Source organism: Candidatus Roseilinea sp. NK_OTU-006 (assembly GCF_012931985.1).
Taxonomy (GTDB): Bacteria; Chloroflexota; Anaerolineae; order J036; family Brachytrichaceae; genus JAAFGM01.
On the sequence record NZ_JAAFGM010000002.1, the window covers coordinates 1 to 57671 of the forward strand.

The window sequence follows — 57671 nt, forward strand, 5'->3', positions numbered from 1 at the left end:
CGAGCAGATATTGCATGCGTTAGCTGACGACGCCGACGCACTTCGCAGGCTGGTTGATTGGCGTTGGATCAAAGACAACGTCCAGGCCCTGTCCTTATTTAGCACGCCTTGATGTGGCAGTTGGTATAAGAATTCTCTCGCCCCTGCGGGAAGAATCGAGGGCGACTTACCACGCGAGGGCTTCACCGTCAGTTGCAGCGTGGGGGCAGGTGAGCAACGCCCAGCCTTCGGGCGACGCGCGTATCTCCGGGCCTCAAACCCGCGCGCGCCTGACATCGCCCAACGTCAGTTTGTGGATGAAGCTGACGCTCAACTGCCGAACAACTGGTTTGCCAAAGCCTCGCCTTGCTGAGGAACGTAGATCGGACCGAACTGCGCCTCGAAGCGCTCGATATTCTGCTGCAACGCGCGCAGCAGCAGTTTGGCGTGCATCGGCGTGGTCACGATCCGCGCGCCGACGCGCGCGGTCGGCATGTTGGGCAAGATGCGCGCGAAGTCCAGCACGAACTCCGAGGGCGTATGCTGGATGACGACGAGGTTGGAATACGTCGCATCTAAATGCGCAGGCAGCTCGATTTGCAGTCCCGGTGGGCCGGATGCCTGGGGAAGCGGTTGAACTGATTGTGGCGGAGTCATGGCGTAAACAAAAGAACCTGACGGCTGAGCGCATGCGTCAGGTTCCTGAGCGCAAATGAGAGGTTAGAAGGGAATATCTTCAGCGGGCTGATCACCGCTGTCGCTTTCCGAATGGCCGGACTCGGCCTCATCACGCGGGCTTAAAAAGCGCACCGTGTTTGCGATGATTTCAAAGCTCGCGCCCACAGTCCCATCCTGTCGGGTGAAGACAGCGGGGCCGCCCGTCTTTGGATCAACGCGCAGACGGCCTTCCACGAGCACCATCTTGCCCTTACTGAGATACTGGTTTACCGTCTCCGCCGACTTGCCGAATACGGAGACGCGAAACCAGGTCGTCTCCTTTTGCCGTTGCCCGTCCTTATCGCTCCAGACGCGGTCGGTTGCAAGGCTGAATGACGTGACCGGCTCGCCGCTCGGCATGTAGCGCATCTCTGGATCGCGGCCAAGGCGCCCGACAACCGTTACACTTTGATACATAGGCTGCTCCCTCCTGGCTGTCTTGAATCAGAGTCTTCTTGCTGGATTGTAACCGACAACTTCATCCCGCGCATGCGCTCGATTTCATCTCATTCATCTCGCGCCTCCACGGCGGATGTATGCAACCCATGTGGAGTCTCCACGCGTGACGGCGCGATGGCCGGCGCCGGCCTCCTGGCGCGATGCACGCGCTAGGCGCCGTATGGCGCGATCGCAGCATCGTCGCAGGTCGCTACGGACGTGCGACGACGTTGCTGTGCGCCGATCAGTTGGACCGGCTCGATAGCGAGGATGTCTCACGGAGGATGCGCCGCCAATACTGCACAGTCAGTCGCCCCCACATCGCGCGCTCCTCCGAAGTCAGCGCATACATGGCCTGCGTCAGGCGTGTGCGCGTGATGGGCGTCATCTTCTCCATCGGCTCGCGCGCATCCAAGACCTCGGGATGGCTCTCGATCCACGCCGATCGGCGGCGATTCATCTCGGCGCTCAGCTCGGGCAGGCGGCACACATGCGCGCCGATCAGTTGCATCTCCGGCGTGTAGAACGCGATGATCGGCAGCCGCACACCGCCATCGGTCCCGTCCATCTTCAGCGACGACGCATCCTGCGCAATAGCCTGAATCACGTCGGCGTGCGTCGTCGGCCGGAACAGGCGCAAGACCAACGTCCGCACTTGGGCTGACAGCCGGCCGATGATTGGCACATCGCGCAAGGCGTCGAGATTGGCATCCTCGGTCGCAACGGCGACGTTGATCGGGATTGGCAAACCTCGAAAGAAGGCCAGGTCATCCGCGCTCAACGCTTCGGTTGCCTTGACGAAATTGGCTCGAAAATTCTCTTTGCCTTGAGCCATGGTGGCCATGTATTGCTCGAGGCGCAAGCCCATCTCGAATTGTCTTAATGTGGTCATCGCTGATCTTGGGTGAGAGCGCGATGAGTATAGTCGAATGTACTTGCGCTAACTGCCCCCATCCAGGCGCCGCACGCGCGTTGAGGACAAGACGGGCGCGCCACCGGAGTGGCGACCGGCATCCCAGAATCGCGCGCTGCGCGGCGCGAGGCCCGTGGAATAATGCTCGCAGATGAAACACGGGATCAGTTTGGTATGCGGCGTCGCATGCGCGACGCTCCTCCTCGCCTGCGCCGGCGACCCGCCCCCCGAAACGACCACCCGCGATCCGACGCCGGCCATCCGGGCCACCATCCAGTCCAACACGACACAGTCGCCGGTGCCGATACCCACCGCAACGCGACATCCGATCCCCATCGGCACGCCCACACTCGACCCGCCGCGCCCTGTCCAATCGGGCAGTGTATTGACCTTCACCTATACGGTGCAACGCGGCGACACGCTCATCGGCATTGCATACGCCACCGGCACGACGCCGGAAGCATTGCAACGACTGAACGGCCTGCGCAATCCAAACGCCCTCCAGGTTGGCCAGCAACTGCTTATCCGTCGCCAGATCGAGGGGCGCGCGCCGTCCATCAAGCTGATCCCCGATAGCGAACTGGTCAACGGCCCGACGGCAGCCGCATTTGACGCGGCCACCTTCATCGCGCAGCAGGGCGGCTACCTCAGCCGTTATACCGAAGTCGTCGCCGGAGAGTTGCTGACCGGAGCGCAGATCGTGGAGCGCGTGGCCGAACAGTTCAGCGTGCATCCGCGCATCCTGCTGGCTGCGCTGGAATACGTGGGCGGGTGGGTGACGCAGGCGCAACCGAGCGAGGATCAACTGCGCTACCCGCTCGGCTATAAGCGCACGAACTTGGAAGGGCTGAACGTGCAGTTAAACTGGGCTGCGCTCCGCCTGAACGAAGGTTATTATGGCTGGCGCTTGAACACGCGCGGCTATGTGCGGCTGGATGACGGCGCTTACCTCGCCATCGGCCTCGGGGTGAACGCCGGCACAGCCGGACTGCAGAACTATCTGGCAGCGATCAGCACGCTCTCAGACTGGCCAACCATCGCTGAAAGCGACGGCGAACGCGCGTTCATGCGCACCTACCGGCGGTTCTTCGGCAATCCCTGGCAGTATGATTTCGGCCCGCTTATCCCTGCAGACCTTCGCCAACCGCCATTGGCGCTGCCTTGGCGCAAGGGCGAGATGTGGTACTTCACCGGCGGACCGCATAGCGCCTGGGGTCCGGGCACCCCCTGGGGCGCGCTAGATTTCACGTCGGCCAACGTAGCCGGCTGCACCGAACTGCAGGACTGGGTAACGGCTGCGGCCGACGGCATTATTACGCGCAGCGCGCGCGGTGAGGTCGTCCAGTCGCTCGACCCCAGCGGCGACGAGCGCATCGGCTGGAGCGTGTTGTATCTGCACATCGGCAGTCGGGACCGCGTCCCCGTCGGCGCGCGGGTAAAGGTTGGCGACCCGATCGGCCATCCTTCATGCGAGGGTGGGCTGGCGCAAGCGGCTCACCTCCACCTGGCGCGCAAATACAACGGCGAATGGATCAATGCTCAGGGCGCGACACCGTTCAATCTGGAGGGCTGGACCGCCGTGGAAGGCCCGCGCGAATACGACGGCGCACTGGTGCGGGGGGACCGGAGGCGCGAGCCGTGCCAGTGCAAGCGTCCCGACCTAAACGGCATCGTGCGGTGAGCGCACAGCCGGCGCCATCAGCGAATCAGGCTGAGCACGTTCAGGATGGCGTTGCGCGACTCGACTGAATCGGCGGCGATCACGCCATGCCGCTGAAGACCGCGCTCGTCCTCGAAGCGCAAGCGAGCCGCCGGCATGCTGCCATACTGCGTCGCCACATCGAAGAGTTGCACCTGCCTCAGCCGACGGATGGCGACCGACCACGGGCTGGCCGAATCCGTGGACTCGAAACGCGCCTCGTGGGGCGTGGCGCTGAATCGCGCTGGGACGCTGCGCAATACCAGATCGTCGAATGGGCGGCCCAGCGCGCCGAACCATAGCAGCGCCGGCGGATTCGCAGCCAGGCCAGCGCTCCAAGGCAGCGGGATCGCGTAGTCCAGGCGCTCGACCAGTTGCCCGATGAACGCCGCGGCCATTAACACGACCAACAGCATCGCACCCAGCCGAGAGAGCAGATTCGCGAGCACGACGTTCGGCGGATGGCCGACCTGAAGATAAAGCGCCGGCTGTTGCGTCCCCTGCCCCATCATCACTTGCGCGACCAGGGTGACGTATCCCGCAGAATCGCGCACGGGGAGATTTTCATCGGCGACCCAGATCGCATCGGACGTGCCCGGCGCCATCAGCGGAATGTAACGGCTGCCATACCACTCGAACCCGCCCAGGTTGTAGCTGGTGCGATAGGCGCCGGTCGGATCGAGGATGCCGCTGACGCGCACATAGGTGTTAACGCTAGCAATCGAGATGTCGCCGATGGCGACATCGCGGACGGTCTGGTTTTCGAGCTGCCCTGGGCGAGCAAAGAGCACGAGGCCGAGCGCAACCACGACCAGCAGGATGAACACCCAGCGGGCGAGGTTGCTTCGCCGCAGACGGTAGCAGGCTGCGGCAAACCCATCGAGCGCGCAAGCGAGGGCGTCACCACCAGCCACGTCGGCGAATATACAACAGCATGGCCAGCGGCATCCCGATCATCAACAACATGCTGGCGAGAAAGAACAACCAGTGGTTTGTCTCGAAGGTCAATTCGATGCTGCCGCCGAAGAAATTCATGCCGAAGAAGCCGGTGATGAACGTCAGCGGCAGAAACATCAGCGAAACGATCGTCAATGTCTTCATGATGGCGTTGGTGCGATTGGCGGCGACCGAAAGATAGGTGTCGAGCACGCCGCTCACCACGTCGCGCAGCGATTCGTTCAGGTCCACCAGGCGCACAAAGTGGTCATACACATCACGAAAATACACGCGATCCTTGTTGTCTATGACTGCGAAGTCGCCGCGCGAGAGCTTGTTGAGCACCTCGCGTTGTGGGCTAAGCACGCGCCGCAAATCCAGCACGGCGCGCTTGAGCCGGAAGATGCGTTCGACCAGGTGCGCGTCCGTCCGCTCGAACACCTCGTCTTGCAGCAAATCCACGGCTTCATCCATCGCATCCATCACCGGCAAGTAATCGGTCGCAATGGCGTCACATAGCTCATACAGCAAGTAGTCCACGCCGCGACGGGTATGGCGCGCATCGCGCTGGGTAATGCGCCATTGTTGTTCCAGAGCGCGGACGGCTTCCGTCCGATACGTCACCAAGTAGTTCGGACCGACGAAGAGGTCGAGTTCGCGCGTCTCCAATTGCTCCTTGCCGCGTTCGAAATGAACGGCATGCAGGACGATGTAGAGATACGATCCCCAATCATCCACCTTGGGCACATGGCTTTCGATCAAGGCATCCTCGATCGCCAGCGGATGAAACTCAAACACGTCACGCAGGATGCGCAGGGCTTCGGGATGCACCCCGTTTTCGTCTTCCGGATCGCAGATGTCCACCCATAACACGTTGGATGGATCGGCGATCAGTCTTCGAATGTCCACGTCGCCGGGATACTCGGCCGGCGGGCTTTGACCATCACCGCATAACACGCGCACCATAGCAGCGAATTATTGCCCTGGCGAAAATAGATACTACAATGCACAGCGTCGTCTCTCGCGCCCGCGGCGGCACATGCGACTATGAACACATTTAACCGCGTCTTTGTCATCGCCATGCTGAGCATGTTGCTCGTCCTCGGCGCATTTGCGCTGGTGACGCCGGCCGGCTTCCTCGCCCTGATGCAGGCGATTGCCCACTGGTTTCGCGGCACCGTATTCGCCGCATATTCGGATACCGGGCGCGTGCTTGTGCGCCTGATCCTGGCGATCATTTGGGTGGCCCTGATCGGTTTGCTGTTGTGGTGGGAATTGCGCCGACCCGGGTCGCGCACCATCGAAATTGCTCGCTACACCGGCGGCAGCACCATCCGCATCAGCACCGAGGCCGTGCAAGAAAAGGTGAAGGAACACGTGGACGCCATCGCCGGCGTGCTCGAATCCAGAGTGCGCGCCACCGGCCGCAACCGGACCGTTGAACTGAGCCTGGACGTGTCCGTGACGAAAGAGGTGGACCTCGTCGCCAAAGCCGAAGAGGTTGCCGCTGTCGCGCGGCAGGTCGTACAAGATCAGCTCGGGCTCCGGCTGGCCAGTAAGCCGCAGGTGGCTATCAAGGCCAAAGCGGGCAGGCCCGTCATCGCCAAACCGCTGCCGGTTCAAGCGCAGCCTGCGCCCGCCCCTGCGCTTCCGCCGACGCCGATCCTGTCCGAGGAAGAGACGCCCTATCTGCCGCCCGCGGCGACGGAGCCGGAGCGCACGCCGCCTGATAGCCACGACCCCGAACCACAGCAGCCAGCCTGACGCTGCGCCGCACAACACATGATGGAAACCCGCGAACCCGTCACCGCCGTCGTTTCAACTGCGACCGAGGCTGACCCCGCCGAGGTGCCTCTCCCACTTTCGTTGGCTGCACAGCTCGAAAGCCTGCTCTACGTGGCGAGTGAACCCGCGACGCTCAACGCGCTTGCCGCAACGCTTGATGCAACGCCTGGCGAGATCGAGGCCGCGCTCGAAGAACTCTCCGCCCAATACCAAGCGCGCGGCATCCGCCTGCAACGCCTGGGCAACCGCGTGCGGCTGGTCACTGCGCCCGAGATGGGCGCGCGCATCCAGAAATTCCTGGGTTTGGAAGAGGTGAATCGCTTATCGCAAGCAGCGCTGGAGACGCTCGCCATCATCGCCTACAACCAACCGATTACCAAGCCGCAGTTGGAGGCGATCCGTGGCGTGAACTGCGACGGCGTGATCAACACGTTGCTTGCCCGCAACCTGGTACAAGAGTTAGGCCGCGCCGATACAGTGGGACATCCCATGCGCTATGGCGTGTCGTTCGATTTCCTCAACCATTTCGGGCTACGCGGCGTGCACGAGCTGCCGGCGGTTGAACGGCTGGACACCTTGCCGCTCTCACGCACCGAGCAGGAAGCGGCGGCCGGCGCTTCCACTTCCGATTCCGAAGCCGACCCCACAACGCCGCCGCCTCTGGATGCTGACCGTTAGTCGCTAACGATGCGCCTGCAAAAGTTGCTCGCTCAGTCGGGCTTCGGCGCGCGGCGCAAGTGCGAAGCGCTGATCGCCGCCGGACGGGTCACCGTCAACGGCCAGGTTGCTCAACTCGGCGCAACCGTCTCGCCCGGCGATGACGTGCGCGTAGACGGCACACCCATCGCCCCGCCGGAGGAGAAGATCTACATCGCCTTGCACAAACCGGTCGGCTACGCTTCCGACCGCAGCAACCCACGCAACAAAACGGTCTTCGACCTCGTTCGGGTCCCACAGCGGCTGTTTGCCGTAGGCCGGCTGGATAAGGACAGCAGCGGCCTGATTCTGCTCACCAACGATGGGGAATTCGCCTACCGGCTGACTCACCCTAAGTTCGAGCACGAGAAAGAATATCACGTCCTCGTAGCCGGTCGGCCGAGCGAAAAGGCGCTGCAACAGTGGCGATCTGGCGTGTTGCTGCCGGGCGAGACTGCGCTCACCGCGCCCGCCGACGTGCAAGTGCTGCGCCCTCAACCCGACGTCCCCCCAGAGGCGATGGGGGGCGTCTGGCTGCGCGTCGTCATGCGCGAGGGGCGCAAGCGACAAATCCGCCGAGTCGCCGGGTTGCTCGGCCATCCGGTGCGCCGCCTGATCCGGGTGCGCGTTGGATGCGTGACGCTGGGTGGTTTAGAATCGGGTCAGTGGCGCAGGCTGACGGTCGGCGAAGTGGCAGCGCTGGCGCGCCACAGCACCGATGGCAGATCCACCCAACCGCCCCATCCGCACGATCGCGATTGACGGCCCGGCCGGCGCGGGCAAGAGCACCATCGGCCTGGGGCTGGCCAAGCACTTGGGCTTTTTGTATTTCGACACCGGCGTCATGTACCGCGCGGTGACGCTGGCGGCTTTGCAACGCCAGATCGCGCCAGACGACGAAGACGCCGTGTCGCAGCTCGCCGAAAACGTCCTGATTGAGGTCTTGCCGCCGCGCGTGGACGACGGCCGGCAATACACCGTTCGCCTGGACGGCCAGGACGTGACCTGGGCCATCCGGCGACCAGACGTAGACGCCGCGGTGTCCGTTGTGTCGGCCTTTCCGCGCGTGCGCCAGGCGATGGTCGCCCAACAGCGGCGCATCGCGCGCGACGGCAACCTGGTGATGGTCGGCCGCGACATCGGCACGGTTGTCATGCCGGACGCCGACCTGAAGATCTACCTGGATGCCAGCCTAGAGGCGCGCGCCTGGCGGCGCTACCGCGAGTTAGAAAGTCGTGGCACGCCGAGCAGCTATGCCGATGTGCTGACCAGCATGAAGCAGCGCGACGAACTCGACCTTTCGCGGGCCACTTCGCCGCTCCGCCCGGCACCGGACGCCTTCATTGTAGACTGCACACACATGGACGCCGACGAGACGCTCGCCCGGGTGATCGCGCTCGTGGCCGAACAGAACGCCGCCCGCCCGGGCACACAGGCGCAGCCGGCCGGCGTCGCCGTCGCGCCGGAGAACGACCGATGACGCAATCCACCATGCGCGCCCCGGGCAAACAATCCACGTTCACCCGGCGCTGGAAATGGAACAAGCGCGCGCCGCTGCGCAGCTTCTACAACGGTTGGCTGCGCGCTTGGTACGTGCTCGGCATGAGGCATCGCGTCATCCACCCCGAACACATGCCGAAGACCGGCGGTGTGATCGTGATGATCAACCATATCAGTTGGGCCGATCCGTTTGTAGTGCTGGCGGCGCTGGGCCGGCCGATCACGCCGATGGCCAAAGTAGAAGCCTTCGAGGATTGGCGCGTGCGCTGGTTAGTGGAACCCTACGGCGCAATCCCGGTCCATCGCGGCGCGGTGGACCTGCACGCGATCAAATCGGCGACCGAGGTGCTGCGCGCAGGCGGCGCAGTGCTCATCGCGCCGGAAGGCACGCGCAGCCACACCGGCGCATTGATCCACGCGCAGGAAGGCCTGGCCTTTCTGGCGACGCACACCGGCGCATGGGTCGTGCCCACCGGCATCGTCGGGACGCCGGAGATCTTGCCCGCGCTCAAAAGGCTGCGTCGGGCAGCAGTTACAATCACTCTGGGTGAGCCGTTCAAGCTCGATCCGGGCCATGAGAAACTCTCGCACGCGCGGCTCCGGGAGCTGACCGACTACGCGATGCGCCGACTGGCCGCGATCTTGCCGGCGCCCATGCGCGGCGTCTACGCCGACGTGTAACGCGCCGCATCCGAGCGACGATGGGGATCATCCAATCTGTTGAACCGGGCAGCCTGGCCGACCGCGCCGGATTGCGCGCCGGCGACGACCTGCTCGCCATCAACGGCCACCGGCTGCGCGATGTGATTGACGCGCAGTTCTACGGCGCAGAGGATCGCGTGATCTTCCGCTTCGCGCGCGCCGGCGTAGAACACGAAATCGCCGCGCAGCGCGACTTCGGCCAGTCCCTGGGCATCACCTTCCAGCACCCCACCTTCGACATTGACATCCGGCGCTGCAACAACTTGTGCCCGTTTTGCTTCGTGTTACAGAACGCGCCCCGCATGCGCCGCGCGCTTTACATCAAAGACGACGACTACCGCTATTCCTTCCTATTCGGCCACTTCGTCACGCTGACCAACCTGAGCGACGAGGACTGGGCGCGCATCGCCGAACAACGGCTGACGCCGCTCTACGTGAGCGTGCACGCCACCGACCTGGAGACGCGGCGCAAGTGCCTGCGCAATCCGAATGCGCCGGACATCATGGCGCAATTGCGCTGGCTGGCCGATCACGGCATTGCCACGCACACCCAGGTGGTCGTCACGCCCGGGCTGAACGACGGCGAACGCTTGGAAGAAACCGTGCGCCAACTGGCGACGCTCTACCCCCACGTGATGTCGGTGAGCGTGGTGCCGGTCGGCTTGACCCAGCATCACAAATACGGCTATCGCCCGCACACAAAGGCAGAGGCCGCCGACACGCTCAGACGCGTCGAGGCCTGGCAGGCCGAGTTTCGCCGAGCGTTCGGCGTCCGCTTCGTGTATGCCACCGACGAATGGTATCTCGTCACCGGCCGCCGTGTGCCGCCCGAGCGCGCCTACGACGGCCTCGCGCTCCAGGAAAACGGCTTGGGCATGGTGCGCGATTTCCTCGACGAATGGAAGCGCGTGCGGCGCACAGAATTAGCGGCGTCCGACCCTTCTCGGCTTCCCACTTTCGACTCGCCATTCCGCAACGCAACACTGGTCACGGGCACCCTGTTCGCGCCGGTTTTAGCCAAGGCTGCGCGCGAGTTCACACAAATCACCGGCGTTCCGCTGCGCGTCGTGCCGGTGAAGAACCGGCGGCTAGGCGAAACGATCACCGTCGCCGGCCTGTTATGCGGCGAGGACGTCATCGGCCAACTCACCGGCGCAACAGGGGAGCTGATCATCCTTCCGCGCATCATGTTCGACCACCCCAACGGCATTGCGCTAGACGACGTATCGCCCACAGACATCGCCCGTGCCCTAAACAGACCCGTCGCGTTGGCCGATCGTATGGGTGACGTCGTAGACGCGCTGACGGGGAAGAATAGACTTGTCTTCATGCCTCAGGCAGACGTGGCCCAGTTGCCGATCGCTCGGGAAGGCGGCTGGGCAATCGAGAAATACTTGTAGCCTTCCGCGCAACGCGCCGACCAAAGCCGTACCGCGCAAGGCATTACAATTAAATCTAGGCTATGCGAACCATAAAGAATCGAAGGGTTATCCTGGCCCTGGTGGCCACGCTTATCATCAGCGGAGCCCAGAGTGCCCGCGCTCAATTCCAAGGGGTCGAATTAGTCGTGGTGTCGCCCAGGCTCAACGTCCGGAGCGCGCCCAGCACCGGCGACAGCATCATCGGACAGCTCACCTGTGGTCAGAAGGTGATTGCCGATGCCAAGACGATTGACGGCGCTTGGTACCGGATCAACTTCAACGGACGCGCTGGTTTCGTCTTTGCGCAGTTCGCTGTCCCCGGTGGTAGCTGTGCGACTCCCGGCGCGGCGCCGGCGGCGGTGCCGACAGCCGGCAACGGCAACGTCACCGTGATCTCCGAGTTCTTAAACGTGCGCAGCGCGCCGAGCCTGAGCGGTCAGATCATCGGACGACTCAAGCGCGGCGACAAGGTGCAAGCGACAGCCAGAACCGCCGACGGCAAGTGGCTGCAAATTAATTACAACAATCAGACCGCTTATATCTTTGCGTCGTACACTTCATTCGGCGGTACAGCGGCGCCCGTAGCTTCGGCGCCTGCGCCGGTGACCCCACGCGGCAATTGGACATTTGAACTCGGCGGGCACATGGGCAGCACCAACGTCTTCCCCCAAATGCGCGACATCGGCATGACCTGGGTGAAGTTCCAGACGCAAGACACGGATATCCCCGGGCGCATCGCCGCTGCGAAGGCCAACGGCCTCAAAGTGTTGGTCGGCGCCGTCGGCGACCGCGCCCGCGCCGCCGATCCCAACTATCACAGGGAATTTGCTGCTTATCTGGCCACATTGGTCCAACAAGGCGTGGACGGCATCGAGGTGTGGAATGAACCCAACCTCGACCGCGAGTATGGCGGGCCTGGCAACGGGCAGGTTAACCCGGAGAACTACGCCAACATGCTGCGCGAAGCCTATCTCGCGATCAAGGCGGCCAACCCTAACGTCCTGGTGATCGGCGCAGCGATGGCCCCCACAGGCTACTTCGGGGGCAACTGCACCAACGCCGGCTGCGATGACGCGCCCTTCCTGCAGCGCCTCGCTGCCGCCGGCGCAGCGCAGTGGATGGACTGCATCGGCGCACACCACAACGGCACGATGGTCGGCCCGGACCAGACCAGCGGCGCGCCGGTCGCCAACGACCACCATCAATGGTACTTCTGGGGGACGCTGAACGTCACGTACAACGCCTTCGGCGGCCAGGTGCCGGTCTGCTGGACTGAACTGGGTTATCTCACGCCGGAAGGCATCGGCCCCATCGTCGCGCCGAACTTCCAGTGGGGCAACAACATTACGCTGGCGCAGCAGGCGCAATGGCTGGCGCGCGCCGCGCAACTCTCGCGCGAGAGCGGCAAAGTGCGCCTGATGATCATCTGGAACATGGATCGCCGGCAATACGACGCCGAAGACCCCCAAGCCGGCTACTCGATCTTCCGGCCGGATGGCTCATGTCCCGCATGCGCTGCGCTGAGGGCGGTGATGGGACGCTAGACGCGCAGCAGAAGGCCGTGTCGTTGTAAAGCAAAAGCGAGAGGCAGCCGGCTGCTTCTCGCTTCATTTTTTGCATACACGCTCACCGACGACGATTCAACCATGTGCGGCATCATCGGTTACATCGGCCCGCGCAACGCGATTTCGGTCATCCTCAACGGCCTCCGGCGCCTGGAGTATCGCGGCTACGACTCCGCCGGCATCGCCATCCTCGGCGACAACGGCATTCGCGTCACCCGCGCCGTAGGCAAACTGTCGAATTTGGAATCGAGATTGCAGCAAGGAGGAGACCGCCCTTCATTCGCAACGCGCGATGCGCCACGCGCAATCGGCATCGGCCACACGCGCTGGGCCACGCACGGCGGCGTGACGGAGCACAACGCGCACCCTCACCTGAACGACGCCGGCACGCTCGCCGTCATCCAGAACGGCATCGTCGAGAACTTCATCGAGCTGAAAAGCGAGCTGCTCGCCGAAGGGGTACGCTTCCGCAGCGAGACGGACACCGAGGTGATCCCTCACCTGGTGGACCTGTACATGAAGGCCGGCATGCCCTTCGCGCGCGCCGCATTCGCTGCCATCGCCAGGCTGCAAGGCTCGAACGCCGTCGTCATGATGAGCGCGCAGGAGCCGGACAAGTTGATCGCCGCGCGGCTGGGCCACGCGGGCGGCATCGTCATCGGCGTCAACCCCGACGAGACGTTCGTGGCTTCCGACATCCCCGGCATCCTGGATTACACGCGCAACGTGATCTTCCTGGAAGACGGCGAGTGGGCCATCGCCCAGGCCGGCCAGGTCCGCGTGTATCGCTTGGATGGCGCGCCGGTGAACAAGCAGCGCCTGACAATTGCTTGGGACCCGGTCAGCGTCGAGAAGGGCGAGTATCGGCACTTCATGCAGAAGGAAATCTTCGAGCAGGCCCGCGCCGTGACCGACACGCTGCGCGGCCGGGTCAACTTCGAGACCGGCGAAGTCGCGCTGGAGCACCTGGAAGTGGGCACAGGCCACGCCGAGGGGATTCCGGCGCGCATCCACACCGTCGCCTGCGGCACGTCCAAACACGCCGGGATGATCGGCAAATTCTTCATCGAGCGCATCGCGCAGGTGGCCGTCGAGGTGGACTACGGCAGCGAGTATCGCTACCGCGATCCAATCATCGAGCCGGGCATCGCTGTGTTGGGCATCACCCAATCCGGCGAGACCGCCGACACGCTGGCGGCCATGAGCCTGGGCAAAGCGCGCGGCGCGCGCATATGGGCCATCGTCAACGCGATCGGCTCGCAGGCCGAGCGCATGGCCGAGGGCGTCATCCACATGCGCGCCGGGCCGGAGATCGGCGTGTGCAGCACCAAGACATTCCTCACCTCCATCGTCGATCAGTATCTGCTGGCCTGTGCGCTGGCGCAGCGCGTGCGCAGGTCGGATGCCGACGGTCGGCCCGACCCGTATGCGCTGGCGAAGGATTTAGCGCTTCTGCCCGGCCTCATCAGCCAGACGCTCAAACCCGATCCGATCTACGAGGCGCTCGCTCATCGCTTCCACGACCGCCGGCATTTCCTCTTCCTGGGGCGCGGGATCAACTACCCCATTGCGCTGGAAGGCGCGCTCAAGCTGAAGGAAATCAGCTACATCCATGCCGAGGGCTACCCGGCCGGCGAGATGAAGCACGGCCCCATCGCGCTCATTGACGAGACCATGCCCGTCGTATGCGTCGCCGTGCAAGACGGCGTATACGAGAAGATGATCTCGCAGATCGAGCAGGTGAAGGCGCGCGGCGGCATCGTCATCGCCATCGCCACCGAAGGCGATGACTTCATCCGGCAGAAGGCGGACTATGTGATCAACGTGCCGGCGGCACCAGCACTGCTGACGCCGGCGCTCACCGCGATCCCCATGCAACGCCTGGCCTACGAGATAGCCACGCACCTGGGCTGCGACGTGGATCAACCGCGCAACCTGGCCAAGAGCGTGACCGTGGAATAAGAAAGCGGCTATGCTTGCAACACCATGAGCGATCACATCAAGCTATTCATCCCCGGCCCGGTCGAGGTGCGCAGAGAGATCCTCGACGCGCAAACGCAATGGATGATCGGCCACCGCGGCGCGGCGTTTGAGGCGCTGTTCGCGCGCGTTCAAGCTAAGTTGCGCCGGGTGTTCTTCACACGCAGCCGCGTCTTCCTCAGCACCTCATCCGGCACAGGGCTGTGGGAGGCCGCAGCGCGCAACTGCGTGAGCGACGACCCAGACGCCGGCGTGCTGGCGACGGTGTGCGGCGCGTTCAGCGAACGCTGGGCCGACGTGTTCGAGCGCAACGGCAAAGCAACCGTCCGGCTGCGCGTCGAAGAGGGCAAGGCGATCAAGCCCGAGAGGGTGCGCGAGGCCCTGCTGGCCCGCGCCGCCGACCCGAACAAGAAGCCGTTTGAAGCCATTGCCATCGTGCACAACGAAACCAGTTGCGGCGTGATGAACCCACTGGCCGAGATTGTGGCCGTAGTCAAAACGCTGTCCCCCGACACGCTGATCCTGGTAGACGCCGTCAGCTCATTGGGCGGGGTGAAGATTGACTTCGACGGCCTCGGCCTGGACGTGCTGCTGGCCTCGTCGCAGAAGTGCTTCGGGCTGCCGCCCGGCCTGGCATTCGCTGCGGTGAGCGATCGCGCGCTGGCCAAGGCCAAGACGATCAAACATCGCGGCTACTACTTCGACTTCGTCGAGCTGGAGAAGTTCCTGCAGAAGAATCACACGCCCGCCACGCCGGCCATCTCGCTGATGTTCGCGCTGGACCGGCAACTGGACGACATGCTGGCCGAGGGGTTGGAGAACCGTTTTGCGCGACACGCTCGCCTGGCACAGCTCACCCGCGCATGGGCGCGGGCGCGGTTCGGGCTGTTCGCCGAGCCCGGCTACGAGTCGGACACGGTCACGTGCGTGAGGAACACGCGCGGCATAGATGTGAGCGCGCTGAACAAATTCCTGGCCGATCGCGGCATGCACATCTCCGACGGCTACGGCAGCCTGAAGGGCAAGACTTTTCGCATCGCGCACATGGCCGACGCCACCGAGTCGGATATGCAGGCGCTCTTCGACGCAATTGACGCATTCTTGAGCGTGTGAGCCATCACGGCGTCGCGGTAGGCGCGATCGCGCCAGCGCTTTGCATCAGCACGCCCAGGCGCACGCGCGCCGTCGCAAACAGCGTATCGTTGCCGGTGCGCTGCGCGATCTCGGCGGCCGCCTCCAGGTCTTGCATCGCCCGCCCAAGCTGATTGACGGTCTCGTAAGCCGTCGCGCGGGTCAAATAGGCCTCGGCGGCGTCAGGCTCAGCCGCGATCAGGCGCGTCATGTCGGCGATCACCTGATCGTGCTCGCCCAACATCAAGTAGACCTGCGCTCTTTCGATCAGAAAGTCCCGCTCGCCCAAGATGGCGCGGGCGGACTCGAACGCAGCCGCGTTGGCCGGGTCGTTTTGCCGTTCGAGCAACGCGCCCTTCCACACAAGCAGGGTCGGGTTGGACGGCGCGGCTTCTAGGCCGCGCTCGATCGCCTGGAACGCGCGCGCCACATCGCCCTCGACCAGCGCGGCCTGGGCTGCAAACAGCGCGTCGCCCACCGGGTTGGGCGGAAAGAGCACGTCGCGCAGCAAAAAGCCGACCACGCCGATCGCCGCGATGATAGCCAGGCCGGCGGCGAATTGCTTGAGGCGCCGGCGACGGTGGGCCGCGACCACTTCCTCCAGCGCCCACCACGGCGCTTGCAAATCGGGGGCGATGGCGCGCCGCAGGGCGACGAACGCTCGCTCCCCGCCGGCCGCAGCGACGATCGGCTTCGCCTGTTTGATCAGGCGCTCTTCCACCGACTGCAGGCGCGCTTCTTCGGCGCGCATATCCGCGCCAGACGCGCGCAGCTCATCGAGCAGCCGATGCGCCCGGGCCACGTGGGTCAACAACGCGCGGACGTTCTCCGGCGCGATGGCGACGAGCGCCTTCTCGGACTCCGCGATCCAGGCGCGCAGCACATCGCCCTGGTTGAGGATGCCCACTTCCTGCTGCAGCTTGCTCATCCTGCGGATGATTCTACCGAGCTGTAAGCCGATGTGCTATTCTTGCGTCGCAGCACCATGGGACTCTCAACCGGCATTGTGGGGTTGCCGAACGTCGGCAAGTCCACGATTTTTAACGCCTTGACCGCGGCCGGCGCGTTGGCCGCGAACTACCCCTTCGCCACAATCGAGCCGAACACCGGCATTGTGCCTGTGCCCGACCCACGGCTGGACGAGATCGCGCAGCACATTAAGACGGCACGCATCGTGCCGGCCACGATCGAGGTCGTGGACATCGCCGGCCTGGTGAAAGGCGCGTCGCAAGGGGAGGGGCTGGGCAATCAGTTCCTCAGCCACATCCGGGCGGTGGACGCCCTCCTGCACGTCGTGCGGTGCTTCGAGAATCCCGACGTCGTGCATGTGGATGGATCGGTGGATGCGGTGCGCGACGTGGAGATCATCGAGCTGGAACTCGTGCTGGCCGATTTGGAGAGCGCCGAGCGACAACTGGAGAAGAACAAGCGCGCCGCGGCGCAGCGCGATCCGGAAGCAATTCAGCGGGTTGCCGTGCTGGAGCCGATGGTGGCGCTGTTGAAAGAGGGCCGGCCCGCGCGCCTGGCGCTGGCCGGCATGGACGCCGCCGCGCAGCGGCTGGCCAAATCGCTCGGCTTCATCACTGCCAAGCCGGCGCTCTACGTGGCCAACGTAGATGAGCACGACCCGACCGGCGCGTCGAACCCTCACGTGGCGCGGCTGCGGGACTGGGTCGCGGCGCACAACGGAGAGATGGTCGTCCTCTCCGGCGCCATCGAAGCAGAGATCGCCGCGTTGGAGCGCGCGGAAGAGCGGCGCGAGTTCCTGGCCGGCCTGGGACTCGCAGAATCGGGGCTGAATCGGCTGGCGCGCGCGATCTACAAGCTGCTCGGCCTACAGTCGTTCTTCACGGCTGGGCCCAAGGAAATCCGCGCCTGGACGATCCCCATCGGCGCAAAAGCGCCGCAGGCCGCCGGCGTCATTCACTCCGACTTCGAGCGCGGCTTCATCCGCGCCGAGGTGTATACGCTGGACGACCTACGCACCTACAAAACCGAGGCCGCGATTCGCGCCGCCGGGAAATTACGACTGGAAGGCAAGGAATACGTCGTGCGCGATGGCGACATCATGCACTTCCTATTCAACGTGTGAGGCGCGTTAGCGCGTGAGCCGTTGACGCGGGCATGGCGTAAGCCGCGGGTCGGGGATGCGATCGGCTAGCGCATCGCCTGCCAGATGAAGATCAGGAGCATCATCAAGGCGAACAAGAGTTCGACCATCTGACCGAAGACGCAACCGACCAGATACTGTCTGCCGGAACGCAATGCCAGGCGCAGCCGGCGCTGACGCAGCAGTTCAACGATCAGCACGCCCAGCACGCCGCCCACCACGGCGCCGATCACCGAGCCGATCAGCGGTATGCCGAACGTCAGCAGTGCGCCGCCGGCGACGCCGCCGACGATGGCGCCAGCGACCGTCTTCCACGACGCGCTGCCGCGGCGGGTGAAGTAAGCCGTCATCGCCAGGTTGCTGCCCCAGGCGGCGACCACGATCAGCCCCATCGCAAGCAGCGCCGGCCAGCCGATGCGTTGGAACCCATCGCCAGAGGCCCACACCAGCGCGCCGATCCAAATCATCAACGGGCCGGGGAGCACAGGGATGAACACGCCGACGATGCCGATGGCGATCAGCGCGACGCCCAGCGCTTGTGCCGCATCCTGCGGGCTCAGCCAGAATAGGATCACAGGGCGAATATATCAGCGCGGGCTGCTCGCGGCTCGACGACCGCGTTCTCAACACAGCCCCTCGCGGTCGCTCCGTCCGCAAGCGAATCAATCCGTTCGACCCTCTTCCGCGCTCCAAATCCATACGAGCTCACCGGCGATCGCAATAACGCACTGCGACCGTGACGTGCGCAGCGCGCGATGCCGCTCACCGTCCTCTGCTGCAACACCCCTGGCAGGCGCGGCCTGCCTTCCAACCGCATTTCTGCTCTAGACAGCCTGGCAGGCTGTCCCACAACCGACAGGATTTCTGTCCTAGACAGCCTGGAAGGCTGTCCCACTATCGGGCGAATGCACCGGGCCGGTGGATCAGCGCGCGGAGAACCGGAAGACCGTCGTGGATGCAAAGCGCTCGCCCGGCCGCAGCACGACGCTCGGGAAGCCCGGCTGGTTGGGCGAATCGGGGAAGTGCTGCGTCTCCAGGCACAAGCCGGCGCGCCGGCCATAGACCCTTCCGCCCTTGCCGGCGATTGCGCCGGGAAGGAAGTTGCCGCTGTAGAACTGCATACCCGGCTCGGTGGTGTGCACCTCCAGCGTGCGGCCGCTCGACGGCTCATAAACGCGCGCAGCGAAGCGCAGTTCGCCCATTGCGCCGTTGATGACGAAGTTGTGGTCGTAGCCGCCGGCGCGGGCGATTTGTTCATGCGGGTCGTCAATCCGCGCGCCGATGCGCATCGGCTGCCGAAAATCCAGCGGCGTGCCCGCGACCGGTTGCAGCTCGCCGGTGGGGATGAGCGCCTCGTTCACCGGCGTGAAGCGGTCGGCGTTGATCATGATCTCGTGGCCGAGGATGTCCCCCTGGCCGGCGAGGTTAAAGTAGGTGTGGTTGGTGAGGTTGAGGATGGTGGGCTTGTCGGTGTGCGCCCGATAACCGATGCGCAGTGCGTTGTCGTGCGTCAGCGTGTAAGTCACCGTCACATGCAGGTTGCCCGGATAGTTCTCCTCGCCGTCCGGGCTGAGATAGGACAGCGCCAGGCTGACCGCGCCATCGCTGCTACCGACGGACGCGCGCCACAGCTTCTTGTCGAAGCCGGCCAGTCCGCCGTGCAGGTGATTCGGGCCGTTGTTCACGGCAAGCTGATACGTCAGGCCGTCCAGGGTGAAGCGCCCGCCGGCGATGCGGTTGGCAAAACGCCCTACGATGCAGCCAAAATACGGATGGCCGGCCAGATAGCCGTCCAGGTTATCGAACCCCAGCACTACGTCGTCGAGGTTGCCTGCGCGATCGGGGACGCGCAGCGCGGTGATGATGCCGCCATAGGTGATGATCTGCACGCTCATGCCGTTGCCGTTTTCGAGCGTGTACTGCTCGACTGCGGCGCCGTCGGGCAGGTGGCCGAAGCCATTGCTGCGAATGTTCATCGGTAACCCTGATCGTGATGGAATTTGCCGGTCGCTGCGACGGATGGGCTGCGCCCTACGCGCAAACGACCCGCAAACAGTGTACAACAATGCGCAATGCGCGGCCCCGCTCACGCGCGCGCGGCGGCCATGCCCTGGCGCAGGTCGAGCGCGATACGACCTTCTTGGGTCTGCAGAGTATGATTGACTTGCCCAGGCCAGAAGTGATTTCGGCGATTCGGCATGCCAGAGAAGCCGGCATCCGCACCATCATGATCACCGGCGACTATGCCATGACGGCGCGGGCCATTGCCCGGCAAATCGGTTTGCTGACAGAGGATGGACATCAAGCGGCCCACGGCGACCTGCTAACGTCGGCGACCCGCAACCCAGAGGTAGTGACCGGCACTGAGCTTGAGGCCATGTCAGATGATGCGCTGCGCGAGCAGGTGAAAACGACCAGCGTCTTCGCGCGCGTGGCGCCCGAGCACAAAGTGCGCATTGTCACAGCTGTGCGCAACAATAATCAGGTGGCAGCCATGACCGGCGACGGCGTGAACGACGCGCCGGCGCTAAAGCGGGCAGATATCGGCGTGGCCATGGGCATCACCGGCACCGACGTGAGCAAAGAGACCGCCGACATGGTGCTGACCGATGACAACTACGCCAGCATCGTCAGCGCTGTGGAACAGGGGCGCATTATCTACTCCAACATTCGCAAGTTTGTGTTCTATCTGCTGGGCTGCAATGTGGCCGAGATCTTCATCATCCTGGGCGCGACGGTGGCCGGCCTGCGCAGCCCGCTCACAGCCATTCAGTTGTTGTGGCTAAACCTGATGACGGATGGCGCGCCGGCACTGGCGCTGGGGCTGGAGAAAGGCGATCCAGATGTGATGAAGGTCCCGCCCCGGCCGGCCAAAGAGCCGATCATCAATCGGCGCATGGTGCTGGGCATGGCGACTCAGACTGTGGCACTGATGGTGGCTGTGCTGGGCGTCTACGCCATCGCGTTACAGATGTTCCCTGCGCAGGCCGAGACCATGGCGTTTGCGGCGCTGGCATTTGCCGAATTGCCATTGGCGTACACATCGCGCTCTGAGCGATACGCTGTCGCGCGCATCGGGCTGTTCTCCAATCGCGCAATGCAGTGGGCCGTGCTGGCGTCGATCGCCGGCCTGCTGGCGGTGATCTACATTCCATTTCTCAACCCAGTGTTCGACACGGCGCCGCTGACATGGCAACACTGGGCGCTGGTGCTGCCGGCCATCTTTGCGCCGGCCCTTGTGGCCGAGATCACGAAAGCGGTGGCGCGGAAGAAAGGTTGGCGCTGAGCGCCTCATGCGGGCCACGCGCAGCCTGACGACGGATGCGGTACAGAATTTCTTCGAGCAGCCTGCGGTTCTCGCGCACCCGATCGGCAATCACACCGGTGATGAGAAGCAGCAGACCAATCGCCAGCGAGATCGAGCCGACGATGAGGGACTGCACATTGCCGGGCAATTGCCAGCCCTGTTCGGCGAAGCGCAACAGCAGCCGCGCCAACAGGCCGGCGCCAACCAGCAGGAACGGCGCAGCCAATGCGCCAAACATCTTGATCGGCTCATAGGCAACGTAGGTGCGCAGCAGGATCATCGCCTGCTGGCTGATGAAATGTAGCGTGCCACGATGTAGACGAGACGGGCGCGGCGTGTGGCGCGCAGTGATGGGCACACTGGCGACGACCAGCCCCAGCTTGCCCGACTGAATCAGCGTCTGCACGGTGTACGAGAACTGGCTGGTGACAATGAGCCGCAGCGCCGCCTCGCGCGAGTAGGCGCGAAAGCCGGACACCGCATCGGGAATCGCAACACCCGACGCCTGCCACACCGTCCAGCTTCCCAGTTTCTGGAGCAGGCGCTTGGCCGGCGAAAAATGCTCCAGACCGCTCACCTGCCGGTCGCCGATGACCACATCGGCCTGCCCGCGTCGGATCGGCTCGATCAGGGCAGGGATGTCTTCGCCGCGATACTGGCCGTCTGCGTCAATGTTGACGATGATGTCTGCACCGCGCTCTAGGCAAACGTCCAGGCCGTCCTGGAATGAGCGCGCCAGACCTTTATTGCCCACATGCTGCACGATGAGATCGGCCCCCGCCTGAGCAGCTTCTTCAACAGTGTGGTCGGTCGAGCCATCGTTGACAACCAGCACCGACACCGACGCAATGCCGGGGATATCACGCGGAATGGTCCTGATGACATTGCCGATGGATTCTTCCTCATTCAAGGCGCAGATCTGCACGAACAGTCTGGGCGACTTGGGCGGCGGGCAAATCGACGTTGCGTCCATAGCCGCCCATTATAATCGGCCCACGACGAAATGCAACGATGAAGAACCCACGCGCATCGCTCATTCAGTACCAGCGGTCGAAGTACCTTACCCGCAACCCCATCTCGCGCCGGCTGATGCAGGGCTTTTTCGCTTCCCTGGCATCGTGCATCCGGCTGGTCCAGCGTGAGCGGGCGGTTCGGACAGTAGTGGAATTCGGATGTGGGGAAGGCGTGTCCACGGATGAATTGCGCGCCGCATTGCCCGATGCAACCGTGATCGGGTTCGACATCCACGCGCCATCGGTGGCAATCGCGGCGCAGTTTTGCGCGGGCGCAACCTTCATAGCTGGCGATGTCACCCGCGCGCCCTTGCACGACGCCTCGGCCGATCTGGTGGTCATGCTGGAGGTGCTGGAGCATTTGCCCGACCCCGCAGCAGCCTTGCGCGAGGCGGGGCGTGTCACACGGGGCTGGTGTGTTTTCAGCGTGCCACACGAGCCGATCTGGCGCATCTTGAACATGGCGCGTGGAGCATATTGGCGGGACTGGGGCAACACGCCCGGACACGTCAATCACTGGTCGCGTCGGGCATGGGTAGCGCTTCTGCAACAGCATTTTCAGGTGGCGCATCTGACGACACCCCAGCCGTGGCTGCTGGCGGTGTGCCGGACAAAGTAATCCAGGCTGATGACCAGAATGTCTAGTTCGCAAATCAGATCCGCCGGCGGCGCTCCAATCGTGCGCCAGGCGTGGGTGTGGCACGCAGCAGCGCTGGTCATTGCGCCGGCCCTGGCATGCCTGCAGACCTGGCCCATCGTGGCCGAGATCACCACCCGCGTGCCGGGCTGGCCGGGTGACAACCTTGAATACGTCTGGTTGGTGCATTGGCTGAAACAGGCGGCGACGGCCGGCGCATCGTATTTCTTTGACCCGCACTCCTACTATCCGCTGGGATATGACATGTCGGCCATCGAAACGACGCTGGCCAACACGGTGCTGGCGCTGCCGGTGGCGCTGCTGACAGGGCCGGTGGCGGCGTACAACGTTGTGCTGCTGGCATCCTTCGCGCTCACGTCCTATGCCACCTTTCTATGGATCCGCGCGATGACGAGCAACAATGTGGTCGCGCTGGCCTTCGGCCTGGCCAGCGCGTTCTTCCCCTATCGTCTGGCGCATCTGCCCGGTCACCTGCCACAGATGGCAACGCAGTGGATTCCTCTGTGCTTCTACGCGGTCGAACGTTACATACGCACACGACAAACGCGCTGGGCCGTCGGCGTGGGCGTGATGGTGGGGTTGAATGCGCTGTCGTCATGGTACACGCTGGTCTTTATCGCGCTGGGGCTGCCGGTGTATGTGCTGTTGCGCGCGCCTGGCCTCGTGAGACAGATTGTGCGAACGTCCGCCGCCCGCCGCGATGTGACCGCGGGCGTGGTGGCAGCGATCGCACTGATCGCACCGGTGGCCATGCCATACCTGCGCGCTCAAAGCAGTGAGGATCGCACGCGATCGGTGGCCGAGATCATGCACGGATCAATCAGCCTGCTGGAGTTTTTCACGCTCAGCACTCGACATCCGGTATGGGGTGAATGGGCTGCCACATATCTGCCGATTGCGCAACAGCAGAATATCGTGGAGCGGGTGGTGATGCCCGGCTATCTGATGCTGGCAATTGCCGGCGCCGGCCTGGCGATCAGCCGATCGCATCTGCGCCGGCGTCGCCGCATGATCTGGGCATTGTGCGGCCTGGCCGGCGTGGGAGTGATTGGGGCGATGGGGCCGGTGCTGGTGGATCACACCGGTAAGCCGGTGTGGGTCGCTGTGCCGGATTCCGTGATGAGTTGGCTGGAGCAGACAGGCGTTGTGGAAGTGGCCGGGCAATGGTTCGGGCCGGAGGTGGCAGCCGGCATGAGGGCCGGGCAGGGTGTGGTGGCGCCGCTGCCCTATGCGCTATTGCACCGCTTGCCGATCATCTCATCCATGCGGGCGGTGGGGCGGTTTGCCATTTGGTGTTAGGGTTGAGCGGCTCGTTCCCGCCGGCAGCCAGCATGGAACGGCGCGCTATCATCGAGCAACTGCCGGCGCCGGAGGCCGTGGAGGCGCTGTGCTCCTGGGGCGCGCGCTATATCGTGTTGAACATGCGCCAGATGACCGAGGACGAGCAAGCGCGCTGGATCAGCGCGATGGCGGCAATGGCAGCAGCCCGGGAACAGCCCGGCGTTGACGCCGCCCGCAAGGTGTATGTGCTGGACGGATGTCCATGACGCTGAGATGTGCGACTTGGCGTGGCCGGCCTAACGCAGCAATAAGGCTAAGAAATTACCCATGCTGTCACGTGTGATCAGAAACGAGTATCTCCAGGGAATCGGCGTATTGAGCGCCATCTGCCTTTTCTTTTTGAGCTGGCCGATTCTTAACTATCCAGACCACGTCTTGTCGCCGGTGGGCTTGTTGCAAAGCAATACGCTGACACGCCTCACCGAGAACCCGCCCTGGGTGAACCCTTATCTGGGCGATGTGGTGTACGTCATTCAACCCTGGCTGCTATACAACCGCGACAGCCTTCAGGCCGGCCAGTTGCCACTGTGGAATCCGTATAACGGAAACGGCGCGCCCCATCTGGCCAACTTTCAATCGGCTATCTTCTCGGTATTCACACTGCCGTTCTACGTTTTGGATTTCAAAGCGGCCGTGCTGGTCGCCTCATTTTTGGCGCTGTTGGGACACGGCTTCTTTGCCTTTGCTTTCTTGAAACAGCTTCGCCTGCATCAAGCGGCGGCACTTGCCGGGGCGGTCAGCTATCTGTTCGGCGGCTACCACGTCATTTGGCTGGGCTGGCTGCCGTTGGTTGGTTCGGGTGTAGCGTTGCCGGCAGCTCTGTTTTTTAGCCAGGCAATCTTTAATCGTCTGGAGGCCGCCGAGGAGAAAGAGAAGAAAGGCCTTTTCTGGCTGCTGGCCGGCTTTAGCGGCAGTCTGCTGGTTGGGTTGCTGGCCGGCCACCCGGAGACTTTTTACGCCGCCTTGGTGTTGACCGCAGCCTATGTCGCCTTTGGCCTAATTCGCCGGCTGAGGCATCTGGGCTGGAGCAGGCAGGCCGTGGTGAAAACGCTGGTGACGGGCGGTCAATTCACAGCAGCAGCGTTGATCGTCCCGCTTATTGCCGGCGCGCAGTTGCTGCCCTTTTTGGAATATCTGAGTCACAGCATGGGCAATCCGACCGGCAAATCACAGGTGGCGCTGCCACTCAGCATACTGCCGTTGTTGGTCTTCCCCAACCTCCTGGGCAACCCATCGGGGCCTTATCATCCGATCCTCCAGACCCAGGACGCGCTGTGGAATTTCCCGGAGAGCAACAGCCTATACCTGGGTGCAATCACATTACTGCTGGCGATAGCATCGCTGCCTCTGGCGCGCCGCAGTTGGCCGGCGCGATTTTTCGGGCTGGCCGCGTTGTTGTGGCTGGTGTATGTCTTTGACCTGTTCTCAACGCGGGCGTGGTTCAAGCTAATTCCAGGCGCATCTATCGTATTGCCGATCAGAACCTACGATATCTGGCTCTTCAGTGCAAGTTGCAGCGCTGCACTGTTCCTTGACCATGCACTGCATTCCAGAGCGGCTAGTCCCAAGTGGGCGATGGCCGTGATGGGAGCGGGAACAGCGCTGCTGGCGTCGGCCTGGCTGGGGGCAGTTACCTTGCTGCGCCAATTCGCCAACACAGCGCTCCAGAATGAGACTGCATTCGTGGAGCACAGCCTGACTCATCTGACTACCGTGAGCGTCTCATTTGTGCTGGGCATGACGCTTACGGCAGCCCTGTTTCTCATTTCCAGTCGTCGCTGGAAAGGGGTTGTGGCCAGCGCGCTGATTGCGCTCGTGTTCTATCAAGGCGGCTATGTATTCAAGCCATACAACCCAATTGCCAGAGAAGAGCTGTTCTATCCTCGCCCCGCAGCGTTACAGCGCTTGCAACGCGATGTCGGAGACGCAACGCTTGTAATCGTGGGGCAGGATACCATCCCGCCGAATGTCAATCTGGTCTACCGGCTGAGGATGCTCACGAACTATGATGGTTTCTGGGGACGCGCGCAGCGGCGGCTGTATCGTGTCCTGTTCGATGCGCCACCGAGCGCGTTGATCCCTTCTGGTCGGGCTGATCCACGCGCGCTGCAAATGTTCGGCGTGGAGTTCGTTGCGACCATCGGCGCAGAGAACTCAGAAATCGCCAATAGTCCCTATTTTGAATTGTTGTGGCAAGAAGGGCAGGTGCGCCTATATCGGTTTACCAAAAGCCTGACGCGCTATTTCACAGTAGATGATTTTGTGCCGGCCGCCGATCAGGCGCAAGCATGGCAGATCGCCCGATCGGCTGACTTCGACCCCGCACGCTTCGTACTTTTGATGGCCGATGAAGCGCCTGCTTTGTCCGGGGGCGCCGGACAAGCCGGCCCCGCGCGTCCGGCGCAAGTCATCGTTGACAGGGGAGACTACGTCCAGCTTAGAGCAACGCGCGACCGGCCGGGATACCTTGTCCTGGCCATGACCCACTATCCTGGCTGGAAAGCCAAAGTCAACGGCGAGATGCAGCCTGTGTTGCGCGCCAACTACACTTTCAGCGCCATACCGCTGCCGGCCGGCGAGAGCGTGATCGAGTTCTATTACGATCCAGATTCTTTCAAGACAGGGGTGGCCTTGAGCGTCCTCGGATTAGGGCTGGCCGGGGCGCTGGTTGTGTCGCAAGGGCTGCGTCGTCCCACTTCGAGGCCTTCATGACCCATCAGGACAACTGCGCCGGGTTGACGATTGTCATCGGGGGGGTGCATTCACATTCCGCGCTGAATGGCTGGCTGGATCAGATTCGCGTTGCGCTGCCGGGGGTCACAGGCCCATTGCAGCTTGTGGTGGTTGCTCCTCATGGCGACCGACGCGCCGAGCAGGCCGCTACCCAGTGCAGGGCAGAATTCGTGCACTAAGCCGCGATGTCCCCGGCTGCGCTGGCCCGCGTTGCCAGCGCGCGCGCGGCGCACCCATTTGTGTTGGCTTGTGTGGCGAGGGATAGCGTGTTGCCTCCTGTCGAGGTGATCGCGGCAATGTGGCGCAATCGCCATCGCGCTGATCTGGTGATCGCCGGTTGTTTTCCGAAGAGGGGTGTGATGGATCGGGCCGGCTTTCAAGGGCGGCTGCTCCGACGGGTGTTGAGTTTGCCTGTGCGAGATGTATTCAGCCCCTGGCGCTTGTACCGTCGAGATATGCTGACGGCGCTGCGCAGCCGGCTGCCACAGGAAAGTGGAGCGGCGGCGAATCTCGAACTGCTGTTGCACATTGCCGCAGAGGGTTATCAAGCGTATGAGATCAACGTTGCCGGGCAAGCGCCGGCCCGCGCGATGGAAGGGGGTTCTGCCTGGCCCAAGCTGCGGCATCTGGCGTCATTGTGGCAACGGCGCAACTCGATCCTATCGGCTGATTACGACGACCGCGCCTACGACAGCATCATCCCGCTACAGCGCTACTGGCAGCGTCAACGCTACCGCTTGATCACGGAGTTGATCGCAGGAGAGGGCGCCGTGCTCGATGTCGGGTGCGGCTCCAGCCGCATCCTCAGCGCCTTGCCGGAAGGCAGCATGGGCGTGGACATCCTGCTCCGCAAGCTGCGCTATGCGCGGCGCTTCAAGACGATGCTGATCCAGGCATCGGGCTTTCATCTGCCGGTGGCCGATGAGGCATTTCCCTGTGTTGTTTGCTCACAGGTGATCGAGCATGTGCCAAAGTCGTCACCAATTTTGAGCGAACTGTGTCGTGTGCTCAAGCCGGGCGGGCGTTTGGTGATCGGCACGCCGGATTATGCGCATTGGGAATGGCGCATCACCGAAAGGTTGTATGCGACCTTTGCGCCGGGCGGGTATGCCGATGAGCACATCGCGCATTACAGCCGGCAGGAACTGTTAGATTTCTTTGAGCCACGTGGATTTGCACACGAAGCGACACGCTACATCTTACGCGGCGAGCTGATCATGGCTTTTCGCAAGAGATGGACAGCAGACTGATGACTTGCGTTGACGATCATGAAGCAATCTGTTAAACCCGGGTCTGGTCACCGACTCAATTCAAGCAGAGGCCGCCTCTGGCTTGAACTGATGGGCGTTCTAGCGGCGCAGATACTCATTTTTGTCATTGTTACCTGGCCATTCGCGCTCTCGCCGCTCAGCCGCATCATCGGTTGGCCAGGCGATAATTTGCAGCATCTGTGGAGCCTGTGGTGGGCCAAACATGCCTGGCTCGATCTGGGCCAGTCCCTAGATAACGTCTCGGTGTTTTATTACCCCGTCGGGATGACTCATCCGCTAATGGGCACGACGGTATGGAATCAGTTCCTGCTGTTACCAATCACTGCGCTATTTGGCCCGATAGTTGCTTATAACACAGCGGTTGTACTGGCTTATGCGCTGACCGGCCTGACAACCTACGCACTGATCCGCTACCTGACACATAGCCCGGCTGGGGCGCTGTTCGGCAGTGTGGCATTCACGTTTTGCGCTGCGCGCATGAGCCACATCTACGGTCACTTGGCGAATATCACCATGTACTGGTTCCCCTTGGGCGCGCTGGCGTTATTGTGGTTTGGCGATAGACCGACCTGGCGTCGCGCTGTGCTAGCCAGCATCGTCCTATGGGCAGGCATGCTAGTCAACTTCAAATCAATCATCACCTTCATGCTACCGGTCAGTGTGGTGCTTGGCTTATGGCTCGTGAGCACAGCTCGGTCATCACACCAGAAGGCGCGATACGTCCTGCTACTCACCATGATTGCCGTTCTAGCAGCAGGTTTGTGGTTTCCCATTGGCGCGCCACTGCTCAGAACAGCCACCCAGGGCGATGGAGGATTTCTCCTCAACTTCGGAACCGAATCGAACAGCGCAAGCCTGCTTGGCTTCCTGGCGCCCTCCTGGCGCAATCCATTCGTCCCTGCTGGGACAGGGGCAGCCGAGTTCCTTAAAAAAGTCAATGGATTCTTCTGGGTCGAGGCTTTGGTCTATGTCGGTATCTCAACATTAATATTGTCAGTCATTGGCGCGCGCAGAGCAGGCAAGCGGGCCGTCCCCTGGCTCATCTTGATAGCCGGGTGTGGCATCCTGGCTCTGGGGCCATTTTTGAAGATCGCCGGCGAGCCGGTCATGTTACAGATTGAAGGGACGCAACACAAGGCTGCACTGCCATGGGCCTACCTGGCGCAGTTGCCGGTGCTCAATTTGCTTCGCACGCCCGGCCGCTTTGCGCAGCCCATGATGTTGGGAATGGCTGTGCTGGCCGGCTTTGGCGCAGCCTGGATGTATGCGCGCTTGAAAAGGTGGCCGGTGGCTCGGCTGGCAACGCTGGGCATGTTGGCTTTTGTCACCGCCTTTGAAGGCGTGGTGGTTTTTCCAACGCAGACGTTTGGCCCGTCAGTCCCGCCATTCTTTCAGCAAATTGCTCAAGGTGGCAAGCCAGGCGCACTGCTGACATACCCCTCTTTGAATCCGCAGAATCCAGGCACGTTCGAGTGGCTTGGCACAGAGTTGCAGATGCTGCATCAGACGACACACCAACGGCCAATCACCTCCGGTTACATTTGGCGGGTAGACGACACCGTGTATGGGACGATAAGTCAGTTGGAAAACGCCATTGATCCGGCGCCAGGACGCGACATATTTCCGAAGCCGGACGATCTACCAGCCTATCTACGCCCGCTGGGGTTCGCGTATGTGGTGATCTACAAGCACCACAGGCGTCAAGGCTTAGCATCAGCTACGCGCTTGAACGGCGCACCACCCGAGGACATCGCGCGCATTCGCCCTTACCTGACCGAAAAGCTAGGAGCGCCGATCTACGAAGATGAAGAGATACTGGCTTTCGAGGTCCCTGATACTGCTGCTCACACTGTCTTCCTGGCAACCCAACACGGATGGTATGGTGTGGAAAGGCGGGCTGAGGGCAACGCGCGACGCTGGATGAGCGATCAGGCCGGCCTTTACGTGCGCGCGCCGCTCAGCACGACCATGCGCCTGGAACTGGAATACACACCTTTTGCGCCGACCTACACCCTACAGCTTGCCTATGGCGATCTTCCGATTGGGTTATCCACACATATAGCCTCAGACGGCCAGTTGATCGCACGCAGCGAACCCTTTGTGGTCGGCCCCGGCCAGACCTCCATCCGCCTGACTGCCACATCCGGCTGTTCACCTATTGACCCGGCTGGCGCCAGGGTGAAACGCTGCGCGGCGTTTTACGTTTCGAGGATCGCGTTAGTTCCTCAGCCATAGCTGCGCCGACCAGCTCAAGTGCAATCACAGTTGCGGCGGCGCAGAGGAGGAAGGGGTTACAACAGGCGCCTGACTTTGCGACGGGAGCGCGACAGCACCAAAGGCCGGATAGCCATATTTGCGTAACAACGGAAACGTGAGCACAGTGACGATCGCAGCGTCCAGACGCCCAAGCTGGTTTTGCCACTCCGCATCCATGCGCAGGCGGACGCGACCGGTCTGAAACCGATTGGCATTGCCAGCGATGATGTGATGGCTGCGAATGTCAAGCACGTCGTCGCCGACCAGGGGAGGAACAGCTTGCGGCTCGCCGGCAAGATCGAGCATGGCCTGAAAAGTATGGCGAGGATGGGCGACAAAGTCCTCATAACGGATCAGGCGATAGTGCGCCGTATTCCGTTCCCACAGCAGATCGGCCAAGCCATTCAGGACATTCCATGCAGCAGCGCTGCGCGGCGCAGTATGGCGCTCCATGTATCGCATCCCTTTTGCGGTCGGATAAGACTTGACCCGCTGCCACGAATAAGCCACTGCCCGCGCATCGCGCACCAGATGGACAACGCGCATATCCAGAGACGGGGCAAGGCGGAGCAGATAGGAATAGGTCGGGTACTTGGATGTGTCCACGATGACGTTGCAGCCGGTATGCCGCTGAATCACGTGATACAGCCGCTCGGTCAGGGACACGTAATCCTGCACAGCGGCCGGCAACTCACTCAGCGACTGCGCAGCGAGCAGCCGGGGCAGTCCGTAGAGGCGAACCACACTGTTACGGGCACGGCGAATGCGCCGCGCCAGATGCGCATCATAGTCGCCGATCACCTCTCTGAAGACGCCGGCCCAATGCGAACAGCTCAAAATCGGATCGCCGCAACTGCAATGCTCATTAACCAGCCAGTCCTTGTCCCAGATGCGCTGCATCTCGCCTGCGCAAAAAAAGCCATCTATCTGACCCAGAGCAGCGCCCAATATGGTGCTGCCGCTGCGCGAACTGCCGGTGATGCACAGAACTTTCAGACGCTCAGCCATGATGCCTTCGTTCAAATCCAGGCCGGCGCTCTATCTGAGCACGACAGGGCACCGACTTATCTGGCGTTACAATGCGCGCCATTATTCCAAAACGAGGTACATTCTAGCATTCCCTTCATCACAGCTCACACCCACCCTTCAAGGTTACAATCAATCAGACATCCCCACACGACTATGTCATCCAGGTTGGCCAATCACACAGCGTCTTCATCAGCGGCACCCCCTCATAGGAGATCGACGCTGTCTCGGCATCAGATCGGATGGCTCATCCTCATCTCAGCAGCCTACTTGATCAAACTGACGTTAATGCCGATCACCAGCCAGAATGATTTGTTGCTGAATGCATGGCAATCACACCACATTAACCAGGGACACTGGAACAATTATGCGCACATCACCGAGCTATACAAAGCGCGCAACTTCGTCAGCCCACATCCGGCGGCTCCATATCCGTATGGCTTCTATGCGTTGACTGCAGCCTGGCTGGAAACGTTACGGCTTGTCGGTTTAATTAGCTACGAAGGCTGGACGACGCAATGGGCTATTACCAACCAGGCATTGTGGTTCCTGCTATTAAAGCTACCTTACCTGGCAGCAGACATCGTGATTGGGGTATTGTTGTTCAAGTCGGCACGCGCTAGATATGGCCCGCTGGCCTGGGCCACTTGGGCCTGGTCGGGGTCGGCCGCCTATCTACTGTTGATGGGCCAGAACGACCTATATCCCACACTGTTTACGGTATCGGCGACCGTGCTGGGCGCGCAGTCGATTCGCGCCCGGCGCGCCGGCCGCACGCATAGCTTTGCTCTGTCTGTTGCCAGCGTGATCATGCTAGGAATCGGCGCTACCTTTAAAATCATCCCTCTGGCGCTGGTTGCGCCGTTCGCCTTAACGCTAACCCCACACTGGCGACACAGGGCACTGCTCGTCAGCATTCCCGCGCTGATCTTTGGCGCAAGCGCTCTGCCGTTCTTGTCCACGCCGGCGTTTGTCAACGGTGTGCTCTTCAACTGGGAAGGCGTCCGGTTATTCTCTGCGATACAGATTTTTGCCAACCCTGTCTCGCTGTTTGTCATGTCCTATGTGGCGCTGCTGGTTTTTCTCATCTGTCGGCCATACGCTTTCACGCGCCCGCGCGATCTCTGGCTGATTGGCGCAGCAGTGTTCAGCAGCCTGTTTTTGTTTTCCTGGTCGCAGTTCTACTGGGCGGTATGGCTCACACCGTTCATCGTGGCCTTGATCGCCATTGACACACGACGTGCTCGCTATTGGGCCGTGCTGTGGCTTATCCTGGAGATTGCTTTCAGCATCTTGTTGTTCAACCGACATCGAGACTTCAATATCGGCCTGCTGGCCGCTATGTCGCTACTTTTCCGATTTGCACAACTGGACACTGTGGTTGCCTTGTTTGCACCTGCGGTCGCACAGCCGCTGGAGATCCTGTGGACGGTGACGCGAACAGCGCAGAGCGCAGCGTGGCTGCTCATCCTGGCCGGGGCTATTGGATTGCTGCTTGCTGGCCGGCGCGCAGCGCCGAAGCGGCGTGTACGCGCTTTGGGGCCTACACGCCCTCACCAGGCATTGCAGCAACCCGTGCCGGCTCGGTGGGCAGTCATATTGCTCCTGCCGGCCATTGCTGCTGCGCTGGGCGCAGCAGGTGTGTTCACTTTATCCCGCAACGCATCCGTTCGTGAATTCCAGCGCGCACCCATCGGCCAGCTCACACTGACGGCTGACACGCCGGCATTCAGTCAGACAATGGCCCCACTAGTGGAAGATGTTACCGGCCTGCTGCTCGATGTGTCTCTTTCAGAGAGTATCAAACCGCCCGCCAAGATGGAACTCTGTGCTCAACCAGCATCTGCTGCCCATTCACCGATATGCACGTACGGGAGCCTGATTCAGACGCCACAGTTCCAGGGGTACGGATTTATTCTTTCACCCCCCTTACCGACGTTTTCGCAGCCTTACACGCTGACATTCCGGCTTGTGGATCCAGCCACAGATGCGCGTGTTTCAACAGTCATTGTGTCAGCCCCTCAAACGGCTCAGGGCGTTCTTTATAACATTCACTATGCTGAACAGGCGCAGAACGGCCTGGCCGCGCTCACAGTTCTGCGAGCCTTTGACACCGGGGCGGCATTCAGCGCGATGGCCGACCGGCTCGGCGCAGATTGGCGGCTGTTTGTTCTCTGGGGCCTGTGCCTGATTTTATGCCTGCTAATTCACGTCGCCAGCACAGGGCACCGCACGCCAGGCATCTGATGCGCCGCAGCAGCCATAGGCTCTATGCATAAGCTCACGCGACTGCTTGTCATCTACCCGGCCCTCTTGCGCGCCTACTGGGAGCGCGCGGTAGCCTACCGCGCCGTGTTCGCCGTATCGCTGCTCAACGCCATCTTCCCGCTGGTGATGATGGCGATCTGGATCGGCATGGCGCAGGACGGGCCGGTGGCCGGTTTCAGCGCGCCTGACTTCGCCGGCTACTACCTGGCTGCCGTCCTGGTCCGTCGCCTCACCGGCGTCGGCATCGTGCAAGACGCAGAGCGATTGGTGAGGAGCGGTGAATTGTCCGTCTATTTGTTTCGCCCGCTGGACGTGGTGCATCACTTCTTCGCGCGCGTCTTGACCGGGCGAGTTGTGGTGACGCCTATGTTGTTGGCGCCGGTGGCGCTGGCCATCCTGGCGATTCCCGGCCCCCAATTTGACCTGCGCCCGGCTACGCTGATGCGCTTCGCCCTCAGTTGTGGGATTGGGCTGCTCTTTGAGTTCTACGCCCAGTGGCTGCTCGCCGGCCTGGCCTTTTGGATCGTGCAAACGCAGGGCATCGCGGCGGCTTACCAGTTCGTCAAGGCATTCTTGGGCGGCTACATCGTGCCGCTCGCGCTGTTCCCGCCTGCCGTGTCCGGCTTGCTCACCTGGCTGCCCTTTCAGAGCAGCGTGGCGCTGCCGGTGGAAATCCTGACCGGCCGGCTGAGCGCAGAACAGAGCTTCCTGCGGTTGGCGATTGGCGCAGGCTGGGTCGCGCTGATCGCGCTTGGTGCGCGCTTGCTCTGGCGCGCCGGCCTGCGCGGCTATAGCGCGGTTGGGGGCTGACTATGCGCACGATTCCACACACCATTGCGCGTTACGTCGGCCTGCTGAAGCTGTTTGCGCACAACAGCGTGCTGACTAACCTGGAATACCGCGTCAACTTCGCCGGCGCGCTGCTCATGTCGCTGCTCGACGCGCTGTGGGCTGTGGGCGGGGCGGTGTTGTTCTACAGCCATCGCGCCACCCTCGGCGGCTGGACCTTCCCAGAAGCACTGGTCGTGGTCGGCATGTTTTTCATCGCCTCTGGCTTTTTGGATGCCTTCTTGCAACCCAACCTGCGCGACGTGATCGAAGCCGTGCGCACTGGCGCGATGGACTATGTGCTGATCAAGCCCATCAGTCCGATGTTCCACGCAACCCTGCGCCGCTTTCGGCTGGAGAAGCTGTCCAGTTTGGGGGTTGGGCTGGCGTTGATCGGGTATGCACTGGCCCAATTGCGCTTATGGCCCGGAACAGAGCGATGGATCGCCTTTCTGGGCCTGGGGTTGGCCGCGCTGATTTTGCTTTACGCCTTGATGGCCATGTTGACTGCGTTATGCTTCTGGGTGGTGGATATTGCCAACATCGAGGAGTTGGTGTTCGGCGTGCTGGACGTGGCGCGCTTCCCCGCGCAGGCCTTCCCCGAGCCGGTGCGCGGGATCATCTCGCTGGTGATTCCGATCGCCTTCGTCAGCACTGTGCCGGCTGAAGCGTTGCTGGGACGCCTCACGCCGGCAATGGCGCTCTACGGACTAGCGTGGGCCGGCGCCGCGCTCTTGCTGAGCGTGCTCGTCTGGCGAGCCGCCGTGTCGCGCTACACCAGCGCCAGCAGCTAACTCTGGTGCAGCGGAGCAGGCACAATGAGCATCCCGATCAAAACCAATCGCGTGCTGATCGCTATCGGGCTGGACCTGGCATTAACCCTCATGTCACTCTGGCTGTCGGCGCAGATACGGTTGTGGTTGCCGTTCGGACAGGACCTGAATGCACCCAATGTGGCGTTAGGCTGGCCTGTGTATGCGTTGGCCGTGTTGATTTGGGGGATCGTGCTGGCCCAGTTCAATCTATACTCGCGACGCCGTGCGCGCTTTCGGGAAGAATCGCGCGCGTTGACCTTGGCCGTGCTGACCGCGCTGTTGATTTTGGCCGGCGCGTTGTATTTGAGCTTTCGACAGGTCTCGCGTTTACAGTTTATCTATTTCGGCGTGATCAACATCGCGTTATTGAACGCCGCGCATGGCATCCGCTTCTTGCGCCGGCGATCGGGCGCCGCGCGCGATGCCTGGCGCGTGCTGATCGTCGGCGCAACGGGCATCGGGCGCGAACTGGCCGAGCGCATCATGGCCGGCGCACCGGGCGAGGCGCTGGTGATCGGCTTTCTGGACGATCACCTCCCGAAACACACCCAAGTCTGCGCCGGCGCGCCGGTGCTGGGACGCATTGACGATGCGCCGCGCGTGGCCGTCGAGGCCGGCGCATCGGAAGTCATCCTGGCGCTGCCGCGCGACGCCCAAGCCCGCCTGTTGACGCTGATCGCGCAGATGGAGGCATTGCCCATCCAGGTCAGCCTGACGCCGGATGTGCTAGACCTGGCCTGGTTCATGACGCGGGTGGAAGACCTCAACGGCATCCCGCTGTTGCGGCTGCGCGAGTCGCCGCTGGACGGGCCGGCGCGGGCGGTCAAGCGCGTGATGGACATTGCGCTCTCGGCCCTGGGGTTGGCGTTGGCCGGCCCGCTCATGGCGCTGATCGCGTTGCTGATCAAGCTGGATTCACCCGGCCCGGCGCTCATCCGCCAGCAGCGCGTGGGCGAAAACGGCCGGCTGTTCGAGATGTTGAAGTTCCGCACGATGCGCGCCGATGCGCAGCACAACGCGGAGCATAGCTTGCCGCACAAGCGGCGAGACGACCCGCGCGTGACACGGCTGGGGCGCTTTCTGCGCCGGTATAGCCTGGACGAATTGCCGCAGTTGATCAATGTGCTGAAAGGCGAGATGAGCCTGGTCGGGCCGCGACCGGAGCTGCCCTGGCTGGTGGATCGCTATGAGAGCTGGCAGCGCCGGCGCTTTGCCGTGCCGCCCGGCATGACCGGCTGGTGGCAGATCAACGGGCGCAGCGACCGTCCGATGCACCTGCACGTTGAGGATGACCTGTATTACATCCGCCACTACTCGCTATGGCTGGATGTGCTGATCTTGCTCAAAACTGTGCCGGCAGTGCTAAGCGGACGAGGGGCATTCTAGGGCAGCGATGCTCGTCGGCTGGCCGGTCGCAACAGCGCTTCGTACTGATCGGTCACACGATCCCAAGAGTAGCACATTTGTGCGTGCAAGCGCGCGCGCCGGCGATATTCGGCGATTGTGTCAGGGCGGCTCAACAAGTGGACCAGCACCTCGGCCAGCGCCACGCTGCCGCGTTCGCCGCTGTAGCTGAAGCCAGCATCGCCGATGGTTTCAAGATTTTCGGCCGTATCGTTCACGATGACACAATTCCCAAAAGCCATGGCCTCGACCAGCGCCGGATGGGTGCCGCCGACTTCAGAGGTCTCTACGAAGATCGCTGCATTGCTCGCCAGTTCAGCGTAGGCTTCACCAAACTGATAGCCGGTGAACACGATAGAAGGGTTGCGCTGTGCGCGAGCTTTGAGCGAGGCGATGTAATCGGCAGCGTAAGGGGCGTCGCCGGTGATCACGCATTTCATGTCGCGTACTGCGTGTTGCGTGTTGTGCAGTTGAAGCCAGGCGTCAACAAGGTGATGGGCGCAGTTTTCGGGGACGAGCCGGCCCACGAACAACACGTACTGGCCGGGGGTCAGACCAAAACGGCGCAGCACGTCGCCGGGTGGCTTGGGCAGCACGTCTGCGCCGTAGGGAATGAAAACTGTCTCTGCGTCATACTCGCGCCGGTAGTAGTCCTGCACGCGGCGCGAATCGGTAACAACGACGTGCGCTGCCTTGGTCGCCACGCGCTCTGATGCGCGAATGTAAACGCGGGCGAGCCAGCCCCACTTGCGGCGCTTCCAGTCCAACCCATCCACATTGAGGATGACGCGCGTCCGGCTGAAGAGCCGCGGAATCAAACACAGCGGCGCGTTGCCGGCGATGAACACGATCATGGCGTCGTAGCTCTGTGTGAGTGCATGCGCCATCGAAAGCGCCGTGTGGGTGATGGTGTCAAGGTGTTTGGTAGCAACGCCGCGCACACGCACCAGCCGCATTCCCTTGTATGTTGGCTCGGCAAAATGGATGTGATGGGCGCGGTTGTACACGGTGACGCGATGGCCGCGCTGCACTAAACGCACGCCGAGATTCTCAGCGCACGTCTCGAAGCCGGAGTACGACGCCGGCACGCCGCGCGTGCCGACGAGAGCAAGGTTAAAGCTCATCGCCAGCCTGATCTTTCAGCCATACGTAGAATTCGGGGCTGACATCGGTGGGAGCAGACAGTAGCCTAAGCCCATGCGCCGATAACAAGGCGTCAAGGTCGGCGCGGTTACGGGGAACAAGCAGCAGCGCTCCATCGGGAAGCGAAGCAAGCGCCTCGGGCGTCACCTGATCGCCAGGCAAACGCTGCCAAACAGTCTGTACACCCTCCTTTTGCAAGTAATACTCCGGCCCAAGATACACCCAGAACGGTGCAATAAACAGCAAAGCAGGCTTTGTCCGGGCATGCGCAGCAATTGTCTGAGCAACCGGCCTCAGCCTGGCGCGCTCGACGCGATGCAAGTCCGCGTTGATGTAAACGATGCTGCTGAGGACAAGCCCGCCCATCAGTGCACCCGACAAGGCCAAGCGTAAGACACGAGAACGCAACAGAGACAAAAGCGCGCCAAGCAGCACACCCACAAGCACCAGGCGCGCTGGTTGCAAAAAGAGGAATTGGCGCGGGTGAAAGAAGTACCCCACCCGAGCATTCAAGGCGACCACAGCAACGATGGCTAACCCTATCCCCAGCAACAAAGCAATCACCCAAGGTGCGCGACGCATGTGCAGCACAGCGTAGATCGCCGCCAATCCACTGAGCGCCATCATCACGGTGGCAAATGTATCCTGTCCTGGGGCAATGGCCGACGCTCTGAAAGCCGGCGCTAGTTCCAGGCCGGCCAAAATGGAATACCAGACTCGATCGGACGAAAACTGCGCCCCGAAGGGGTGCTGTGCCACCTTCAATCCTGCCAAGAACCAGGGCAAGAAGAGCAGACCTCCACACATCATGGCGGTCATGAGCCAGGCAGACAATTGCAGCCGCTGGGCCGGGCGCGTCAGACCCACTGCAGTAACAAACGCCGGCAAGACTACCAGCACAGAGTACACGTGGCCGTACAGCGTCAGGGCGGTCGCCCCAGCTAACGCCGCCCAGGTCAGCGACATGCGCCGCAGCTCTCCGCGGGCGATAAGCACGCTTAGGCAGAAGATTGCGCTTGCGCCCGCCAGACCCAATGCATAGAAACGCACCTCCTGGGCATAGCGGATCGCCGACGGCGAGATAGCTGCCAACAGGCCAGCCCACATACCTGCGGCGGGATGCAACGCACGCCCGGCGCGCCAAACCAGGGCAACTGCAAGCATGCTCCAAAATAGAGGATCGAAGCGCAGCACCAACTCCGACGTGCCGCCCAGGCGGGCCGTGGCAAAGGTAGATAAATAAGCCAGCGGCGATGCGCCGTAGTGCTTGCGCACCACGTCCAGCGTCTGGGCCGGCGTGGGCTTGAGCGCCGCCAACACCTGGCCGACCTCGTCATACCACAGATCGTAGCGCTCAATGTTCCACAGCCGCAGGGCAAAGGCAAGCCACAGGAGCGGCAGCCATATCCGCCGGCTCATCGGCTTTGCTCTCCGCCAAACGCAAAACGATACGCCTCGGCTGTGAGCCGCGCCGTGCGCGCCCAGGAGAACTGCTGCGCCCGCCGCAGCCCACGCGCGCGCAGTTCAGCCCGCAGCTCTGGATCGGTCAACACACGGCGGATGGCCTGCGCGATCGCCTCAGGATCAGTGGGGTCCACCAGCAACGCTGCATCGCCGGCCACCTCCGGCAGCGCAGTGACATTCGACGTGATCACCGGCGCGCCGCACTGCATCGCCTCCAGCACAGGCAGGCCGAACCCTTCATACAGCGAGGGAAAAACAAATGCCTCACAGCCACTGTACAGGCAGGCTAAGACATTAGGATCGTCAATGTAGCCAACCATCACAATTTTATTAGAATTTATCTCACTAGCAAATACACACCTCAGACGTCTTGCGAGTTTAGTATTTGTATTAGCAGCTAGTACCAGTTGAACAGGTGAATCACTTGATGAATGGTATCTCAGAAAGGCTTCCACCAACCGAAAAACGTTCTTACGGGTTTGGAAAGAACCTGCCCAGAATAGATAAGGAGGCCGGACACCCAAATTCTTGACAACTTGACTTGCATAATCATTAGACCTTGGATAAAGAGATGCTGCTGCACCACCAAGCATAACAAAGATTTTGCCATAGGCGAATGGATAGACACGCTCTATCTCCTTTTTGCTAAACTCAGAATCAGTCACTATAGCTTTTGCTCGCGCAGCAGTAAAAAATCCGAAAAAATTTTGCAATATAATATTTCTTAAACTGTGATAGAAAGGTCGCTGCCTATAGCTTACATCGTGGATTGTAACCACACAGGGGAGATTGTCCCAGAACGGACCATGGTAAGTTACATGATAACCCTTTGCCTGAATGCGTTGAGTAGCACGCGGTATCTCAATAAAACGCTTGAAGTCGCTATTAGATGTCATACGCAAAGCGATTTCTGAAATATCTTGCTCTAATCGTACGTAAGGTTTAACTAGCGCACGAATCTCAAATCCAAGAGCCAACAACTGCGACTGTTGCCTCACAAGATTAAGGATGTAGGTCTCGTTACCTGTCTCTCGCCCGCCCACCATGTGGGCATCTAAAAGCACACGAATAGAACTGTCACTCATAGTTTTGAAGCTGCTTTGTATTTATAGATAACCATATCGCAAGGCAAGGGGCAAAGTGATCATCCTAACGCTCCAGCAATGGGCCAACGACAACTCCGTTCGCCAGGCCTCATCTGGTTGAACTATGATCTCATCGCGGCCCAGACGATCGGGGTTAGCGCCAAAGACATGGTGCCCCCGCACGTGGAACTCTCGTGTGGAGGCCGGAGCTTTCAGCTCTGGAACACCCACAAAACGCAACAGTGAGTTTAGCATCGTCACTGGCGCGCGCGCAAAATCCTCGTACCGCATGCGCATGTAGTGCTGATGAAAGAAAGGGCGCATCATCCCGAGCAGTGCATTTTCGCGCAGCCAGGACATGGCGCTGCGCCAAGGACTCTGCCGCCGCACCTGTTGTGCGCCCGTCGTGCGCCATGCCTTGGCGCGCTGCCATGAATAGGCCACAGCCCGTGGATCACGCACCAGATGCGTCACCCGCACCTCAAGCGCGGGTTGACGTGCCAGCAGCAAGACGTAGGAAGGCCACTTCGAGGTATCCACAATCACTCGACAACGCGTCACGCGCTGAATGGCCAGGTACAGATGCACGGTGTGCTCCAGGAATTCTCGCTGCATGGCACCCCACTGCGGTCGCCGACGAAACGCCTCCTCCAAAAATACATGCCGCGCCCGGCTCGTTGCGTCGCGCAGAAAGCGAAGGCGCGCAATCATGCGCGCATCCGGGACGCAGCCAAAGGCCTCCTCAAACACTGCACGCCACAGTTCGCAGCTCAACATTGGCGCGCCACAGCTACACAGCTCATCTGCCAGTGGGGTAGGCCCCCACAGCGCCTGCAACTCTCCCGCGTAAAACACCGACTCGCCCTGGGCAAGCAACATACCGATCACTGTGCTCCCGCTGCGACCGGAAGCATATAAGCTCAGCACAATCGGGCGAGGATCATCGCGGCCGATATTCTGCCATTGCCCGCTCATAAGCTAATCGTAGACCACAATAGTGCTGTTCAGGATTGTATTCAGCGATCACTCGCGCGTAACCCGCCATTCCCATGTCACGCGCCGCTTTTGGATGCCCCAGCAACCAATCTATTCGATCTGCTAGCGCCTCGACATCTCCAGGCGGTATCAGCCAGCCATCTGTTCCCTGCCGCACCACCTCGGGCAGTCCACCGATAGCCGAGGCTACCACAGGACGCCCTACAGCAAACGATTCTAATACCACCAGTCCGAACACCTCCGGCCAAACCGAAGGCACGCTGCTCAACACACCGCGAGCATACACCGTGGCCACAGCCGATGGATCGACCGCGCCCAAAAATTGAGCGTCTAAGCCTAGCCGGCCTGCCTGCTGTTGCAAGCAGTGACGCTGCGGCCCATCGCCCGCAATTACGACCGTCAAGTTCGATCTCCGCAGGCGCGACGCGGCCTGCAACAAGAGATGCACCCCCTTTTGCCGCCACAGGCGCGCAACGCAGACAATGACCGCCGGTTCTGCAGGGGGCAACAGAAGGGATGGAGAGGCTTCTATGAAATGCGGCAAAGTAAAGAAGCGCCTGCGCGGCCAGCCAAAACGAACAAATTGCTCAACAAGCGCCTGGCTCGGCGCGATGAAGAGCGCACACCGCCTTTGAACATGCACCATGCCGAACAGCCAGGTGTCCAATGCGGAGAGCGCGCTGTTTGCTAGGCGACCATGACTACAACGATAGCGCACAGCGTTCCAGTAGCGCCCACCGCGACACGCCTCGCACACAATCCCTTCTCTTTCGCGAAACAACACGCTGACCGGACAGATGAGCTGGTGGTCATGCAGCGTGTAGACGCACGGCACATCTGCCATCTCAATAGCATCCAGCAAAGCAATGGAGAAATGGATGTGATCGTGCAAGTGAACAATATCGAAGCCCTCAAGACGCAGCCAAGACGCCAAGCGACGTACATCGGGATTGTAGAGGCGCTTAAGACCCGCCCGAATGCGCTGCCATCTAGATGTGGCATCCACAGCAAGACGCGGCAATACGCGTGCCGGACACCCCCAAGTGCGAATAGAAGGGTCCATACTCAGCAAAGTCACTTGGCCGCCGCCTTGCTGCCATAGCTGCGCCACCTGCTTCACATAGCGCTGTTTGCCGCCGAACGGACGGGCATCACGCAGCACATGCAAGACCTTCATAAGCTACAAACGGCGAGGCGGCGCATCAGCGCCGCCTCACTTCAAGCAAATCGGCTGACCTAACGAATTACACAAAACGCAATCAGCGGTTGTACGCGTTGTAGACGTCTGATTGCTTCGCGCCACGCGACATTGTGACGATCGCCTTGATCTTGGCGCCGGAAGGCGCAGTCACCCGCACACTGCCCTGGAAGTTTGAGCCGAAGATGGTGTTCAAGTTGGGAGATGTGACCCCAGTCCCTCCACCACGGTCAAGGCTGCCACCGGTGCGGGTGTTAATAGCTATGGAACGCCCCGGTCCCAGCGTCAAGCTCTCACCGGGCAAGAAGTAGGTGCTCTGGTTGCTTGCGTTGAGCGTGAATTGTGTCGTTCCATCGTTGCGCACAAATTCGATTGTGGTCAGCGTAACCGTCACTGAATCCAGGTTCATGATTTGCAGGTTGCCAAATTCCGTGAAATCGGCAATGTTGGTAAAGTCGTTGCAGCTACTGCACACTCGCGCAAAGCGCGGTGCCACGATCGTGTGCGTTGCACCTGATTCAGTCAACAGCTTGTAGCCCCCTGCAGTGTTCTGCGCCGCGGTGGCCGGCGGATTGAAGATGTAACCGATCCCAACCACAGGCGCCTGAGATTCAATGATCGCCGACCCCAGGAAGTTGCCACCCATCTCCGCATACATAGGATTAAGGGGCCCACTGGGGTTATTATCGTTATTGAAGGGGTTCGTCAGATAGGCCCCATAGGGCGGCAAGGACTGTACGATCTGATTGGTGAGCACCTGGAAGGGCGAACGGCGAATGGCAGTAATGGTGATCACATTGGTCGCGCCGGTGGTGTTCTGCACAAACAACGACGAATAAGCGTTGAAGGTGCTAGCCACGGTGAGTACGCAGACGCCACCCACACAGTTGCGGAATAGCGCAGGGGAGTAGAGCTTGGTGGCGGCATCTGCAGGAGTGGGCATGGCATACCCAGCTGCCCAGTTCTGATTTTGGCTCACCACATCCCAGTGACGCTCAACAAAACCTGCAATAGGCTGCGTGGCGGTCACCACAGCGGAGGCATTACCATTCCATAAAGTGACGCCCGGCCAGTCTGCATCTATATTCGTGCGTAGTGTGATCGAGCCATACGGTTGCAGCGTTATTGGGCTGCGTGAATAGCCTGTGCCGCTATGATACACAGTGACGTAAACATTGGCCACAGAACCAGTAGTGTTCTGGATGGTCATGCGTGACGTGCTCAGATTGACACCGGACAGCCTGATAATCTGCGGGGCATAAAGTTCTGTTGAACCACTGGTGAAAGCGGCATAAGAGATCATTTCTTCACCGTAGCCATTTCCGGAGGTGCCCTTGCCCGTGTATGCAGTCCGCGCTACAGCCAAGATTTCCTGGTCTGCGCTGAGCACGACACTACCGACCCAGTTCGCGCCCAGTGCGCCAATGCTGCTGACATCCACCGCTATGGTGTTGAGAGCATTGAGCGCGACACCAGGGCTGGTGAAGGTTGGGGTGCTGCCAACAGGTGGGTAATAAGCCGCTACGAAAGTCGCGTTGTTGCTTGTCGGGTTATGCACAAAGTAAGTTGTGCTACCTGTGCCATAGGTAATCGAGATATCTGCATGTACAACTCCAGGAGCCTGGAGCGCCATCGCAAGCGATAGCACCACAGCAGTTGAAACGCTGAGAAGCCTGTTTTTCCGTCTAATCATGTTTGTTCCTCCAGATAGATCGAGTTATGCGATTACAGTTAGGACAGCCTCATCGCCACGATAATAGGGCATTGTCAGTCGATTGTCTATACCTCTTTTGGGTTAGGGTGTAGCGCAGATTTGTGGGCGACCTTTTCTGCAGCGGGAGCAAAATAGGGGATATGAGACCATCAACCGCATCCGGCCACGCGCAGCGGCGCGAACAGTTCCTGGCCCTGGCCGCCCAGGCCGATGAAGCATTAGAGACATGGTATGACCAGCATCCGGACGCTGCGTTCGCTGAGATCGAAGCCCTGCGACAGGCGCTGATGGGCCGTGGATTGGAGATTCTGATCAATCAACGCCCGCACCGCGCAGACATCACCCAGCCGCGCGGAGCGGATGCGCTATGCGGAGTTCCGTACGCAGGGCTGCCGATTGGCAGCGGCGTGGTGGAGAGCGGCCGCAAGACGGTGATTCAGCAACATCTGATCGGGGGGAACGGCGGCACGCCGCAGCCATGCTCGCCACCTTATGTGAATGCACAGCAATCGGCTAGGCGCCGCAATCGGTCAGCGCCGCCGGCGGTGACTGTCACAAATCTGCGCTACGCCCTCTCTTTCAATGTAGGCAAGCTTGAACAAACGCCTCTCTGACCGGCGCGAGGCAGCCTCTGGGCCGGTTGCACGGACGACAACCACACGCCCGCTCCGGTCCCGCCACGGGCTTCACCCCGCGCTGCCGACGCCTCAACGGTCCGGCAATGCGCTCATCCAACGCTTTGCCGCCGTCGGGCGCGCGCTTGCCCCTCGCCCAGACGTGCTGCGCCCGCGCCCGCCTCACCGGCCGCACCATGTGAAAGGCGCACGCCGGATGCTTTACCCCAAGCGTATCCGTGACGCTCAGAAACACACACTCACCGCTCATCACTCGCCAACGACGCGCCGTGACCGTGCGCAGAGTCATTCACGGGCAGCAACGCCGGGCGCCGGCTGAGGCACAGCACCATCAAGGATCGAATAGGCATATCCTACTGCGACGACCTGTGGCATGATTCAGGACACCAGAGCGACACGCCGCCAGGATGGTCGAGCGCCGATCATGAAAATCATCACACCCGAGAGCCTATACGACATCGTTCTACTCGACGACGCGCGCGTTTCTCCCGACGGCGCCTACGTCGCCTTTGTGCACACAAGCGTAGATCGCAGCGGCAACAAATACAACCGCACGATCTGGATCAAAGACCTGACCGACCGGCGCGCGCCGGCGCGCCCGCTCACCGCCAGCGTCAAAGATGGATCGCCGCGCTGGTCGCCGGATGGGCGCTATCTCGCTTTTATCTCGACGCGCGACGAGAAACCGCAGGTGTTCGTCTTGCCCATGCGCGAACCCGGCGAAGCGCGCAGCATCACCGCACACCCCAACGGCGTCGAGGCATTCGAGTGGTCGCCCGATGGCAAGCGCATCGCCTTTACCGCGCGTATGCGCACCGATGAGTGTGAACGGGAGGACGAGGCAGCCACCAAGGACGAAGGACGCAAGACGGAAGACGGAGAGAGCGCACCGGCGACGTTCAAAGACGCTTGGGAGCTGAAGCGCGAGAAAGAGCAAACGCAACACGAAGAGGAGATGCGGCTCGACCCGCGCGTCATCTCCCGCGTGCCCTATCGCACCGGCACGACGTTCATCGAAGATCGCTACGCGCACATCTACGTGGTGGACGTGCCGGCGTCCCTCGCCGAATTCAACGCGGGCCGGGCCTTTCGACTGACGCCGAATGACAGCGCAGCCAACTTCGCCCCACCGGTTTGGTCGGCCGACGGCAAGACGATCTACAGCGCCTACACCCGCGACCCGGATTCGGGCGAAATGTTCCGTTACGCCGACCTGGTTCGCTTTGACGCCGGCAACACGAACCCGCACCGACGCGGCTTCGAGCGCATCGCGCTGGCCGGTTACACGTGCTATACGCCGACGCCATCGCCGGACGGCCGATGGCTGGCCTTCGACCGCTCGTTCGAAGATCCGGCGGCCTATCAGCCGGCTACGCTGGCGATCGTGCCACTGCAGCCCGACGGCGCGGCCGATATGGATCACCTGATTGACCTGACCGACGCGCTCGACCGCAGTCTGGTCGCGTTCGCCTGGAGCCCGGACAGCCGCTTCCTCTACTTCACGCTCAGCAAGGACGGTGCGATCAACTTGTGGCGGGCGCGCATCCCGCGCACCCCGCCGCGCGCCCGGCGCATCGAGATCCAGCAAGTCACCCAAGCCATCCAAGAGATCAACGACTTCAGCGCGATGGCCGATGGCCGCGCGGTCTTCATCGCCAGCACCCCGGGCGACCCCAGCGCACTCTATGAACTGGATGCGCAGCGGCGCATCCGGCCTCTTTATCGGCCCAACAGCCGCTTCCTGGCCGAACACAGCATCGGCCGGGTGGCGTCCGTCCGCTACCGCTCCGAAGGCCGCACGATCCAGGGATGGGTCATTACGCCGCCGGACTTTGACCCGCGCCAGCGGTATCCGCTCGTTGTGCAGATGCACGGCGGGCCGCATGTGATGTGGGGCGCGGCGACACGCAGCATGTGGCATGAGTTCCAGGCCATGGCCGCAGCCGGCTACGTGGTGTTCTACTGCAACCCGCGCGGCTCCGACGGCTACGGCAGAGATTTCTGGCACGCCAATCGGGGCGATTGGGGCGATGGCCCGATGCGTGATGTGCTGCGCGGGGTGGATATCGTGGTCGGTCGCGGCTACATTGACGTTGAGCGGATGTGCCTGACCGGCGGGAGCTATGCCGGCTATCTGACGGCCTGGATCATCGGTCGAGACCATCGCTTCGCTGCCGCCTGCGCCCAGCGCGGCGTGTACAACCTGGTATCCATGCGCAACACGACGGACGTGCCTTTCTTCAACGACCGGGAGATGGGGGGGATCACGCCCTGGGACGATGCGCAGACGCTGTGGGCGCGATCGCCCATTGCGCTAGTGCCCAACATGCGGACGCCGCTGCTGATCGAGCACAGCGAACTGGACTATCGTGTGCCGATCGAGCAGGCCGAGCAGTTGTTCCAGGCCATGCGCCTACAGCGGAAGGTGGTTGAGCTGGTGCGTTGGCCGCGCGAGGGGCATGAGCTTTCGCGCAGCGGCGAGCCGAAGCATCGCGTCGAGCGCATCCAACGCATCATTCGATGGTTTAATACGCATGCGCGTCGTGAGCAGTGAAAAGCACTCGCTGTCTGTAAGCCGGTTTGTGCCCACGGCGGTCAAGGGCACGCGTTTCTACGGGCTGGCTCACCGCAACAAGCCGGAGATCAAACGGTTTGTCAAATTCGCCGTCGTCGGCGCCGGCGGGCTGGTCATTGACATCGGCTTGCTGAACATTTTTGAGCGCCATCTGGGCATGCCGGTGCCGCCTGCCGTTGCGCTCGCATTCATCATCGCCGCCACGAACAACTTCATCTGGAACCGCTTGTGGGTATATCCCGAATCGCGCACGCAGAAGAAGCGCCGGCAGATGCCGGTCTTCCTCGCCGTCAACGCAGCCGGTTTGCTCATCAACGAGCTGATCTTCCTGTTGTTCCAGGCGCCCATCACTGCGCTCGTCCGCCTCATCCCCATCCCCTTCTTCCAAGCGCACTATCGGGGCATCGGCCTGAACGTCACCAAGCTGATCGCCGCAGTGGTCGTGATGCTGTGGAATTTCTTCGTCAATCGCTTCGTGACCTTCCGCAACGTAGCGTGGAAACGGAACATCCCGGCCGAGATCGAACCGGCCGACAGTGCGCTCTGATGCCGTGTTTCCGAATGTGTGATACTTGGCATCCGCCGTCGGGCGTTCGCTGTGGCGCGCATCACGATTGACTACACGCCGGCCATCCACCAGGACGCGGGCATCGCGCGGCTAACGCGCGAGGTCGTGCGCGCCGTGCTGGCATCGGGCGCGCCTCATGAGTTCCGCCTGTTCGTCATGGGCCGGCCCGCGCCCGGTGTGCCGCTCTCCAACCTGATGAACACGCGCGAGTTGCCGCTGCATGTCTCGCGCATGAGCGACCGTTGGCTCTACCGGCTGTGGTTTCGCGCCAACGTGCGCGCACCGGTGCAGCTCTTCAGCGGCCCGTGCGACCTGTATCACGCCACCGACTTCGTGCTGCCACCATTGCGCGATGGCACGCCCAGCGTGCTGACGGTGCACGATCTCTCGTTCGAGCGCGATCCCGACTCCGCGCCGCCGCGCCTCATCCCCTTCCTCAAGCGCGTGGTGCCCGATTCGGCCCGGCGCGCGACGCACATCGTCGCCGATTCGCACGCCACCGCGCGCGACCTGACGGCGCTTTACGGTGTGCCGCCGGAGAAGATCACCGTCATCCATAGCGGCGTGGACGGGCGATTCACACCCTATCGCGATACGCTCTACATGCAGCGCCGGCGCGCCTACGTGCTGAAGAAATACGGCATCGGCGACGCGCCGTTCATCCTCACCGTCGGCACGCTGCAGCGGCGCAAGAATCACCTGCGCCTGGTTCAGGCCTTTGCCAAGCTCATCGCGGCGCGTTCCGGCGCCCGCACGCCGCTGCTCGTGATCGCTGGCGGCAAGGGCTGGCTGTACGACGAGGTGCACGCCGAGGTGCAGCGGCTCGGATTGGGCGAACGCGTCAGGTTCATCGGCTACGTGGAGGATATGGACCTGCCGCACCTGTACCGCGCCGCGGCCGCCTTCGCCTTCCCTTCGACCTACGAGGGCTTTGGCCTGCCGCCGTTGGAGGCGATGGCCAGCGGGGTGCCGGTGGTCACCTCCAACGTCTCGTCGCTGCCGGAGGTGGTCGGCGAGGCCGGCTTGCAAGTGGATCCGCTCGACGTAGACGCGCTGGCGCGCGCGCTGGAGCAGGCGCTGAACGACGAGGTGTGGCGGCGACACTGCATTGCGCGTGGGCTGGCGCGGGCCGCGCAGTTCACTTGGCAGCGCGCCGCCGAGCAACTCCTCGCCGTGTATGAGCGCGTGCTGCGGCAGTAGAATCGGTGGCATGGCCTTTTCGGTCACCGAGGAACAGCTTCAGGCGCTCCGCGAGCGCATGCGGCGCGAGCAAGCGCGCGCCGCGAAGCGCGCCGCCGAAGCGCGCGCCCACTTGCCCGAGATCGTGCGCATCCTCGTCGAGCGCTATGGCGCAACGCGCGTGGTGTTGTTCGGGTCACTGGCCCGTGGCGACTTCGACGAGGGCTCGGACATAGACATCGCCGCCGACAATCTCGCCGGTGTCCGCCTGTATCAGGCCATGGGTGAGTTGAGTCGCAACGCGCCCTGCTGGGTGGACCTGAAGCCGTTGGACGAGCTGCCGCCGGCTTTCTGTGCACGCGCGTTCAGGACGAGTGAGGTGCTGTATGACCGTGCTCAAGCCGGAGCGACTTGAACTTCTGGCTGCCGACATTCGCGAAGCATCCAATCAGCTCGACAAGATCGTGCGGGGCGTCCAGGAAGTGTTAGTGCTTGCTGAAGATGACCCCGCGCGCCGTCACATCTACACAGAAAGCCTCGCCCTGAAGCTACAGTCGTTCTATACCGGTTGTGAGCGTGTCTTTCGAGTCATTGCCGATGAGCTGAATGGCGGATTGCCATCCGGTAGCGATTGGCATCTCCGGTTGTTGCAACGCGCCAGCGTTGCATACCGCGATCGTCCGCAGATCATCGCAAAGACGACCGCCGACGCGCTCGACGACTATCTCGCCTTTCGTCACGTTGTGCGGAATGCCTACACCTTCGACTTGGATGCTGAGCGCGTCGAGGAACTTGCACGCAGCTTACCGACAACGTTCGACGCATTCTCGCGTGACCTACAGCGATTCGTCGCCTGGCTGGAGGACACAGCCGCGCGGCTATCAGACCACTGATCCTGCGTCGTCATGGATGAAACCATCTCTCCGCCCCGCCTGCGCGACCTGCCGGTCAGCGCGCGCGCTCAGGCATTGGGCTTGAACAGCGAGCAGGCCGACGTGTTGCGCGCCGGCCTCTCGCTCGAACAAGCCGATCACATGATCGAGAACGTGATCGGCACCTTCGCCCTGCCGCTGGGCGTGGCGCAGCACTTCGTCGTGAACGGCCGGGAGATCGCGGCTGTGCCGATGGTCATCGAAGAGGCCAGCGTGGTTGCGGCGTGCAGCTATGCCGCTAAGCTGGCCCGCGCTGCCGGCGGGTTCACCGCCGGCAGCAGCTCCCCGATCATGATCGGCCAGATTCAGGTGCTGGACGCGCCTGACCTCGAAGCGGCACGCGCACGCATCGCTGCCGAAGCCGACGCGCTGATCCACTGGCTGAATCATGACAACCCCTCGACGTGCAGCCGGCATGCGCGCGCCGTGGGACTCGAAACGCGCGCGCTGGCCGGCCCGCCGCCGATGCTCATCGTGCACGTGCTCTACGACTGCGGCGACGCGATGGGCGCCAACTTGATCAACACGGCATGCGAGGCGCTTGCCCCGCGCATCGCTCAGCTTGCCGGCGGGCGCGTCAACCTGCGCATCCTCTCTAACCTGAGCGACCGGCGCATGGCCTGGGCGACCTGCACCATCCGCGCCGAGCTGCTGGCTTCACGCGCCGATAACGCGATCTCGCCGGAAGAGATCGTCGCGCGCATCGTCGAAGCGTCGCGCTTCGCCGAACTGGACCCCTACCGCGCTGCGACGCACAACAAGGGCATCATGAACGGAATTGACGCAGTGGTGATCGCCACCGGAAACGACTGGCGCGCCGTCGAGGCCGGCGCGCACGCCTACGCCGCGCGCGACGGCCGCTACACGGCGCTGGCGACCTGGCGCGCGAACGAGGCTGGTGACTTGGTCGGTCGCATCGAATTGCCGCTAGCCGTAGGCATCGTGGGCGGGGCGACGCGCGTTCACCCGACGGCGCAGCTTGCGTTGAAGTTGCTCGGCGTTCAGACGGCGCGCGAGCTGGCCGAGATCATCGCCTGCGTGGGGTTGGCGCAGAACTTCGCCGCGATTCGCGCATTGGCAATGGAGGGCATCCAACAGGGGCACATGACGCTGCACGCCCGGCAGATTGCCATCGCTGCCGGTGCGTCGGGCGAGGATATCGAGCGCATCGCTGCGCAGCTCATCGCCGAGAGGAACGTGCGACTGGAGCGGGCGAAAGCGCTGGTCAGGCGCGATCCTTCGCCTCTTGCTTGAACGACGCCTGGGCCAGGATGCCACTCGCCAATAGCGCCTGCTCGATGGCCTGCTCGATCTCGTGCTGATCCTCCTGGCGCACCACGGCTTCCTCGTGCGCCGCTTTCAAGATGAGCGGATAGCCCCCGCCCAGACGGGCGTGGCGGTGCAGCACGGCGCATAGCGCGCCGATCGCGCCGGCGCACCATTGCGGCGCTTCAATGCGCGCGATGATCGGCCGCCCTGGCTCGCCGAAATTGACGTAGCACGCGCGCACGGCATGCTCGCCCAGGTATTGCGGCGCGTTCACCTCCCAGCGCGGGTCGAACAGCGCCGTGCGATGCGCCGGCGCCAATTCGCGCTCCAGCAAATGGCGATCGAAGACGCCGGCGACCTCGCGCTCGCGTTCACGCAGCGTTCGCTCGGTCACCGCATCCGGGGATAAGCCGGCCAGCGCACAAGTGCGTGCGATGCTGTTGCTGTTGGGCCGGTCAATATAACCACACACCCACGCGCCGCAATCGCGTATCACGCTCAGCGCAGCTTTGAGCGGGTTGAGCAATCGCTCGGCGTCGTACGCCAGGTTGCGTGAGGTGAGCAGCGCGAACGGGACGAGCGAACCATCGGCAACCAGCACGGGCTGCAGGTCGGCGTCGCGCGCCATCCGGCAGGCCTGCGCCATCAGCTCGATCTCCATCAGATCGCGCAGATTGACGATCTCGGCGGGTGGCTTGAGCTCGCCAGTGCGTTCGTCGAACAGCGCGCTCTCCTCGATCAATTGCGATCGCTTGACGCGGCGCAACTGTTCGACCAGTGGATGGCGGGATTCGCCGTAGACGAGACCGGCGCAGCCCACTTGCACGTAGGCAAAGACGAAGGGTTTGTGGCGATCCGGCAGGATCTGCGAGCCGTCGGCGGCAACCAGCGCATAGCGATCCGGTTCCTGGCCGAAGGGGAACTGTCGGTTGATCGGCTCGCCGGCATCGAACAGCGCGCTGGCCCAGCGCAGGCCAGGGATGCGTGTAGCGGCGCGGCAGGTCTCCAGCAGTGCATCGGCATGAGCGAAGCCGTCGCGCAGCGGCGCGCATAACTGCGCCAGCCGATCCTCGCGGTGGCAGCGCGTGGTCTGATAGGCCTGGGCATAACGATTAATCTGCTCGTGAAGCTGGCGAACGTCAAACGGCATGGGGTAAATGAATTTGACAGAACTCACAACAAGCCATCGTCTATTATGCCCGTTGCGAGTCGAACATCTTCCACGTGTTCCACGGCGAGCCTTTGCACGGCTTTAATCGCCATCAAGCCGACCTTTAACGACGAATTCCTCGAATCGCACAACATCGTAGCGCCGATTCGCGCGGCGGTGTTGCGCGAGACGATAACCCGGGCTATTGACCGCGCCGCGCGCGATTGCTGGCCGGCGGAACACATGACCGCTCATCGGGCATGAGCCTGATTTTGCAACAGTTTACTTTGGGCATGCGCGTTGCTCCTGACCCGATTACGGCGGCATGACCTCGACCGGCACCACAACGCGAATGGTCGTGCGATATTCCACCACCACGTAGAGCGGCGCAGCCGGCGCTTCGTCCAACTCGTCGGTGAAGGTGAAGCGCCCGTTGCGATTGGTGCGCGTGCGGCCGAGCAATGTTGCGTTCGATCCGTCCGGCTCCTCGCTCAGGCGGATCGAGATGCGAGCGTTCGGCGGCCAATTCTTGCCCGTCACCTGCAGTTGCACGCTCTGGCTCAACACAGCCGTCACCGTCGGCGACGGCGTCGCAGTTAGAGTGGGTGTAGGCGTAGGTGTGAGCGTAGAGGTAGGCACAGGTGTAGATGTCGGTGTTGATGTAGGCGTGGGTGTCGAGGTAGGCGTAGGCGTCGCCGGCTCTTGCGTTGGCGTGCTGGTCGGCTTGGGTGTGTCGGTGGGTTGTGGCGTGAACGTCGCCGTCGGTTGCGGCGTCGGCGTGAACGTGTGGGTCGGCGACGGCGTTGGCGTGCTGGTCGGCTCGGGTGTGTCGGTGGGTTGTGGCGTGAACGTCGCCGTCGGTTGCGGCGTCGGCGTGAACGTGTGGGTCGGCGACGGCGTTGATGTAGGCAAGGGGATTGGCGTGGCCGTCAACGTCGGCGCCGGAGTCGGTGTAGCCGTCAACGTCGGCAGCGGGATTGGCGTAGCGGTGGACGGCGGCGGAACTTGCGTTGGGATGGGTGTTGCTGTCGCCGTCGGCGGCACGGGCGTCGGCGTGGCTGTCGGTGTGGGCGATGCCGGCACGGGCGTCGGCGTGCGGGTCGGGGATGGCGATGGGGTAGCCGGCGGCAACTGGAAGATGCTGAAGCGAGCCGACGCGACGCCGGAGCGCTCGAAGTACTCGATGCGGAAGGAGTACGGACGGGCGCCCAGCGTCACGTCGGTTGAGACATCGCGTGCCGCACCCTCTCGCCAATCGTCCAACACCAGCACATTGTCCAGCCACATGCGCACGCCGTCGTCCACGCGGAAGGTGAATCGGTAGGTGCCCGGCGCAAACTCCAGCGCGCGCGTCCAGCGGGCCGAGAAGTTATCGGTCGGGATGCGCGAGTCGGGCGAACCGTAGCCCCAGTTGAAATCAATCACTGCATCGTTGCGAATGATGACGGGCGGGCCGGCCAGGTTCGGGTTCGCGTAATACTCGCCGCGCCATTCGGTGAATGGAGGTAAGACGATCGTGGTCGGCGCCGGCGTGGGCGGCGCAGGCGTCCGAGTCGGGCGCTGCGGCGGGCGCGTGGGCGCGACGCGCGTCGGCGTCGGCGTCTGTGTGGGCGGCGCGGGCATCGCCGTGGGAGCCAACACGGTCAGCGCATCCGTGGCGAAGCGGCCGACGATGCGGGTTTGCGCATACACCTGCCAAACGCCCGATGGGGTCTGCGCGGGAATGGTGGTGGCCAGCTCGAACCGGCCATTTGGATCGGCGCGGATCACGGCAAGGACGATCGAGCCGGTGCCCGTCGTGGGCACGGTGGAGACCAGCCCCAAGGTGATCTCCTCGTCTGCATCCCAATTTGAACCGATGATGTTCGCCACTTCGCCTGCTGTGATTCGTTTCGGGACGACGATGATGAAGGGCAGCGGTTTGGCCGGCGTCGCCGTGGGCGTGGGCGGCATCGGCGAAAGCAGCACCTGGCACGCCGTGAGCAGTGAGGCTACAATCGCTCTGGCAACGATGCCGACGACGTTTTGAAAACTATGCCGCTTGAACGCTTTCATGCTCATCGCTTTTGCTTGCGCGTCTATTCAACTCGCGGAACATCCGCGCTCCGCGTAAATTGCCCTTGACGCTCATGGGAGGCTGCCCGGCACACCGGCGAGATGCGCCACGCACGAGATCTATCCGGCGCGCATCCGACCGGCGCTTGCGGTTCAGCCTCCGGCGCGTCAACGTGGCTCGCGTTGTAGACGCTGGGCGAGCACATCGAGTTCCTGGTGAGTTTATGCGCAGATGGCGAAAATTAACAAGTCCTAAGACGATCTTTGCAATCGCTCAGCAAGGCAGCTCCTCGGCCTGGCTGCTCGGCACGAACGAGGGTCTGTGGCGCTACGCCGGCGGCGAAGCATGCGAGCCGCTCGCCGAGCTGCTCAAGCACATATCGCTGACCGCCGTCGCCGCATGCGGCAGCGCTTGGCCCGAAGCCGGCCTGATCCTGGTGGGTGCCAACGACGGCATCGCCTATTCTGGCGACGGCGGCGCAAGCTGGACCGCCGGCGCACTGCGCGAGCCGGCCCAGATCGCGTTTATCGTCGCCTCGCCGGCCTTCGATCAGGATGGCGTCGCCTTCGCGGCGACCACGGCGCATGGCGTGCTGCGCTCCACCGATGGCGGTCGGTCGTGGGTCTATCGCAACTTTGGCCTGCCGGATCACGAGGTCACTGCGATCGCGCTCTCGCCGATGTTCCCCGTGGACGGCACGCTCTTCGTCGCCGTCACCGGCGGCCTGTTCTACAGCACGAACCGCGGCGAATCGTGGCGGCTGTCGCCCATCGAGCCGGCGGTGCTGCCGCTGTCGGGCATCGCCTTTGCGCGCAATGCGCTGATCGTGGGCAGCGAATCGTGCGGCCTGTATCACTCGACCAACCGTGGCGCAAGCTGGAGCAAGCGCAGGGCGTTCAGCTCCGGCCCGATCAGCGCGCTGGCCGTGTCGCCGGATGGGACGAAGATCGCCCTTGCCACGCCGATGGTGGTTGCGTTGTCGTCCGACTTCGGCGAGACGTGGGAGCGCACCGCGGGCCGCATGCCGCGCGACCCGCTGGCGCTGTGGGTGGGCGACGACGGCGTAGTGCTGTGCGGCACGCAGCAGAACGGTTTGTGGGTATACACATGAAGGTCGCAGCGCGCGCATGGCCGCGTCGCCCGCAACCCAGACTCAGCCTTAAAGCATATTGACCATGGAATCCCAACGCATCGAGGACAATGTCCGCACCTATTCGCGACCGAGCGACTTGAAAATCACCGACGTGCGCGCGGCGGCGCTGCAACTGACGCCGACGGGCTGGATGTGCCCGCTCATCCGCATTGACACCAACCAGGGCATCTACGGCATCGGCGAAGTGCGCGACGGCGCGAGCAAGAACTACGCGCTCATGCTCAAGCGCCTGTTGATCGGCGAGAACCCATGCAACGTAGATAAGCTCTTCCGTAAGGTCAAGCAGTTCGGCGGGCACGCGCGGCAAGGCGGCGGCGTGTCCGCCGTTGAGATGGCGTTGATGGACCTGGCCGGCAAGGCCTACGACGTGCCGTGCTATATGCTGGCCGGCGGCAAGTTCCGCGACAAAGTGCGCATGTACTGCGACACGCCCAACGAATCGACCGGCGAGGCGATGGGCAAAAAGCTCCAGGGGCGCATCGCCAAAGGCTTCACCTTCCTGAAGATGGATGTGGGGATCGAGATGCTGGCCGGCATTCCGGGCGCGTTGTGCGCGCCCGCCGGCATGTTGGAGACCCGCACGGTCATGCATCCCTTCACCCACATTCGCCTGACCGACAAAGGCATCCGCATCCTTGCCGAATACGTCGCGCAGGTGCGCAGCGTGATCGGCGACGAGATCCCCTTGGCGGTGGATCACTTCGGCCACATCGGCGTTGAGGACGGCCTGCGCCTGGGCGAGGCGTTGGAGCCGTTCAACCTGGCCTGGCTGGAGGACATGGTGCCGTGGCAGTTGACCGACCAGTGGCGCATGCTGCGCAACCATCTGAAGACGCCCGTGTGCACCGGCGAGGACATCTACCTGCACGACAACTTCAAGCCGCTGTTCGAGGCGCAGGCGATCTCGGTGTGCCATCCCGATCTCGCGACGGCCGGCGGCATCCTGGAGACGAAGAAGATCGGCGACCTGGCGCAGGAATACGGCATCAGCATGGCGATTCACATGGCCGGCTCGCCGGTGTCCACCATCGCCGCCGTGCACAGCGCCGCCGCTACGGAGAACTTCATCGCGCTGGAGCACCACTTCACCGACCTGCCCTACTGGGACGATTTCGTCACCGGCATCCCCAAGCCGATCATCCAGGACGGCTACATCCCCGTGCCCGACGGCCCCGGACTGGGCATCGAGTTGAACGAGGACGTGATCCGCGCGCACCTCACGCCCGGCGACCCGGCCGGCTACTTCGAGCCGAGCACTTACTGGGACGCCGACCGGTCGTGGGATCGGTTGTGGTCGTAGTACACACCACCCCTGGCCACCCGATCCCGAATCGCTCCGGCAGCGTCACGATTCTCCACCGCACCGACAAGCCCAACTCCCACCCTCGCCTGCATCACTGCGTCAGTCGCTTGCTGCGCTAGGGTGCGCTGGCATCCCGTGCAGCAGTAACGACGCGCTGTGACCGTGCGACGCCCCTACACATCTATGTGGCCGTGCCCCAGCCTTGCAGTGTGGCGCATCCGCAGCGTGGACACGCCGACGGACGCGCTGCCGGCTCTTGCCCGGCCTCGGGAGAGCGGAGGATCATTTTGCGCATCGTTCTTCACCGGTCTCGCAGTTGTGTGTCCACTCCAGAGACCGCACCCAGGATGGGATCTATGCTCCGAATCACGTATGATTGCGCCGTGACCACCATCGCACAATCGGCCATCGAAGATCGTCAAACGCTCGTCCCCATAGACTCCCATCGCAACGTCCTGGCGTTCACCGGTGACATCGCGGCATTCATGGTCGGCACTTACTTTATCCCGGCGACGACCGTGCTGGTGGGTCTGGCGTCGCAGCTCACCGATGACAAGACGCTCATCGGCGTGGTGGGCATGACGTGGTCGGTGACGTGGTTTTTGCCGCAGCTCGTCGCGGCGCACATCGTGCGGGGCCAACGCTGGCAGAAGCCCTATCTGATCATTCCCAGCCTGATCGGTCGCAATGCGCTGTTGGTGATTGCGCTCTGGTTGCTCATCACCCGGGCGCAAGCGCCGATCCTGACCATATGGGTAT

Annotated in this window: 51 protein-coding genes (1 of these 51 running past the window's edge); 33 read left to right on the plus strand and 18 right to left on the minus strand. The window is 62.5% G+C overall.

Translation table 11 applies throughout. The annotated features are described in order from the left end of the window. Positions 1 to 309 precede the first annotated feature (309 nt). The 3 genes from GXH28_RS01455 to GXH28_RS01465 form a co-directional block, all read right to left on the minus strand. Positions 310 to 636: a DUF3467 domain-containing protein gene (locus GXH28_RS01455; protein WP_169237232.1), complete on the minus strand. Its 327-nt coding sequence runs from the start codon at positions 634 to 636 to the stop codon at positions 310 to 312. Between the two features lie 63 nt (positions 637 to 699). Next, positions 700 to 1113 carry a single-stranded DNA-binding protein gene (locus tag GXH28_RS01460; RefSeq protein ID WP_169237233.1) on the minus strand — a complete coding sequence of 138 codons (414 nt, stop codon included), beginning with the start codon at positions 1111 to 1113 and terminating at the stop codon, positions 700 to 702. Between the two features lie 265 nt (positions 1114 to 1378). Beyond that, the gene (locus tag GXH28_RS01465; protein WP_169237234.1) at positions 1379 to 2026 is read right to left on the minus strand and encodes a hypothetical protein; all 648 of its coding nucleotides are present in this window, start codon (positions 2024 to 2026) and stop codon (positions 1379 to 1381) included. Positions 2027 to 2198: 172 nt separating this feature from the next. Between GXH28_RS01465 and GXH28_RS01470 the strand changes: the two genes are divergently transcribed. Next, complete coding sequence (locus GXH28_RS01470; RefSeq protein ID WP_169237235.1) at positions 2199 to 3728, plus strand: LysM peptidoglycan-binding domain-containing protein; 1530 nt, start codon at positions 2199 to 2201, stop codon at positions 3726 to 3728. 17 nt (positions 3729 to 3745) lie between these two features. Here GXH28_RS01470 and GXH28_RS01475 read toward each other — a convergent pair whose 3' ends face one another. Together GXH28_RS01475 and corA are read right to left on the minus strand one after the other, a co-directional pair. Continuing rightward, a complete protein-coding gene (locus tag GXH28_RS01475; RefSeq protein ID WP_169237236.1) occupies positions 3746 to 4660 on the minus strand; it encodes a hypothetical protein in 915 nt (304 codons plus the stop codon). Then, entirely contained in the window at positions 4647 to 5648 is a 1002-nt protein-coding gene (gene corA / locus GXH28_RS01480) for a magnesium/cobalt transporter CorA (RefSeq protein WP_169237237.1), read from the minus strand. Before corA ends, GXH28_RS01475 begins: the two co-directional genes overlap by 14 nt. Before the next feature lie 81 nt (positions 5649 to 5729). Here corA and GXH28_RS01485 point away from each other — a divergent pair, with 81 nt between their 5' ends. From GXH28_RS01485 to GXH28_RS01525, 9 genes are all read left to right on the plus strand, one after another. Beyond that, the gene (locus GXH28_RS01485; protein ID WP_169237238.1) at positions 5730 to 6446 is read left to right on the plus strand and encodes a hypothetical protein; all 717 of its coding nucleotides are present in this window, start codon (positions 5730 to 5732) and stop codon (positions 6444 to 6446) included. 18 nt (positions 6447 to 6464) lie between these two features. After that, the gene (gene scpB, locus GXH28_RS01490) at positions 6465 to 7145 is read left to right on the plus strand and encodes an SMC-Scp complex subunit ScpB (protein WP_240550109.1); all 681 of its coding nucleotides are present in this window, start codon (positions 6465 to 6467) and stop codon (positions 7143 to 7145) included. Between the two features lie 9 nt (positions 7146 to 7154). After that, positions 7155 to 7925: a pseudouridine synthase gene (locus tag GXH28_RS01495; RefSeq protein WP_169237239.1), complete on the plus strand. Its 771-nt coding sequence runs from the start codon at positions 7155 to 7157 to the stop codon at positions 7923 to 7925. Continuing rightward, positions 7882 to 8643: a (d)CMP kinase gene (gene cmk / locus GXH28_RS01500; RefSeq protein ID WP_169237240.1), complete on the plus strand. Its 762-nt coding sequence runs from the start codon at positions 7882 to 7884 to the stop codon at positions 8641 to 8643. Before GXH28_RS01495 ends, cmk begins: the two co-directional genes overlap by 44 nt. Further along, entirely contained in the window at positions 8640 to 9344 is a 705-nt protein-coding gene (locus GXH28_RS01505) for a lysophospholipid acyltransferase family protein (RefSeq protein WP_169237241.1), read from the plus strand. The genes cmk and GXH28_RS01505 overlap by 4 nt, the downstream gene beginning before the upstream one ends. Before the next feature lie 20 nt (positions 9345 to 9364). After that, entirely contained in the window at positions 9365 to 10765 is a 1401-nt protein-coding gene (locus tag GXH28_RS01510; protein ID WP_169237242.1) for a DUF512 domain-containing protein, read from the plus strand. Positions 10766 to 10827: 62 nt separating this feature from the next. After that, a complete protein-coding gene (locus GXH28_RS01515; RefSeq protein ID WP_169237243.1) occupies positions 10828 to 12330 on the plus strand; it encodes an SH3 domain-containing protein in 1503 nt (500 codons plus the stop codon). A 102-nt stretch (positions 12331 to 12432) separates the two neighbouring features. Further along, a complete protein-coding gene (gene glmS / locus GXH28_RS01520) occupies positions 12433 to 14313 on the plus strand; it encodes a glutamine--fructose-6-phosphate transaminase (isomerizing) (protein WP_169237244.1) in 1881 nt (626 codons plus the stop codon). A 24-nt stretch (positions 14314 to 14337) separates the two neighbouring features. Next, a complete protein-coding gene (locus GXH28_RS01525) occupies positions 14338 to 15444 on the plus strand; it encodes a pyridoxal-phosphate-dependent aminotransferase family protein (RefSeq protein ID WP_169237245.1) in 1107 nt (368 codons plus the stop codon). 4 nt (positions 15445 to 15448) lie between these two features. On the opposite strand, the gene GXH28_RS01530 is transcribed toward GXH28_RS01525, so the two are convergent. Next, positions 15449 to 16390 carry a hypothetical protein gene (locus GXH28_RS01530; protein WP_169237246.1) on the minus strand — a complete coding sequence of 314 codons (942 nt, stop codon included), beginning with the start codon at positions 16388 to 16390 and terminating at the stop codon, positions 15449 to 15451. Positions 16391 to 16447: 57 nt separating this feature from the next. Here GXH28_RS01530 and ychF point away from each other — a divergent pair, with 57 nt between their 5' ends. Beyond that, on the plus strand, positions 16448 to 17554 hold the full coding sequence (gene ychF / locus GXH28_RS01535) for a redox-regulated ATPase YchF (protein WP_169237247.1): 1107 nt from the start codon (positions 16448 to 16450) through the stop codon (positions 17552 to 17554). 65 nt (positions 17555 to 17619) lie between these two features. On the opposite strand, the gene GXH28_RS01540 is transcribed toward ychF, so the two are convergent. Together GXH28_RS01540 and GXH28_RS01545 are read right to left on the minus strand one after the other, a co-directional pair. Next, a complete protein-coding gene (locus tag GXH28_RS01540; protein WP_169237248.1) occupies positions 17620 to 18147 on the minus strand; it encodes a DUF456 domain-containing protein in 528 nt (175 codons plus the stop codon). 348 nt (positions 18148 to 18495) lie between these two features. Beyond that, on the minus strand, positions 18496 to 19548 hold the full coding sequence (locus tag GXH28_RS01545; RefSeq protein ID WP_169237249.1) for an aldose epimerase family protein: 1053 nt from the start codon (positions 19546 to 19548) through the stop codon (positions 18496 to 18498). A gap of 89 nt (positions 19549 to 19637) precedes the next feature. Here GXH28_RS01545 and GXH28_RS01550 point away from each other — a divergent pair, with 89 nt between their 5' ends. Then, positions 19638 to 20858, plus strand: coding sequence for a cation-translocating P-type ATPase (locus tag GXH28_RS01550; protein ID WP_304515787.1), 1221 nt, complete (start codon positions 19638 to 19640; stop codon positions 20856 to 20858). Here the strand turns inward: GXH28_RS01550 and GXH28_RS01555 are convergent. Next, on the minus strand, positions 20821 to 21852 hold the full coding sequence (locus tag GXH28_RS01555; RefSeq protein WP_169237251.1) for a glycosyltransferase family 2 protein: 1032 nt from the start codon (positions 21850 to 21852) through the stop codon (positions 20821 to 20823). The two genes, GXH28_RS01550 and GXH28_RS01555, sit on opposite strands and share 38 nt — an antisense overlap. Before the next feature lie 38 nt (positions 21853 to 21890). On the opposite strand from GXH28_RS01555, the gene GXH28_RS01560 reads away from it, so the two are divergent. The 7 genes from GXH28_RS01560 to GXH28_RS01590 all read left to right on the plus strand — a co-directional run bounded on the left by GXH28_RS01560 (position 21891) and on the right by GXH28_RS01590 (position 30130). After that, the gene (locus GXH28_RS01560; RefSeq protein ID WP_169237252.1) at positions 21891 to 22511 is read left to right on the plus strand and encodes a class I SAM-dependent methyltransferase; all 621 of its coding nucleotides are present in this window, start codon (positions 21891 to 21893) and stop codon (positions 22509 to 22511) included. An 18-nt stretch (positions 22512 to 22529) separates the two neighbouring features. Continuing rightward, positions 22530 to 23849: a hypothetical protein gene (locus GXH28_RS01565; protein ID WP_169237253.1), complete on the plus strand. Its 1320-nt coding sequence runs from the start codon at positions 22530 to 22532 to the stop codon at positions 23847 to 23849. A 2-nt stretch (positions 23850 to 23851) separates the two neighbouring features. Further along, positions 23852 to 24097, plus strand: a complete 246-nt coding sequence (locus tag GXH28_RS01570) for a hypothetical protein (RefSeq protein ID WP_169237254.1) — start codon at positions 23852 to 23854, stop codon at positions 24095 to 24097. A 73-nt stretch (positions 24098 to 24170) separates the two neighbouring features. Further along, positions 24171 to 26603: a YfhO family protein gene (locus GXH28_RS16765; RefSeq protein WP_169237255.1), complete on the plus strand. Its 2433-nt coding sequence runs from the start codon at positions 24171 to 24173 to the stop codon at positions 26601 to 26603. Continuing rightward, entirely contained in the window at positions 26600 to 26803 is a 204-nt protein-coding gene (locus tag GXH28_RS01580) for a hypothetical protein (protein ID WP_169237256.1), read from the plus strand. The genes GXH28_RS16765 and GXH28_RS01580 overlap by 4 nt, the downstream gene beginning before the upstream one ends. 6 nt (positions 26804 to 26809) lie before the next feature. Then, the gene (locus GXH28_RS16135) at positions 26810 to 27874 is read left to right on the plus strand and encodes a class I SAM-dependent methyltransferase (RefSeq protein WP_240550110.1); all 1065 of its coding nucleotides are present in this window, start codon (positions 26810 to 26812) and stop codon (positions 27872 to 27874) included. 18 nt (positions 27875 to 27892) lie between these two features. Continuing rightward, a complete protein-coding gene (locus GXH28_RS01590) occupies positions 27893 to 30130 on the plus strand; it encodes a hypothetical protein (RefSeq protein WP_169237257.1) in 2238 nt (745 codons plus the stop codon). Between the two features lie 24 nt (positions 30131 to 30154). On the opposite strand, the gene GXH28_RS01595 is transcribed toward GXH28_RS01590, so the two are convergent. Then, positions 30155 to 31099 carry a sulfotransferase gene (locus GXH28_RS01595; protein WP_240550122.1) on the minus strand — a complete coding sequence of 315 codons (945 nt, stop codon included), beginning with the start codon at positions 31097 to 31099 and terminating at the stop codon, positions 30155 to 30157. Here GXH28_RS01595 and GXH28_RS16140 point away from each other — a divergent pair. Genes GXH28_RS16140 through GXH28_RS01610 form a run of 4 tightly spaced genes read left to right on the plus strand, consistent with a single transcriptional unit; the run spans position 31010 to position 36474 of the window. Continuing rightward, positions 31010 to 33424: a glycosyltransferase family 87 protein gene (locus GXH28_RS16140; protein ID WP_240550111.1), complete on the plus strand. Its 2415-nt coding sequence runs from the start codon at positions 31010 to 31012 to the stop codon at positions 33422 to 33424. The two genes, GXH28_RS01595 and GXH28_RS16140, sit on opposite strands and share 90 nt — an antisense overlap. Positions 33425 to 33448: 24 nt before the next feature. Further along, positions 33449 to 34255 carry an ABC transporter permease gene (locus tag GXH28_RS01600; RefSeq protein WP_169237259.1) on the plus strand — a complete coding sequence of 269 codons (807 nt, stop codon included), beginning with the start codon at positions 33449 to 33451 and terminating at the stop codon, positions 34253 to 34255. A gap of 2 nt (positions 34256 to 34257) precedes the next feature. Then, positions 34258 to 35067 (plus strand): ABC transporter permease, encoded by an 810-nt coding sequence (locus tag GXH28_RS01605; RefSeq protein ID WP_169237260.1) that lies wholly within the window; start codon positions 34258 to 34260, stop codon positions 35065 to 35067. A gap of 24 nt (positions 35068 to 35091) precedes the next feature. After that, a complete protein-coding gene (locus GXH28_RS01610) occupies positions 35092 to 36474 on the plus strand; it encodes a sugar transferase (protein WP_169237261.1) in 1383 nt (460 codons plus the stop codon). Here the strand turns inward: GXH28_RS01610 and GXH28_RS01615 are convergent. The 6 genes from GXH28_RS01615 to GXH28_RS01640 all read right to left on the minus strand — a co-directional run bounded on the left by GXH28_RS01615 (position 36471) and on the right by GXH28_RS01640 (position 44071). Further along, a complete protein-coding gene (locus tag GXH28_RS01615) occupies positions 36471 to 37616 on the minus strand; it encodes a glycosyltransferase (RefSeq protein ID WP_169237262.1) in 1146 nt (381 codons plus the stop codon). The two genes, GXH28_RS01610 and GXH28_RS01615, sit on opposite strands and share 4 nt — an antisense overlap. After that, positions 37606 to 39054, minus strand: a complete 1449-nt coding sequence (locus GXH28_RS01620; RefSeq protein ID WP_169237263.1) for a hypothetical protein — start codon at positions 39052 to 39054, stop codon at positions 37606 to 37608. The genes GXH28_RS01615 and GXH28_RS01620 overlap by 11 nt, the downstream gene beginning before the upstream one ends. After that, positions 39051 to 40184, minus strand: coding sequence for a glycosyltransferase family 4 protein (locus GXH28_RS01625; RefSeq protein ID WP_169237264.1), 1134 nt, complete (start codon positions 40182 to 40184; stop codon positions 39051 to 39053). The genes GXH28_RS01620 and GXH28_RS01625 overlap by 4 nt, the downstream gene beginning before the upstream one ends. A 21-nt stretch (positions 40185 to 40205) precedes the next feature. Next, positions 40206 to 41063, minus strand: coding sequence for a sulfotransferase domain-containing protein (locus GXH28_RS01630; protein WP_169237265.1), 858 nt, complete (start codon positions 41061 to 41063; stop codon positions 40206 to 40208). Positions 41064 to 41124: 61 nt separating this feature from the next. Next, complete coding sequence (locus GXH28_RS01635) at positions 41125 to 42357, minus strand: glycosyltransferase family 4 protein (protein ID WP_169237266.1); 1233 nt, start codon at positions 42355 to 42357, stop codon at positions 41125 to 41127. 82 nt (positions 42358 to 42439) lie between these two features. Next, positions 42440 to 44071 (minus strand): hypothetical protein, encoded by a 1632-nt coding sequence (locus tag GXH28_RS01640; protein ID WP_169237267.1) that lies wholly within the window; start codon positions 44069 to 44071, stop codon positions 42440 to 42442. Positions 44072 to 44232: 161 nt separating this feature from the next. Here GXH28_RS01640 and GXH28_RS01645 point away from each other — a divergent pair, with 161 nt between their 5' ends. The 7 genes from GXH28_RS01645 (at position 44233) to GXH28_RS01675 (ending at position 51235) form a co-directional block, all read left to right on the plus strand. Then, positions 44233 to 44706 (plus strand): hypothetical protein, encoded by a 474-nt coding sequence (locus tag GXH28_RS01645; RefSeq protein ID WP_169237268.1) that lies wholly within the window; start codon positions 44233 to 44235, stop codon positions 44704 to 44706. Between the two features lie 445 nt (positions 44707 to 45151). After that, complete coding sequence (locus GXH28_RS01650) at positions 45152 to 47281, plus strand: S9 family peptidase (RefSeq protein WP_169237269.1); 2130 nt, start codon at positions 45152 to 45154, stop codon at positions 47279 to 47281. Next, positions 47271 to 47849 carry a GtrA family protein gene (locus tag GXH28_RS01655; protein ID WP_169237270.1) on the plus strand — a complete coding sequence of 193 codons (579 nt, stop codon included), beginning with the start codon at positions 47271 to 47273 and terminating at the stop codon, positions 47847 to 47849. The genes GXH28_RS01650 and GXH28_RS01655 overlap by 11 nt, the downstream gene beginning before the upstream one ends. A gap of 18 nt (positions 47850 to 47867) precedes the next feature. Beyond that, entirely contained in the window at positions 47868 to 49070 is a 1203-nt protein-coding gene (locus tag GXH28_RS16770; protein WP_169237271.1) for a glycosyltransferase family 4 protein, read from the plus strand. A gap of 10 nt (positions 49071 to 49080) precedes the next feature. Further along, positions 49081 to 49464 carry a nucleotidyltransferase family protein gene (locus GXH28_RS01665; protein ID WP_169237272.1) on the plus strand — a complete coding sequence of 128 codons (384 nt, stop codon included), beginning with the start codon at positions 49081 to 49083 and terminating at the stop codon, positions 49462 to 49464. After that, positions 49436 to 49942, plus strand: a complete 507-nt coding sequence (locus GXH28_RS01670) for a ribonuclease toxin HepT-like protein (RefSeq protein ID WP_169237273.1) — start codon at positions 49436 to 49438, stop codon at positions 49940 to 49942. The genes GXH28_RS01665 and GXH28_RS01670 overlap by 29 nt, the downstream gene beginning before the upstream one ends. A gap of 12 nt (positions 49943 to 49954) precedes the next feature. Next, positions 49955 to 51235 (plus strand): hydroxymethylglutaryl-CoA reductase, degradative, encoded by a 1281-nt coding sequence (locus GXH28_RS01675; protein ID WP_169237274.1) that lies wholly within the window; start codon positions 49955 to 49957, stop codon positions 51233 to 51235. Here the strand turns inward: GXH28_RS01675 and GXH28_RS01680 are convergent. Beyond that, entirely contained in the window at positions 51207 to 52427 is a 1221-nt protein-coding gene (locus GXH28_RS01680; RefSeq protein WP_169237275.1) for a DNA double-strand break repair nuclease NurA, read from the minus strand. The genes GXH28_RS01675 and GXH28_RS01680 overlap by 29 nt on opposite strands. Positions 52428 to 52715: 288 nt before the next feature. Then, positions 52716 to 54455 carry a PA14 domain-containing protein gene (locus GXH28_RS01685; protein WP_169237276.1) on the minus strand — a complete coding sequence of 580 codons (1740 nt, stop codon included), beginning with the start codon at positions 54453 to 54455 and terminating at the stop codon, positions 52716 to 52718. A 224-nt stretch (positions 54456 to 54679) separates the two neighbouring features. Here GXH28_RS01685 and GXH28_RS01690 point away from each other — a divergent pair, with 224 nt between their 5' ends. The 3 genes from GXH28_RS01690 to GXH28_RS01700 all read left to right on the plus strand — a co-directional run. Further along, complete coding sequence (locus tag GXH28_RS01690) at positions 54680 to 55567, plus strand: WD40/YVTN/BNR-like repeat-containing protein (RefSeq protein ID WP_169237277.1); 888 nt, start codon at positions 54680 to 54682, stop codon at positions 55565 to 55567. 64 nt (positions 55568 to 55631) lie between these two features. After that, positions 55632 to 56909 (plus strand): mandelate racemase/muconate lactonizing enzyme family protein, encoded by a 1278-nt coding sequence (locus GXH28_RS01695; RefSeq protein ID WP_169237278.1) that lies wholly within the window; start codon positions 55632 to 55634, stop codon positions 56907 to 56909. 359 nt (positions 56910 to 57268) lie between these two features. Continuing rightward, on the plus strand, positions 57269 to 57671 hold the 5' end (the start) of the coding sequence (locus tag GXH28_RS01700; protein ID WP_169237279.1) for an MFS transporter. It continues 962 nt past the right edge of the window; 403 of the gene's 1365 nt are visible here — the first part of the coding sequence; the start codon lies at positions 57269 to 57271; the stop codon falls past the right edge of the window.

Excerpts from the sequence above, each read along its gene's own strand:
- GXH28_RS01620 (WP_169237263.1), bottom strand. The coding sequence starts at position 39,054 with ATGAGCCGGCGGATATGGCTGCCGCTCCTGTGGCTTGCCTTTGCCCTG.
- GXH28_RS01465 (WP_169237234.1), bottom strand. The coding sequence starts at position 2,026 with ATGACCACATTAAGACAATTCGAGATGGGCTTGCGCCTCGAGCAATAC.
- GXH28_RS01525 (WP_169237245.1), top strand. The coding sequence starts at position 14,338 with ATGAGCGATCACATCAAGCTATTCATCCCCGGCCCGGTCGAGGTGCGC.
- GXH28_RS01555 (WP_169237251.1), bottom strand. The coding sequence starts at position 21,852 with ATGGACGCAACGTCGATTTGCCCGCCGCCCAAGTCGCCCAGACTGTTC.
- GXH28_RS01495 (WP_169237239.1), top strand. The coding sequence starts at position 7,155 with ATGCGCCTGCAAAAGTTGCTCGCTCAGTCGGGCTTCGGCGCGCGGCGC.
- GXH28_RS01605 (WP_169237260.1), top strand. The coding sequence starts at position 34,258 with ATGCGCACGATTCCACACACCATTGCGCGTTACGTCGGCCTGCTGAAG.
- ychF (WP_169237247.1), top strand. The coding sequence starts at position 16,448 with ATGGGACTCTCAACCGGCATTGTGGGGTTGCCGAACGTCGGCAAGTCC.
- GXH28_RS01665 (WP_169237272.1), top strand. The coding sequence starts at position 49,081 with ATGGCCTTTTCGGTCACCGAGGAACAGCTTCAGGCGCTCCGCGAGCGC.
- GXH28_RS01645 (WP_169237268.1), top strand. The coding sequence starts at position 44,233 with ATGAGACCATCAACCGCATCCGGCCACGCGCAGCGGCGCGAACAGTTC.
- scpB (WP_240550109.1), top strand. The coding sequence starts at position 6,465 with ATGATGGAAACCCGCGAACCCGTCACCGCCGTCGTTTCAACTGCGACC.
- GXH28_RS01670 (WP_169237273.1), top strand. The coding sequence starts at position 49,436 with ATGACCGTGCTCAAGCCGGAGCGACTTGAACTTCTGGCTGCCGACATT.
- GXH28_RS16140 (WP_240550111.1), top strand. The coding sequence starts at position 31,010 with ATGCTCATTAACCAGCCAGTCCTTGTCCCAGATGCGCTGCATCTCGCC.
- GXH28_RS01505 (WP_169237241.1), top strand. The coding sequence starts at position 8,640 with ATGACGCAATCCACCATGCGCGCCCCGGGCAAACAATCCACGTTCACC.
- GXH28_RS01590 (WP_169237257.1), top strand. The coding sequence starts at position 27,893 with ATGAAGCAATCTGTTAAACCCGGGTCTGGTCACCGACTCAATTCAAGC.
- GXH28_RS01470 (WP_169237235.1), top strand. The coding sequence starts at position 2,199 with ATGAAACACGGGATCAGTTTGGTATGCGGCGTCGCATGCGCGACGCTC.
- GXH28_RS01675 (WP_169237274.1), top strand. The coding sequence starts at position 49,955 with ATGGATGAAACCATCTCTCCGCCCCGCCTGCGCGACCTGCCGGTCAGC.
- glmS (WP_169237244.1), top strand. The coding sequence starts at position 12,433 with ATGTGCGGCATCATCGGTTACATCGGCCCGCGCAACGCGATTTCGGTC.
- GXH28_RS01510 (WP_169237242.1), top strand. The coding sequence starts at position 9,365 with ATGGGGATCATCCAATCTGTTGAACCGGGCAGCCTGGCCGACCGCGCC.
- GXH28_RS01485 (WP_169237238.1), top strand. The coding sequence starts at position 5,730 with ATGAACACATTTAACCGCGTCTTTGTCATCGCCATGCTGAGCATGTTG.
- GXH28_RS01625 (WP_169237264.1), bottom strand. The coding sequence starts at position 40,184 with ATGAGTGACAGTTCTATTCGTGTGCTTTTAGATGCCCACATGGTGGGC.
- GXH28_RS01695 (WP_169237278.1), top strand. The coding sequence starts at position 55,632 with ATGGAATCCCAACGCATCGAGGACAATGTCCGCACCTATTCGCGACCG.
- GXH28_RS01460 (WP_169237233.1), bottom strand. The coding sequence starts at position 1,113 with ATGTATCAAAGTGTAACGGTTGTCGGGCGCCTTGGCCGCGATCCAGAG.
- GXH28_RS01560 (WP_169237252.1), top strand. The coding sequence starts at position 21,891 with ATGAAGAACCCACGCGCATCGCTCATTCAGTACCAGCGGTCGAAGTAC.
- cmk (WP_169237240.1), top strand. The coding sequence starts at position 7,882 with ATGGCAGATCCACCCAACCGCCCCATCCGCACGATCGCGATTGACGGC.
- GXH28_RS01600 (WP_169237259.1), top strand. The coding sequence starts at position 33,449 with ATGCATAAGCTCACGCGACTGCTTGTCATCTACCCGGCCCTCTTGCGC.
- GXH28_RS16135 (WP_240550110.1), top strand. The coding sequence starts at position 26,810 with ATGTCCCCGGCTGCGCTGGCCCGCGTTGCCAGCGCGCGCGCGGCGCAC.
- GXH28_RS01545 (WP_169237249.1), bottom strand. The coding sequence starts at position 19,548 with ATGAACATTCGCAGCAATGGCTTCGGCCACCTGCCCGACGGCGCCGCA.
- GXH28_RS01630 (WP_169237265.1), bottom strand. The coding sequence starts at position 41,063 with ATGTTGCTTGCCCAGGGCGAGTCGGTGTTTTACGCGGGAGAGTTGCAG.
- GXH28_RS01685 (WP_169237276.1), bottom strand. The coding sequence starts at position 54,455 with ATGAAAGCGTTCAAGCGGCATAGTTTTCAAAACGTCGTCGGCATCGTT.
- GXH28_RS01580 (WP_169237256.1), top strand. The coding sequence starts at position 26,600 with ATGACCCATCAGGACAACTGCGCCGGGTTGACGATTGTCATCGGGGGG.
- GXH28_RS01615 (WP_169237262.1), bottom strand. The coding sequence starts at position 37,616 with ATGAGCTTTAACCTTGCTCTCGTCGGCACGCGCGGCGTGCCGGCGTCG.
- GXH28_RS01690 (WP_169237277.1), top strand. The coding sequence starts at position 54,680 with ATGCGCAGATGGCGAAAATTAACAAGTCCTAAGACGATCTTTGCAATC.
- corA (WP_169237237.1), bottom strand. The coding sequence starts at position 5,648 with ATGGTGCGCGTGTTATGCGGTGATGGTCAAAGCCCGCCGGCCGAGTAT.
- GXH28_RS01530 (WP_169237246.1), bottom strand. The coding sequence starts at position 16,390 with ATGAGCAAGCTGCAGCAGGAAGTGGGCATCCTCAACCAGGGCGATGTG.
- GXH28_RS01650 (WP_169237269.1), top strand. The coding sequence starts at position 45,152 with ATGAAAATCATCACACCCGAGAGCCTATACGACATCGTTCTACTCGAC.
- GXH28_RS01515 (WP_169237243.1), top strand. The coding sequence starts at position 10,828 with ATGCGAACCATAAAGAATCGAAGGGTTATCCTGGCCCTGGTGGCCACG.
- GXH28_RS01610 (WP_169237261.1), top strand. The coding sequence starts at position 35,092 with ATGAGCATCCCGATCAAAACCAATCGCGTGCTGATCGCTATCGGGCTG.
- GXH28_RS01565 (WP_169237253.1), top strand. The coding sequence starts at position 22,530 with ATGTCTAGTTCGCAAATCAGATCCGCCGGCGGCGCTCCAATCGTGCGC.
- GXH28_RS01635 (WP_169237266.1), bottom strand. The coding sequence starts at position 42,357 with ATGAAGGTCTTGCATGTGCTGCGTGATGCCCGTCCGTTCGGCGGCAAA.
- GXH28_RS01640 (WP_169237267.1), bottom strand. The coding sequence starts at position 44,071 with ATGATTAGACGGAAAAACAGGCTTCTCAGCGTTTCAACTGCTGTGGTG.
- GXH28_RS01550 (WP_304515787.1), top strand. The coding sequence starts at position 19,638 with ATGCGCAATGCGCGGCCCCGCTCACGCGCGCGCGGCGGCCATGCCCTG.
- GXH28_RS01455 (WP_169237232.1), bottom strand. The coding sequence starts at position 636 with ATGACTCCGCCACAATCAGTTCAACCGCTTCCCCAGGCATCCGGCCCA.